This is a genomic window from Leptospira chreensis (assembly GCF_016919165.1).
GTDB lineage: Bacteria > Spirochaetota > Leptospiria > Leptospirales > Leptospiraceae > Leptospira_A > Leptospira_A chreensis.
On record NZ_JAFFPS010000006.1, the window covers coordinates 1 to 57,671 of the forward strand.

The window sequence follows — 57,671 nt, forward strand, 5'->3', positions numbered from 1 at the left end:
ATATTTCGAGAATACAATTTATCTTCAAAAAGGATTGTGATATTTTTGATTTCGATTTGGTTTACAAAGTTGGCAAAGACTTTCGAGAAATAGTATTTTGTTTCTTCTAAACTGATTTCTTCTTTTTCTTTGCTAATTTCCGGAGCGGCTTTTTCTGAATTAGAAAGGATTCGTTCAAAAATGGGAAAGGATTCATCTTTTTCCCGAGTGATCTCCACGGTTCCCGTATTGAGGTAAATCTTCCTGATCTCTAAGGTTTGGCCAACAAAAACCCCGTAGTAAACTTCGATCCTGAGTTTATGAAGTTTGATGAGCTCATCTTCATTTTTAGAGACCGTTACTTCAGCAAGTTCAATGCCTGGAAATGGGAAAAAAACAGGTTCCGAGGTTTGGTAGTTCACCTGCAATCCTGTTAGTTGGTTCGTTGTATCTAAAATTAATTTTTTATAATAGTCTGGATCTGCAAGGAGCGGATACAAAATAAAAAACATCGTCATAGAAACGATAAATATCAAAGTGAGTAGGGTTTTACCGACCACTCCTTTGATTTTGTCTCGAATGCTTAAGTTCATCACAATTTTACTTTAAAGGGAAATGGCATTTTACTCTACGCGATTGTGTAGGAAATGTTTCCACAGGTTCTTCCGTTTTACAAATATCTTGAACGATGGGACATCTTGTATGGAATCTACAACCTTTAGGTTTATTCATCAAACTAGGTATTTCTCCCGTCAATGGCTTAGAAACTCTGGATCGATCCTTTAAATCGAAACTAGCAGAGAACAAGGCCTTTGTATAGGGATGTAGAGGTGAGTTACTTATTTCATCGCGACTGCCCTCTTCTACAATTTGTCCTAAATACATGACGGCAATTCGATCCGATACGTGTTTTACAATGTTCAAGTCATGAGATATAAACAAATAAGATAGGCCATATTTCTCACGTAATAACAAAATATTATTAATTACTTGTGCTTGGGTGGAAATATCCAATGCCGAAACCGCTTCATCACAAACCACAAGGTTTGGTTCTAAAATCAAAGCCCGAGCAATGGCAATCCTTTGTCTTTGGCCCCCACTAAACTCATGAGGGTAACGATGCAAAATATCAGAAGGTAAATTGACTTCACTTAATGCCTGAATTGCTTTTTCTTTTTTTTCGGAAAGGGATAATTTTGGGAAATGGATTTGTAAACCTTCGGTGATGATCTCCTCAATCGTAAAACGGGGATTCAACGAAGAATACGGATCTTGGAACACTACTTGGATTTTTCGTTTGAGAGCTTTTAATCCATCTTTGGGAATGTTTTTAATTTCCTTATCTTCAAACTGGATGGAACCAGAATCAAATGGTAATAAGGATAAAATCGCTCGGCCAATGGTGGACTTACCACATCCAGACTCACCCACGAGACCTAAAATTTTTCCTTGGGGAATGGAAAAACTAACTCCCTCTACGGCAACCAGTCGTTTGGAAGAAAAAGAAAGGGTTTGGGATTGTTTATAAGAAACAACCAAGTCTTTTACATTAAGCACTTTCCTTTCCTCCGTATAAAAAACATTCTACCAACTGGTATTCAGACATGGATACCGCTTTTGGAACTGACTGGTTACAAACAGGAAGTTTTTCACTACAACGTGTATGGAACCGACACCCTGTGGGATACGATTTGGGAGAAGGAACAATCCCTTCGATAGTAACTAGTTTTTTACCGATATTTTCATGAGTGGGATAAGCAGAAATCAAGGCTTTCGTATAAGGATGTTTTGGATTGTCAATGACCTCAGCCACAGTTCCTTGTTCGATGATCTTTCCTGCATACATCACGGCTATTCGATCGGCAATATGGCTCACAAGCCCAATATCATGAGAAATAAAAAGAACCGACATTCCATTTTCTTTGCGTAATTCTTTTAGAAGTTCAATCAACTGCAATTGGATGGTAACATCGATAGCACTCGTTGGTTCATCCGCGATTAAAATTTTTGGATCACACATGAGGGCCATAGCAATACAAACTCTTTGCAACATCCCACCAGAGAACTGGTTTGGGTATTGGCCGAGCCTTAATTTGGCATCGGTAATCCCTACTCTTTCTAGTAGATAGATAGCCTTCTCTTCCGCTTCTTCTTTCGAACCAAGTCCATGTAATAAAAATCCTTCTATCAGTTGGGCTCCAATTTTATGGAGGGGATTCAAAGCAGAAAATGGTTCTTGAAATACATAAGAAATTTCTTTTCCACGAACTGATCTTAGGTGGTCAGGCGTTGCCTTTAGTAAGTCGTGATCTTCAAATAAAATGGATCCTGTTGGATACAAAGTGGTATTGGATGGTAATAGTCTGGTGAGCGCCAAACTAGTGATCGACTTTCCACATCCAGACTCACCCACAAGGGCTAAGGTTTCCCCTTTTACCAAATGGAAATTGAGACTGTCGACAATGGGTAAAATTCCATCATCGGTTTTGATTTGAATGGATAGATCCTTGACTTCAATGGCTTTCGGATTTGGATTCATTCGTAAACCACCTTATCTTTGGGATCAAAGGCATCCCGTAATCCCTCACCCACAAATGCTGAAAATAAAATGGCGAGAAACAAAGCCACCGATGGGAAAGTAATCAACCACCAAGCCGTGAGTCTTTCTCTTCCTTGACCGATGAGCTCTCCCCAAGAAGGATTGGGAGCCGGAATTCCATAACCCAAAAAGTCCAAGGCCGAAAGCACAGAGATCGCAGAGATTAAAATAAAAGGTAAAAAGGTAACGAGGGGTGTGATGGAATTTGGCAACAAGTGGCGCATAATGATAGAAAAGGAAGAAGCTCCCAAAGTTTTTGCCGCATCCACAAACTGCTGTTTGCGGAGTTTTAAAAATTCCCCACGCATATAATAACTAAGGCCGATCCAACTTAAGGAACCATAAGTCACAATGAGGATCATAAACCCTCGTCCAAAAAACGAACCCATAATCAATATGAGATATAAAAATGGAATGGCAGAAAGGATTTCAATGATCCTTTGCAAAAATAAATCCAGACGACCCACAAAATAACCTTGGACCCCACCGATAAAGGAAGCAAGTAGGATCTCGACTACAATGAGGATCAAACTAAAAGTCATCGCGAGCCTGTATCCATAAATGATACGAGTGAACACATCCCGACCACGATCGTCTGTTCCCATCCAGTGACGAAGTGTCGGTTTGGAAGGAGGGTTTGTCCCTTCTTCTAAACTTTCCAAGTTGTCTTCATTCACACCAAAAGGAATGGGGGGAAATAACATATGATTGGAGGAATTTATAAACCGAGATTCTTTACTGAGTTTTTTATAATTGGGTTCTGTGAGATTGACCCCACCAAACTTTGTTTCTGGATAAAAGCTAAAAATCGGAAAGGAAACCTTCCCTTCATACAAAATAAACAATGGTTTGTTATTGATAAGGAGTGGGGAAAACAAAGACAAAACATAAGTATAAAAAAGAATTAACATCGAATAGTACGCACGTTTATTCTTTTTAAACTTTTCCCACTTACGAATGTTTGCCGGGTTTGATATAAAATTCATTCGAAATCAATCCTCGGATCTATGAGTATGTAACAGAAATCGGAGACAATTTTTCCGATGAGTCCTAAAAAACTTTGAGCGAGAAGTAAACCCATCATAAGATCCGTGTCTCTTTCTCTTACGGCTTCAAAACTAAGAAGTCCCATCCCATCGATATTAAAGACCAACTCAATGAACAAGGATCCTGAAAAAATCAAAGTTAAGTTACTTCCAAAACCAGTAGCAATGGGAATGAGAGAATTGCGGAAAGCATGACGAAAGATAGAATCAGAAAAACTAAGACCTTTGGATATGGCGGTGCGCACATATTCTTTTGCGATTTGATCTAGCAAACTATTTTTCATAAGCAATGTAAGAACTGCAAAACTCCCCACCACATAACAAATCACAGGTAAAAACATATGTGCCAGGCGATCGTTTACCTTTCCCCAAAAACTCAAATCTTCATAGAAATCAGAAACTTCATGTCCTAATGGAAAAAAGGAAAACACTTCCCCCGATGCAAACAGATACAAAAGTAACATCGCAAAGGCGAAAACAGGAAGAGAATATGTAAAAAAGATAATGAAACTTGATATGAAATCGAATCGGCTTCCTTCTTTTAATGCCTTTTGAATTCCGAGAGGAATACAAATCAGATAAGTTAAAAAGAATCCAGACAAACCAAAGAAAAGAGAAACTGGAAGTTTCTCTACAATGAGTTCTGATACCTTACGAGAGTGTAATCTTGATTCACCCAAATCAAACTGAACAATTTGTTTCAGCCAAAGTAGGTAAGCTACTGGTGCTGGTTTGTCTAAGTGGAGTCTTTGTTTGATGAGTTCAATTTCTTCCTGTGAAATTTGTTTCGTGGAAGCACCGGCCAAATTCCCCGTACCCTTTAGTTTGGCAATCTCACTATTGAGTGGGCCACCGGGTGCAAAATGAGAGATCAAAAAAACAAGGAAAGTGATTCCAAGTAGGGTAGGAAAGATGAGTAAAAACCGTTTTAGAAAATATTTCCACATATCTTAGAACTCCCACCACTCTTTCGGTTTTTCATAACCTTTCAATTCTAAATATCCCTTGGATGACTTTTTTTGGATTGGATCGATTGCTGTAACGCCACCTTCCCAATAGATTGTAGAAGTTGTCTTACTTCCATCAAACTCTTGTTCATTGAAAAGAGGGGAAACCATCCATTCTCCACCGGGATATTTGATTTTCCAGTGGAGTGGGTATTCGATTTTAGTCGTAGGACTTTTCCAATAGGCTCCGGTGGTCTCCATTTGGATCTGACCCGGTTCCTTCCAATAGGTAGTTTTACCTTCTGGATTTCGATAGGTTCCAAAAATCTCTGCGGTGACCACGGGCGATTCTCGAAATCGAAAGAATACATAGTCACCACCTAAATTATCCGACAAACAAATCCAATCCCAACCGGTTTCCCCTGTGGCAAGACTCGGAAGGGACTTGGAATTTTTCTCACTCCATTCGTGATCCATCCAAGAGTTTCCAGAAACAATTGTTTCTTTTTTCCCATTCACAAAAAGATTTCCTTTTGTTTTGAGTCTCGGATAACTATAGTAATACGAAAATATATTTGGATTTCGATTGGATTTGATCGAAATCCCATCTTTGCCATGAACGAGGATTTTTCCATTTCCTTCTAATTCCAAATCCAAACTTAAATCTTTTGATTTAGACTGTGCCTGGATATGAAATTGATCTTTCGAAATAATCTCTAATCGGTAATCCCCACTATAAATATTTTTTTCTGAATAACCGGCAAGATCACCTATTGTTCGTTTGATGGATTGAGAACTTTTATACTTTTTTGAAGAAAAATCGGAAATGGCAAAATGAACGGGAAAAATTTCAGGATTCCAATCTTTATCTTCGGAAAATTTCAATCGAAAAAAAGACAATTCATACCCGTACTGATTCCCAGAACTGGATTCAATATGACCAACAAAGTAACACCACTCCAATCCAAAATCAGAATGGAAACTATGATCTTTCGGAAAACTAAAATGAAAAAAGAGAAGGGATAGGATTACAATTTTAATTCTATTCATCAGGTAAGGACTCCCACTTCTTTTCAAGTGGAAGGATATGAATGTAAGATGGATCAATTCGTTTCATTTTTTCAATGGCATCTTTCATTTTTTTCTTTTCATTTAACTTTCTGTATACTAACGCTAAGTTATATAAATTAGATAGTTTGGAATCATTGATTGAATGTGCTTTTTTCCACTCGATTTCTGCTTTTTCAAACATTTCCATTTGGTAATAACAATAACCCAAAACCGAATGGGATTTGAAATGATTGGTTTTGAATTTATTATACGATTCTAATAAACGAATGGCTTTATCAAAGTCCCTACTGTGAGCCAGAGCTTTCCCATAGGAGAGTTGTGTGTCGAGTTCACGAGGTAAAATTTGGTGTGCCTTTTCATAAAGGTTCACAGCTTCCTGAAACTCTTTTTTAAGATAAGCTTCATCTCCCTTAGCCTTAATTACATTGAACTCAGGAAGTCTTGGAGACAACTGAAGGCCAAGAAGTGTGATATCATCCATAGGATCTGTGCCCATGGTAAATTCTTTGTGGTTTGTGAGAATGGTCTCTACAGTTTCTTGGATGGATTTTTCAACACAAGATTCTATGATTTGAATGAGTTTCGTTTCTCCAAACGCAAGGCCCTTATCATTTTCCGCTTCTGTCAAACCATCTGTGTATAAAAACAATTGATCCCCAGGTTCCAATTGGATTTGAAAATCAAGAAAGGTCTCTCCGGCATCGGGAAACATTCCGAGAAAGGTTCCATCCCCTTCACAGATTTCTGCCTTTCCTGTTTTGGCTTTGAATAAAATGGGTCTTGGGTGGCCGGCAACAGAATACAAAACTTTATAATCATCATGGATCAAAGCATAAACGCAAGTTGTGTATCCTTGTTGTTTGACTAAATCCAGTAACTCCCGATTGATGAGTTTGAATATTTCGGATGGTTTTGATTTTTTAAAATTGGAAAACAACATTTTGGATAATGCTGTAATAAAAGCGGCAGGAACACCGTGGCCGGAAACATCACAAACCGCCACTCCCAACTTATTCATGTTATACGGAAAGTAATCGTAATAATCCCCACTCACCTCTTGCATTGGAGTAAATCCAGTCCAAAACTGAATTCCATTCCAATCGGGGATGATTTCTGGGATCAGACCTTTTTGGATGTTTTTGGCAAGGCGTAAGTCCTTAGCCATAGAGAGTTGTTTTTTTTCCAACTCCTGTTTGAATGATTTTAATACTTCAACGGCCGCTTCTAAATCTCGATTTTCAATCGCCAGCTCGCGAGACCTCCGAACCACATCTTTGACATCCACAATGGAAATTTCTTCCAATTGGGAATCCGTTCTAGATGTGACCATCACTCTATGTCGGTTCGAGATATCATCTTTTGTCAAACGAGACCGTGATAAAAACAAATTGTCTTCCAACCAATCCATCTCATATTCATTGGATTCACTACCGAATAAAATATCCTCACCTAACTCCTTGTGAGACATGTGAATTCCAAAAAGCCTGGTTTTTGTCATTCGGATATTGAATTCTTTCAGTTCAAAGAGTACGGCAAGGCCATTCAGCATTCCTTGAAAAAAAACGGCATCATACCACTTCTCTTGGTATTCGGGTAAATAATTAAATACAAATGTTACTTTTTGATCGGCAACTGGTTTTACGTTTAGATATACAGCGCGTGTTAGTCGACCAATTAGAATTGGTAACCGTTGGATCATCTCCACCAAATCAATTCGTGAATCATCTAAAGGAAGTAAATCATACGCATTTGTGATGAGACTTTCAGTGCCCAGGTGGTATAAGATTCCAGAAATATCGAGGGATTGGGCAATGATTTGAATGATTTTATCTTCCAAATCTTGCGAGATCCAATAATTGGGATCTTTTAGAATTCGGGTATAAACTGTATCTTCTAAGATTTCAGGAAATGGGTTGGTGTGGCGCGATAGATGGTTCTCGCGTTGGTAAACTTGGACCAATCCCGAGACACGTTTTGATGATATTTCTCTTCCTGCGTGCAGTGGCAAAACCCTCACCGTAGTTTCCCTTCGGTAGGAGAAAAATAAATTTCAATCGATCCCTAGGCAATAGATTTTTCAATGGAGATATGATTTGGTATCTCCGTGTCTTTGGTGTTTTTGTTTTGGTCTTTGCATTTGCCATATTCCGACAAAGTGAAACTCGGATCGAGCGGACCTGGGACGTACAGAACAAACCCGAACAAGTCCAAAAGATTCTCTATGACTCCTTCCAACCCAAATCCCAACGACCACCAGCGGTGGGTGAAACCTGGGAAACCAAAGTCATGGGGGAACTAGTAAAATGCACGACAACGGTTGCCATCGCACAAGGAAAATCGGAATTCCAAATTCTAGCGGAAGGTTTCAAACACTATCGCATCTTAAAAGAATCCTATAGGTGGGAAACGAACCAGAACGGTGTTCGTATCTATGGAACCTGGGAATTGGAAACCAATCCAAACACTCTTTCCAAACTACTCTTTTTATTCTTTAGCAATGCAGACCTAGACCACATTGCCTCAGGAAAACAAAAACTATTCTAAGATTTAGACTTTGTACTTTCGAGTAAAACGGTTGCCATCACCATCACACCTTCACTACGACCAAGCGAACCCATTCCTTCGGAAGTGGTGGCTTTGATCGAAACACAATCTAACGGCAATTTGGTGATATTTGCCAATGAGGCATTCAGCTCGGCACGGATAGGACTGATCTTGGGATGGTCTCCCACATAAGTACAATCGACATTCACAAGTTTAAACTTTTTTTCGGCAATCAGTTCCAAACATTTCTCAACAATCCGAGAGGACTTCATATTTTTGTATTGTGGGTCTGTATCGGGAAAATGAACCCCAATATCACCGAGGGCCAAAGCTCCGAGAATGGCATCAGCGACTGCATGTAAAACCACATCGGCATCACTATGACCAAGAAGAGCAAATTCCGATTTGATCTCAACACCCGCAAGGACAAGAGGGCGAAAGGGTTCGTGGATTAATTTATGAAAATCGATTCCGTTTCCAACTCTAAACATAGATCCTACTTTTTATAACTCAATTCTAACATACGATTCACAGATTTTTGTGCGAGACGAATCACTTCTTCATCCAAAAAGATTTCATACTGTTCTTTGAGAAGAGCATCTCTTACTTTTTCCAAAGTAATTTTTTTCATATGCGGACAAGTTTGACAAGTGGATACAAATTCTTTTTCCGGAAATTCGGCCCGAAGGTTGTCTCCCATCGAACACTCGGTCACTAACATAATTTTGTTGGTTTTACTTTGTCGAATGAAATCCACCATTTGCGAAGTAGAGCCAGAAAAATCAGCCTCTTTCACAACATCTTCATGACACTCAGGATGAGTAATCACAGTCAGTCCTTCACTGAACAATCGTTTTGCGGAACGAATATCTTCCGGAGTATACATTTCGTGAACCATACAACGACCTGGATGCGAGATGATGGTTTTAGAGGTTTGGTTTCGCACATTTCCTGCCAAATATTCATCGGGCAAAAAAATCACCGTATCCCCTTCCACTGCGTTGACGATTTGCACGGCATTGGCTGAAGTGCAACATACATCCGTTTCTGCTTTTACTTCCGCCGAACAGTTGACATACGTGACTACGGGAACTCCAGGATATTTGGCTTTGAGAGCTTTGACATCCTCTCTTGTGATGGCTTCTGCGAGAGAACAACCAGCTTTTAGATCAGCGATTAGCACTCTTTTTTCTGGAGATAGGATTTTGGCCGTTTCTGCCATAAAATGAACTCCATTAAAAAGGATCATATCCGCCTTGGTTTCCTTTGCCATTTTGGAAAGATACAAAGAGTCTCCAATGATATCCGACACGCCCCAGAACACATCCGGTGTCATATAATTATGGCCGAGGATCACTGCGTTTTTTTCTTTTTTGAGGCGGTTAATTTCTTCCGCTAAGGGAAGGATCCGTTCTTCAATTTCATGGGGAAGGTAAATAGGATTTAATTTTTGGACCAGTTGGTCTTTAGTTACCAGCGACATATAACACTCCTTAAGTGAATATCAAAACGGATCGGAACGTAAGATGGTGTCTGTTTCTCGAAGCCCTGAATCTGTAGGTGGAACTTCATTTTCTAAAGATCCACATTGATTGAAAGCTTCGCGCCAAGATAGTTCCGCTTGCGAGGTCCCTGTTCTTTGGACTCTTCGGTAGTCAGAATTAGAATTAAAAGAATTTTGGTTACAAGCTTTGGCAATATTATATGCTAAATTTATTTTTGTAAAACAATCAAAGTACAAAATAGCAACGGCATCGGTACTCAATTCTTGGGGAAGGATTTCTCCTTTCAAACGAGACACAAGCCCCGAACAGACGCTCAAACTTGAATCGGCAGTGGCCACACAATTTGATTCCGATAAAATAAATCTTTGACAAGCGGAATTGATACCGTTCCCCTGCGATAGGATCGAACTGAGTAATTCTGTTTCAGAATCCTCTTTCGTTTCTTGTTTACAACCATTTGCCCCAAAGACAATGCCCACAAACAAAAAGAAAATCATCACCTTCCTTCTCATACTGATTCTACTTTCCCTCCTTTTGGGTGGTCTTGTCTATTTCCTTTTTCAGAAAAAAACGAACCCCGATCACAAGGAATCTTCTTATGATTCCCGTTCTGAGGTCTATTGGCAGAGGTTACAAAATCGTCCCGAGGTTCTCCTCGGACCCGGATATCCATCCGACTTACGTGATTTTTTAGAAACCCTGCGCGGTAAAGAATCCTACCTTTGGAAGGGAGACCGTGACCAAACTTATGCCTATTTACTAGAAACCTATCCTGATGAAAGAGGCCATGTTCTCTATGCGGTTTATATAGCTTTTATGAACTGGAAGGAAAAAACGGGGGAAGTCGAAAAGGAAGAAGGTCTTTCTTCTTATGAAAAACTAACAGCTGTGAATCGTATATCCGAAGAGATTTTTCCCCTCGCCTTACGCACCCTCCTCTTTCCCAAACACCCCACCACTCCTCCGGTTTGGCTTCTTTCTTATCTGGAAGATTATGTTCAGAAAAATCCCTACAGTTATGCAAGGGAAAGGAAACGGATTTTTCTGAAGAAAAAAGCCGAACTCTACCAAAAGGAAAAATGGGAAATCCAGGCCTGGGAAAGCCCTATGTTTTTTCGCCAAGTTGTCGATTTGCTCTACGCGAGAGAATTATTAGAAATGTCCGAAGAGGAAAGAACTTCTTATCGCAGTGCAAAAGTAGAGGAACTGAAAGTCGATTTTTGGAATTGACAAGACCGGTTTTCGTCCCCCATATGAGTGGGGTTATGAAACAAATTCTTTTCTCCTTTCTCTTAGTAGGATTCTTATTCCAATGCAGTAGCAGTCCCAAACGACTTGACAACGCTGATGATTATATCTCCGACTCAGGTGGGCTCACTAGCCAAGAACTGGTGAAAGCTGCTGACAAACTAGCAGGCCAAATTGCGGAGTACTTTAAAGAAAACCCGCATGAAGAAGGTGTCTTTGTGGCTCACTTCCCCACACGTAACGATACGTCGGAACAAATCCAAACAGAACTTTTTGACAACGCCTTTGTTTCCAAACTCATCAAAGGTAAAATTTATACAGTTCGCACAAAAACAAGAGAACAGTCGCTTAACGAAATCCAGTTCAGTTTGTCCGGACTGACTTCCAACAGACTCTCAATTGGAAAACTCAAATCTCCGAATTTCTTTGTCCGTTGCGAAATCAACGAAAACATGTTTACCTCTGACGGAGAAAAAATCGTAGAACAGTCCATCAATATCGAACTTGTAGAAGTGGAAACCACCATCGCTGTTTGGTCTGAAAAAGTTTCGTATCGTAAACTTGCTGTTCGCGGAAATAAAGGGGTTAGCTGGTAATCCCTGCCCATCATTTCATGAAAAAAACAATTCTCTTTCTTTCTCTTTTCATTCTCGGTTGTGCTAGTGATTACAATAAAATCATCAAAGCAACCGAGTCGGCGTACTATGGGCAAGATTATGATTCTGCCATTCCTAAAATTAGAGAACTTTACGAAGGTTCCTCTAGTAAGGACAAACTTCTATTTTTGATGGAAGCAGGTATGATTTTTCATACCAAAGGAGATTACGTAACCTCCAATAAAGTTTTCAAAGAAGCAGAAGATTTAGCAGACAATATCAGAGTTAGTATGACGAGGTCTGGACTTTCGTTTATCCTTTCCGATAACGAATCCAATTATACCGGTGAAGACTTTGAAAGAGTCATGATCAAGTTCTACATTGCGAACAATTATCTCCTGCAAGGGGATACCAATAACGCAAAAATTTATTTCCGAAGGCTCGACTTCGAATTAAAAGAAATGCGTTTTTTGGCGGCAGAATATCGCCAAAACAATGCAGCAAGACTGATTGACGCTTATGTTTCCGAATCTTTAGGTCGTTACAATGATGCACGAGTCCAATACAAAAACATGGAACAACTCATTGGAAAAAGCCAAAACCTAATCGCCGACAGATACTTGTTAGCTGCTAAAGAAGGAGACTCTGGAGACCAATCCAAATATGCGGCCGGCCGTTCCAGTTTGCAGGCCTACAGTAGTTCCATGCAAAGGACATCTCCCGAAAACGAAAAACTTTCCGAGGTCATCATCATCCACGAAGCAGGTAAGTCGGCCATCAAAATGTCTCGTGGAAAATTAATCGAAGATGAATACTTTGCTGCTGCCCTTCGTGGTGCTGTGGAAAAAGGACTTTGGGCCAAAGGGGCTGGTGCTTCCCTTACAGGTGCCATTGCGGCATTATCTGTTGCTGAAAATCCCATTCCGATTTATAAGGAACGAGATCCCAAAGGTTCTCTCCCTAAAAAATACTACATCAACGGTGTGGATGTTGGATATTCCGATATCATGAACAATTATTCTGAAACAGCGATGAATAATTTTAATGAAAACTACAAAGCTCTCATTACCAAAAACTTAACTTCACTCGCAGTCAAAGTGGTAGCGGCAGTGATTGCTTCCGAAGCTATGGCTCGTGCGATCGAATCGGGTGGAAGAGGTAAAAACAATGATTTGGTTTCGGGACTCATTCGAGTGGCTGCAGGTGCGGCCGCTGGTCTTGCCGTTGCACAAACCATTGCTCCAGACTTACGTTGTTGGAGGACCATTCCTTCCAACTTCCAAGTGAAACGAATTCTTTTAGCTCCCGGAGAATACGACTTTAAAGTAGAATCTCCAGGATCTGTTGTGACTGCCGCTCCGAAAAAACTTCTCGTAGAAGCCGGCAAACCGTTGTTTGTTTCGGTTCGTTCGTATTCGAACTAACTAACTTCTAGTCGTTTTTTCTTCTTAAAAAAGCAGGGATATCGTAATCCTCTCCGTAATTTTGAAACGGGGAGGATTGTTTTTGAGAAGAAAATCCTCGGTTCGATTGGCGGATGGACCTTGTCGAATCCACTTCTTTCCCAAATCCAGAATCTTTTTCCTCAGACTTTCGGACATAAACCATAGGAGAAATGGATTCTTCTGAACCCACGGCCTTTTGTTCCCTTTGGTATTGTTTCCCTCTTTTGTTAAATCCAGTCGCAATCACTGTCACCCGAATTTGGTCCGAAAGGTTCGTGTCTTCATTGAGTCCAATGATGATATTGGCATCGGGATCTGCTTGTGCTGTGATGATTTGAGAAACTTCATTCCATTCGTGAATGGTAAGATCATTTCCGCCGGTCACGTTGATGAGAAGGGACTTAGCCCCTTGGATGCTAGAATCTTCAAGGAGTGTGTTGTTAATGGCCTGTTCGACAGCTTCACTCACACGAGTTTCCCCACGCCCTTCGCCTACACCTAAAATTGCATCTCCAGTATCTTTCATAATGGTTTTTACATCAGCAAAGTCTACATTGATGATTCCTGGATGGTTGATGATATCACTGATCCCACGAACCCCATTTAACAAGATATCGTCGATCACTCGGAAAGCCATATCCACAGGTGTGTTTTTATCCACTACTTGAAAGATAGAATCATTCCGAATGGTGATGAGGGTATCTACATTGGCACGGAGTTGGTCGATTCCTTGTTTCGCAAGTTCAGCTCTTCTTTTTCCTTCAAAGGAAAAAGGAACTGTGACCACACCGACCACTAAACATTTCATTTCTTTGGCGATGGCTGCAATGATAGGAGCGGCTCCGGTTCCTGTTCCCCCACCCATTCCCGCAGTGACAAAAACCATATCGGCACCTTTGAGGGCTGATATAATTCGTTCCTTATCTTCGAGGGCTGCTTTTTCTCCCAGTTCTGGATCCCCACCGGCACCCATCCCTCGAGTCACTTTATTACCCAATTGGATTTTGACTTCTACAGGAGATTTTAATAATACTTGTTCGTCGGTGTTCATCACAATAAAATCAACACCCGTCATTTTGGCATGAACCATACGAGTGACGGCGTTCATTCCACCCCCACCAACTCCAATGACTTTGATAATAGCAGGGCTTGTTTTTTCTTCTTCTAGGTACAACATCGACATATCCTTAGAGATTATTCTCCATCCAACGACGAACCTTCTTCATCCAACCGTCTGAATCAGATCCGGAATGCATGTTTCTTTGTTCTAAGTTTTGTATTTTTGAGCTATATTTGATAAGACCAACAGCAGTAGCATATTCGGGAGAAGAAATTTTATCCACAAGGCCACTAAGACCTGCCGGTTTTGCACGACCGACTGACAGACGTAATACTTCCTCAGCAGTGGCTTCTATTCCTTGTAAAAGAGAGGATCCTCCTGTAAGGATCACCCCTCCCGCCAAACTAGACTTAAATCCTGACCGCACTAGTTCATGATCGATCATTTCTAAAATTTCACGAACCCTTGGTTCCAAAATTTCTACCAGTTCCTGACGGAATACAGACCGAGCGGGCCTACCTGAGATCGAAGGGATTTCGAATTTTTCTGTAGGGTCCACCATATCAATGCGAGTGTGGCCATATCGTTTTTTGATGACTTCTGCTGTTTCTACAGTGGTTTTTAAACCAATGGAAATATCGCTTGTGATATGGAATCCACCAAAGGGAACCACTGAGGAAAAAGCAATTCCCCCATCGACATAGATGATGATATCACAAATTCCAGCCCCAATGTCAATAACTGCGGTTCCCAAATCCTTTTCACCCGAAGTGAGGATGGCTTCGGAAGAAGCAAGACTAGATAACACTCGGTCCATTTGCAAAAGGCCGGCTTGTTCGACACAACGATCAATGTTATTGAGAGCCGTGTTTCCACAAGATACAATATGTACTTCTGCTTCTAACCGAACCCCAGTCATTCCAATCGGATCTTTGATATTGACTTGGTCATCGACTTTGAATTCTTTAGTGAGGACATGGATGACTTGTTGGTCGTTCGGGACATGAACCGCTTGTGCGGCTTCCACAACTCGCATAATATCTGTTTCAGATACAATACGTTCTCTGTTGGTAACAGCGATGATTCCTTTTTCATTGAAACCGTGCACTGACTTTCCAGAAACATTCACAACGACTGCATTGATTTCTTGGCCGGCCATCAGTTCAGCATCACCAAACGCCTCTATGATGGACTTGGTTGTTGTTTCTACATTGACAATGGATCCGTTTTTGATACCGGCAGACGGGTACACTCCCGTTCCGATAATTTCAATTTCGTGATCTCCCACAAGTCGCCCAATGACAACTTTCACCAGAGAGGATCCTAAATCCAAGGCCGTTATGATAGGTACGTCATCATAGCTCATATTAATGATAAATTGCGTCCTCGCCTCTTAAGTCTATGGAAACAGCTTTTACTGATTCTGCTTCCATATAAGCTAAGGATGCATATAATTTGCGAAATACATTCAATTCTAATTTATCACCTAAGTATACTTTGATGGAGTTTGGTGATTTTAAATACATAGTATAATTGCCGTCACGTTCAGCGACGAGTTCTGAAATTCTAGATTTAAGTGCAGGGTAAAGGGAAAGAGCATGTCGCATTTCTTTGGTGATATCAAAAATCTGTCGGCCTTCTAGTTTCTCTTCCCCGACGGTGAACTGCCCACTAATCACAATGGTATGATTAGCTAACACTTGATCTCTGGAAAGTATCTCCAGATCTTCATCCACTTCATACAGGGAATTTCCTACATGTATGACAAATTCGGCGACTTTCTCCTGTATGTTGATAATCAAAAAACCGTCTGGGTCTCTAGTGATTCGAACCTTCCGAATTCTTGGATGATCTGAGAGTTTTTTCTCCCAATCTTTCCAATCCCCTATCATCGGTGACTCTGGATCCACTCCTAAATAAGTGAGAACCAAAGGAGGAGAAAGAGCCACAAGGCCTTCCCATTCCAAACGATCCACCGGCTTCACAGGTCTACCCCAACGAAAGATCAGTCCAAGAGCCACAAGGCCTACAAAGACCAATAGGATCGGAACCACGCGTCCAAATCGTTTTTCTTTGATTTCTTGGGGGGTGTCAACCATATATTGATTATGTCACATAGTTAGGTTGTTTGGAAAGCAATAATATGAATTAGAGAATTAAGAGGGTACAAAAAAAGGTCAGGCGAACCTGACCTTTCTCACAAATCTCAAACTGGTGTTTGGGATTGTTTAGTTTTGTGCTACCTGCATGGACGGTTTAGTTAGATCCATAGAGATAGTGCGGTATTTTTTAGCATCTTTTTCAAGAGCCTCAGCACGGCGAAGAAGTTCACTTCTCTCGTTCATTTGGCTAATGGCTTTTCCACCGCGAGTAGATCCTGCTCTGTCACGAAGTGCCTGAGCCATCTCTACTTTTTCTTTAGCGACATTCGCTAGGTATTCCGAAACGGCAGATTTTTGCGCTGGAGTCGTTGCTTGGTCAATCATAGCAGACTCCAAAAGCTCCAATCTTTCGTTTGTATCTAAAGCTTGGAGATTTGCTGTTACAAGTCCAAAAGCCAAGATCCCTGTTGCGATAATCTTTGTTGTTTTCATGTGATCCTCTCTAGAGTGGGAACCTCTTTTTCCGATTCCCTTTGTTTGTTCTATGACTCTAGAAAACTTCTCGTTGCGATTAAATTCAATCTGAAATTCCATAGAATTTGCCATCGATTGCCCCAAATCAGGAAAAAAAGTTAAATTCAGATTAATATTAATCATTTATGGATTAAATTTAATCAAATCATTCATAATCTGGCTCGAAACAGCAACTATAGAGGGAATCCCGGCCTATCTGGAATCAAAAAAACCCTCCGAAGAGGGTTTTGGTTAGTATTTGGTTTTGGTATAACTCAATTTTTTATTGAGGATGATGTCCACATTGGTCACTTCTCCCGGTTGGACATGGATCTCCGAATTTTCCAATTTCATTTCTTCCATGAAACTAGCTCGGATTTCGTATTTGCCCGGTTTTAAGTTGGTAAACCAAAAGTATCCATCTTTGTCAGTAGTGACTTTGAAGATTTGGTTGGTGGAGACCACAGTCGGCATATAGATTGGGTGTTTTTCGATCGGGTTGTCCAAGGTTTTGAAAAACACTCGGCCCCGAATCGCACCAAATCCATCCATCGAGTTGACGGCGTCCACAGTGACGGTCTGTTTCGGAAGGACAGCAGTGGCCGTTTTGTAGATCGGATATTTGTCCGCACGGATTTCAATTTGGTGCACTCCGGCAGGTAGGTTATCTATTTTCACATTGTAGATATCTCCCTGAACCAAAGTTCCATTTTTGGAAACCGATCCCCAAATTTTAGATTTCTCTGTTGTGACTTGGGAAGTGTATTCCTGATCATCCACAAGGACTTTGATGGACCTTACTTTGTCTTCTGGAGTTGAAGATTTGAGTTTCCCCTGTTTGTTCAGAAGGTCATAAGGAGACTTGGTGGCCGCTCCCCCATAGGACTTGTCTTTGATGATGGAAGTGCGGATGAGGATACTTCCTGTTGTGACAGAAGGGGGTGCCGGTGGTTCCGCTTCCGTAATCGGAGGGATGACCACTGTGGTTTCGTTGGCCGGTGTTGGTTCCGGTTCTGGTGCCACTGGAGGTGTCGTTGTATTATTGTTTGGTGGTGTTGTGTTTTCCACCGGTGTGATCGGAACGTTAATCACCACGTTCGGTGGTTTTGGCGGAGGGGTTTGTGGTTTTGGAGAACCTGACAAAAAGATCCCTGCGGCATTTCCAGAAACTTGCGGGGTCTGTTCATGGTTGAATTGGCGAGCCATCTTGACTGTCTCTTCCTTGGCAACAAAGAAGGCTTCGAGGGCTGTCACCACACTGTCTTTGTTTAAATCCCCTTTTTCTAGGGCATTTCCAAAGTTATAAGTAAAGATCCCATGGTTGATGGTTCCTCCCACTTCGATAGAGGTTTGGTCATCGTCCGAAGAGGAAATCACAGCTTTGTCTTGGAAGAAGTAGTCTTCTGCGTTTTGGCGGACAACCCCATCATTCCCCTGGGCAATCGGGATCTCGGCAGCACCGCGGGTATTTTTCCCTTTTTTGGCAATCCCTCCCGAATAACAACAGTCCATCACAAGAACGGTTTTTTGGGATTTGATATCGGTTAAAAATTCGTTTAATTCTTCATCAGAAATATGAGGGCGATCGTAACAAATGAGATAGTTACGCATTCCATTTTTTGCCTTTGCATCTTTCATATACATTCCGTGGCCGGAGAAGTATAAAAACACAGAGTCCTCTTTTCCTACAACTTTACCCAATTGGGAAATCGCGTTTTTTACATTATCGCGAGTGACCATGGAACCTAACAGGACTTTGATATCCTTGAAGTTTCCTTTCTTTTGGATTTTTTCTTTTAGAAATGTTGCGTCTGCTTCGCAGAGGTTCAACTCAGGGATTTTAGCTGTGTTCCCTTTGTAGTTAGTTCCAATGAACAACGCGTAACGGTTCTGCCCAAACACCGGTACACCGATGAGATAGGCCGATAGAATACAAACAAATATGTTTCGAAACGAAAACATGATTGGGTTTCCTCTTATCCGGATGGAGTGCCTCATTCTCCAACATCAGAAATCGGAAATCAATTGGATTTTTATTTAGAATGCAAAAAACGGAACACTTGCGGAAGAACATAATTACGGAATTCTTCGTTTACCCGTTTTTCTCCTCGGCAATCGTAATGGATATTATCTACAAATCGGTCGCTTGGGTAGGAAGAATCGGGAAAGAAAAAGAAGCCCACATCGGGATTTTCTCTAAAAAAAGTTTTTAGATCAGCCAGTAAATCTTGGGATTCCCTAGATTCTTGGCCTTCCTTCATCCAAGGCATATAAACCATTCCAAATTGAATTCCTTGGGAACGTGTGTATTCGATCAGTTCTTTTAATACAATAAAGTCTGGTTTGTGATACACATAAGGTTTTGGATTGGATCGCTCGGCTTCCCATTCCTTTCTAATCAATTCTTTAGAAAACAAAACAAGTTCTGGTTTCAATCGATTGGAAATATTGTATTTTCCAAAGTGGCGATTGATTTGGTCTTCAATGGTAAAATTGTCTTCTAATTGGGAAGATGCTGGTTTACAAAGTCCTGCTTCTACATTTTCACAGGACTCACAAAACAAAGACCGTGCTTTGTAATTTTTATCTACCTTCCAATTGGTTTGGCTTAAGGCATTGCGAATCGCACCATGAAATCTGTAGGATTCGTATAGAAGTGGAGTTGCTTTGGAAAGGATAAACAAACGTTCCACACCAGAGTATTGTTCGGATAGTTCCGAAAATGTAAATTGGTGGAGGTAACGATGGCCAAAAAATTCCCAAAGGATTTGGTTTGCGTCTTCTTGTTTTCCACTATAGCTGATAATATTGGTAGGAGTGGGTGTGCGAAAAAAATTCTTCTCGATTCCTTCTTTCCACCTTCGATTCATAAAAGCGGGAATGGTTTCGTTTTCCTTTACTGATTTGCCATCGGGATCGTACAAAGGTGGGCCATACCCCGTAGAATATAGTTTTGGGGATGCGGCAAATAAAACCATCTTCGGTTTGGCATTTCCCTTTTTTAAATACTTATCCAAAAAGAAACGATAGTACTTTGGCCCCATGGCCGGCAAACTATGATTATAAACAGAATATTCAATACCTGGTTCTCTCGGATAACCGGCAAGAGCCATTGAGCGAGAATCACCTAACACAATAATATCGGCATCACCCTTTCCCGATTCGACAAAGTTTTTCTTTAAGTTTACAAAGAAAATTTCTGGTTGTTCCAAATAGTGGATTCCTGTAAACCGAACCACAAGTTCCAATACCAAAAAAACTAAGAGGGTGATCCCTATTCCTAAAAATTTAGAACGCAAAGTAGATTACCTCCTTCCCAAAAACTCCACGAGTGAGAATGAGAAATCCCATAAAGGATAATACAAAAACTTGGACAAGAGGATGGGATACAAAAACCCAATACCTTTCTTTTTTAAAGTAAGTGATTCCATCAATGATAAGCAGTGGTAAGAAGATTCTGAAGTATTCTCCAAAAAGTCCCACCATATCCTTAATATTATTGTTTGGATTCATATCCCAATTCCAAAAGGACAAAATTTTTCCCATATAGAGAAACATCATGTTGGCATCATAAGAACGAAATCCTACACCACTAAACACTACGAGTGTATAAATCAATACGCGACTAAAGGTTCCTGTGAGTATGCTGAGAAGTTTTTCTTGTAACGAAGGTTTTGTGAGTTCATCAGTTTCTTTTTTGTCTTCTTTCTTTTTAGCAAAAAAGACTAGATAGATGATGGTGTAAATACCTTGCAAACATCCCCAAGTGATAAAGGTCCAATTGGCGCCGTGCCAAAGCCCCGATAAGAAAAAGATAATAAATAAGTTTCTGTACTGGGCAAACTTACCGTATTTACTTCCCCCAAGAGAAATATAAATATAATCCCGAAACCACCGATTCAGTGTTACATGCCAACGATTCCAAAACTCGGTTGGTGTTTTCGAAAATTCTGGAGTTTCAAAATTGATGGTGAGAGTGACACCGAGAAGGCGGGAAACACCAAGAGCAATAAAAGAATACCCAGCAAAGTCACAGTAGATCTGCGTTAAAAATAAAAATCCACCAGCAAACACTTGAGAACCATCCATGGCTTGGATGATGTCTGGATTTTGTGTGTAAATGGACTTTCCTGCAAGGAAGACTTGGTCTACATAGGTGGCTAGGTTATCGGCCACATAAACTTTCATAAAGTAACCAAGAAGGATGTCATACAATCCTTTCTGCACCCCGTCCATTGTAGGGAATTTTGGTTTTTTCAATTGAGGGAGAAGGTCTTGGGCTCTTTCAATCGGACCTGCGACAAGTTGCGGAAAATAATTCACAAAGAGAGCAAAATCAAAGAAGTCGCGTTCCGCTTTGATCTGTTTCCGAAACACATCAATGGTGTAGGACATGGTTTGGAAGGTATAAAAACTGATCCCTACAGGAAGGATGATATTTCGTAACAAATACGTATTGGTATCGGTTGCCGCCGTGGAACCAAGCCACAAAGCCAATTGGTTCCACGAATCAATGAGGTTTACTGCGAAAAAATCGTAGTACTTCATGGTAAAGAGTAGGCCCAAGTTAGCGATTATGGAAACTGATAGATAGAGGCGGCGGCGGGTTTTGTTTTCTGTGCCTTCAATGAAGATAGCAGCACAATAGTCGATAACGGTACTAATGAGAATGAGGGTGAGAAAAAACCACTCCCACCATCCATAAAAAAAGTAGGATGCTAGTAACAACCAAAGGTTCTGCGCGCGGTAGGCCCATTTTTGTTTTCCGGCAAACCATCCGAATCCCAAAAAGACCGCATACACGATAAGAAAGAAGATGAAAAAGACAAAGGTATTAAAAAGCATCGGTCTTCGTTACAATTTCCGGATCACTCGATTCTGTAAAATTCAAAAATGGGGGTAAAATGGGGAATCTTATCGTTGACCCTTTCGGATTTACGGAAATCTTGAGAGTTACCTTGGATCTACGATCGGAACTCAAAACCAAATTCGGTTTTTCGGAATTTCGCCCGGGCCAAGAAGAGGCCATTCGTTCCGTGCTTATGGGGCAAGACACCTTGGCCATTTTACCGACGGGTGCCGGAAAGTCTCTCATCTACCAACTCCCTGCGGCCATCCAAACAAACAAACTAACATTAGTTATCTCTCCTCTCATTGCTCTGATGAAAGACCAAACCGAGAGTTTACTTGCCAAAGGAATTCCTGCAGCTTTTTGTAATTCTACTCAGGATGAAGTGGAACAAATGACCATCCTTGCCAAATCGGTGAAGGGCGAAATTCGAGTCCTACTCGTTTCACCAGAACGGGCTCTGTCCAATGGATTTCTTCGTATCTTTCGAGAACTCGATTTGTTTTCCCTTGTTGTGGATGAAGCCCATTGTGTGTCGCAATGGGGACATGACTTTCGTCCCGAATACCGCCAAATCCATGTTTTACGAGAACGCCACCCTCGCCCTAATTTTCCTATCCTGGCCCTGACAGCAACGGCTACAGAAAAAGTCCAAAAGGATGTTCAGTCTTCTCTTGGGATGAAGACACCTAACGTGGTTCTATCTACTTTTTTTAGGCCCAATTTAAAATTCAGTGTGGAATACCCTGCTGCCGAAAGGGACAAAGCCGACAGACTGATAGAACTTTTAGAACCATGGAAAGACGGAAGAAAATTTCCGGGACGAGCCATCGTTTACTGTGCCACTCGGAAAAAAACCGATGAGACCTATGATCTTTTGAAAGACTTTGGATTCTCTGTAGGAAAATACCATGCCGGTAGAACTGATGGGATCCGAGAACGAACCCAAAATGCTTATACCTCTGGTAAAGTTCCTATCCTTGTCGCCACCAATGCCTTTGGAATGGGGATGGACCAACCTGATGTTCGTTTGGTGGTGCATTACCAAGTTCCTGCCTCTCTGGAAGCTTATTACCAAGAAGCGGGTCGGGCTGGAAGAGATGGACTTGGTTCGGAATGTGTTTTGTTTTATAAAGCGGGGGATGTTGCCACCCAAACCTTTATGTTGTCCAAAGAAACCAACTTCAAAGGGGGCGACACTCTTCTCAAATACATCAAGGAATATGCCAATAAAGAAGAATGTAGGCAGGTCCAACTTTGTTCCTACTTTGGCGAAACCATTTCTCCTTGTGGAAGTTGTGATATCTGCACTGAAATCGGTGCCAATCTCCATCGTTCCAAGTTTTTAAAAACAGAGGCAGCCAAGGTTCAAAAGAAAAATGAAAAAAGGGATTATCCACTTTCCGAATGGGAAGAAGAAACCATTCAAAATTTTTTGAAAGAACATCCGGCCGTATTTGGAAAAACCATCATTGCCAAAACTCTTGTGGGCAAACGCACTAAAGATGTACTCAGATACAGAATGGAACGAAATCCATTCCATGGAAAATTGGATGGGATCCCCGAAGAAGCAGTTGTCGCAAAATTAGAAATCTGGGTGGAACAAAAAAAAGTTCTCGTGGCCGGAGCCAAATATCCAAAACTCTATTTACCCAATTTTACAAAAATAAAAACAAAAGTAGCAGCATCTAACTCTGATGATGTGAGTGGTTCCATTTCTAAAGTCAAAAAACCACCCACCCTCAATTCACAAATTCTAAAAGAACTCATAAACTACCGAGATCGGAAAGCAAGACAACTCAAATGGAAAAAGTTTATGGTATTTCAAAATCCAGTTCTCAAACGAATTGCAGAAAGAAAACCAAAGAACTTATCCGAACTAGAAGCCACAAAAGGTGTGGGGCCGGCCAAAGTGGAACGGTTTGGAAATGATATCATTGAAATCTTATCCAAATGGGACTAAGAAGTCTCCTTGAATCAAAACAAAACCTCAACTTGAGACTTTTTGTCCCATTCTATAACGGATTGGGAACAAGGTTCTAAACACTCTCAAATCCCAAGTAAATTCCCTTGAAACTTTCCTAGTCTCTTAGAATCTGCAGATTCATAGGGGCAAAATGGAAAAAATTGCAGGGAAGATCATTACACATGAAAGAGAATTTGAAGGGACAATTTCTTTTGATCCCATTTCTGGACTCATCACATCTGTAAAAGAAGGGATCGATCCCGAGGCAGACCAATTCCCCGATGGTTCGGTCATTTTTCCTGGTTTTGGTGATATCCACATCCATGCACGAGAGGATGTGAGCGGAAAACATACCTACAAAGAAGATTTTATCTCTGCCGGCAATGCCGCCATCAACGGAGGTGTGATCCATGTAGCTGATATGCCAAACAATCCCGTTCCTCCCATTGATGATGAAACTTATGCCGCAAAACAAGCGCTCACGACTAAAGCCCCCATCCAAATCACTTTGTATGCAGGCATTGGCCCTCATACCAAACCATTAACAAAAAAGGTTCCTTATAAAGTATTTATGGGTCCGTCCATTGGCGAATTGTTCTTTCATGACAATGCTTCCTTAGAAGAAGTCATCAAACATTATGTTGGCCAAGACATTAGTTTCCACTGTGAAGATCCTGAAATCTTAATTGCTAACCAATCACAACCCACCCACGAAGAAAGACGCCCCAAAGAAGCAGAAACCGTGGCGACTGATTTTGCTTTGTATTTAATAGAGAAATACAACTTAAAAGGAAAACTTTGCCACTATTCCACAAAAGATGGGCTTTCTAAAATCATCGCGGCCAAAAAAAGAGGAGTGAATGTCACTTGTGAAGTCACACCTACCCATTTGATGTTTGATACGAATATGTTGACAGAAACCAACCACAAGTGGTTTCAAATGAATCCACCACTCCGGGGTAGAGAAGACCGGGAAGCCATGGTCAAAGGAATTCTCGATGGACATATTGACTATTTGGCAACGGACCATGCCCCTCATTCTATCGAAGAAAAACAAAAAGGGACAAGTGGGATCTCACAATTAGATACTTATGGGTTATTTGTCACCTATATGATACTCAAACTAAACATTCCGAGGACTACCATTGCCAGAATATGTGCCAAAAACCCGGGAGAATTCGTTTCTCCTTACTTACCAAACAAGTTTGGAAAAGGGGTTGGTGTCATTAACGAAGGTTATGCGGCTAATTTTTCTATCCTAAATTTAAAAAAACCAGTTGAATTTCAAAAATCAATGGTTAAAAGTAAGTCCGGATGGTCACCCTTTGAAGGATTCCAATTTCCTGGATCTATCGAAGCCGTCTATTTTTTAGGCAAAAAAATACATGCAAAATGAGCCTTTAGGCAGTAAAATTCTATCAGGACTCACAGTTAAGTCACTCCTTGCGGAGTATCCCAATAGCTTTCAAGTGATGGATTGGGATGGAAATTTTATTTCTGTTACCGAACGATTTGCCCGGTTTCTGGAATTTGAACAAAAAGAGATTGTGGGTAAGTCCATAGTTGATTTTACCCAAGAAGACGACAAAGAGAACACGAAAGACACCTTCGATAGTTTGGGTGAGAATCCTAATATTGTAAATTTTGAAAATAGACTGGTAACCAAATCGAATGAAGAAGTTTGGATCATTTGGTTATTCATCCCTTTGCGAGAATCCAAAATCATTCTGGGTTTTGACCGCGATGTCACCATCCAAAAAGACATATCCTTCGAATTCCTCCTGCAACAACAAAAGTACAAATCCATTTTCGACAACTTACCTATGGGTATTGCCATCACTGATGAAAAAGGAAAAATCATTGAGACCAATAAAACGGCAAGAACCTATTTTAACATCCAAGACGGCGAACTTTTAAACCGGACCTTAAACATTCGAAAATACACACTCATCCAACCCAACGGAAGTAAAATTTATCCAAGAAATTCCAGCCTGATGCGAGCCCTTCGTCACAAAGAAGTGATTCGTAATATGGAAATTGGTCTGATCAAAGAAGATAAAATCACCTGGTTTGATATTTTAGCAACACCGATCCCCATGGAAAACTTTGGATTGGCTGTTGCCTTTCTTGACATCACCCAAAGAAGACATGCGGAAGAAAAAATTGCTTATCTAGCTTTTTTTGACCAACTCACAAACCTTCCCAATCGGAACTCACTGATCGATAAACTCTTTCCTATCTTTGAAGAAGCCAGAAGGCATGGAAACCTTGTGGGAGTTCTTGCTATCGATTTAGATAATTTCAAAATCATCAATGATTCCAGAGGCCATGACTTTGGTGACAAAATCATAAAACTTGTTGCTTACCGAATCCGCGAAAGCATTCGCGTGTATGATTTGATCAGTAGACAAGGGGGAGATGAGTTTACCGTTGTTTTACCGGATCTATCAAATGAAAGAGATGCGGCTGTAATTTCTGAATCCATTTTAGATGCTATGACTCATCCTTTTGTGATCGATGGAGAGAGGATTTTTGTTAATATTTCTATTGGCATCGCCTTATACCCTACAGACGGAAAAGATTCCAATACACTTTTAAAAAATGCAGATAGTGCTCTTAACTTAGCGAAAGCCCAAGGGAAAAACTGTTATGTATTTTTTACGGAAGAACTCCAAACCGTTGTTGCCGAACGATTAGAAATCGAAAATCGAATGCGGATCGCCATCATTGAAAATCAATTCACTTTGATGTACCAACCCAAAATTGATCTTTATACAAGAAAACCTGTGGGTGTAGAAGCTCTCATACGTTGGCGCCACCCCGAACGCGGTCTAATCTCTCCGAATGTATTCATTCCAATCTCCGAAGAAACAGGAATGATTTTAGCCATCGGGGAATGGGTGATCAAGTCTGCCATCCAAACCATGCGCATTTGGAAAGATGCAGGAGTGAATGATGTTTCGATGGCGGTGAATATCTCCACCAAACAGTTCAAACACGAACGATTGATTTCTACTATCGCCGAAAATTTGAAACTTTTTAAAGTGGATCCACATGACTTAGAAGTGGAACTCACCGAAAGTTCAGTAATGGAAAATGCGGATGCTGCCGTTCGCACCATGCAAGAAATTCGTAAACTCGGTGCCAAAATTGCCATCGATGACTTTGGAACAGGTTACAGTAGCTTGGGGTATTTGAAAAAACTCCCCATTTCTTCCTTAAAAATTGACCGTTCTTTTGTTTCCGAGATCACTTCCGACAAAGACTCCAAAACCATCATCCATGCAGTGTCCAACCTTGCACATAACCTTGGTTTGAGTGTGGTTGCAGAAGGTGCGGAAACTGCAGAACAAGTAGAGTTACTTGCAGAAAGTGGAGTCGACCTCATTCAGGGATTTTTCTTTGCCAAACCGATGACTTCTGAGGATTGCCTTCATTTTCTGAAGACAGAACTTGGAATTTCGGATTGACCCGTTCGCTTTCCCACCATTTTTATCAATTAAGGATTTCACTTGAAACTTTCAGTTGATTGGTTAAACGAATTTACCCCGCTCTCCCAGATTCCTTTTGAAAAGGTCCTGGAAAAAATTAATACCTCTATTTGCGAAATTGATGATGTGGAAGAATTCAGAGTCCACCTATCATCAGTTATCACAGTAAAAATCAAATCACTTGAAAAACATCCCAATGCGGAAAAACTACAAACCACCATTGCCAGTGATGGTTCCAAAGAATACCAAATTGTGACTGCGGCTACCAATGTAAAGGTCGGAGACATTGTTCCTCTGGCCCTGCCTGGAACCAAACTAGACGGAAAAGAAATTTTAGATTCGGAACTACGTGGTGTTCGTTCCCAAGGGATGTATTGTTCTGAAAAAGAATTGGGCCTGGCTTTAGAATCTTCTGGAGTTTTGATTTTTCCTTCGGACACAACGCTTGGAATTTCTGTTCGCAAATTATTTTTATGGGAAGATACTATCCTCACAATCGATAACAAATCGATCACACATAGGCCAGACCTTTGGAATCATTTTGGATTTGCTCGGGAACTTTCATCCCAACTCCAATTACCTTTCCACCAATTTCCACTCCAAGCAGATGTAAAATTCGAATCTGGGAAAAATGGACTCTCGGTTACAAAATCAGAACACGCCCATGCCTATTATGTTTGTTCCATCCAAGACGTAAACATTGCTCCTTCCAATCCCAAAATCAAATCAAGGCTAGAAAAATGTGGGATTCGTTCCATCAACAATGTTGTGGACGTTTCCAATTATTTGCTTCTAGAACTCGGACAACCCACTCATTTTTTTGATAGAGAGAGATTACCATCCACAACTTTCTCTGTTGTGAAATCTACAGAAGGAACTTCCTTTCCTCTTCTTGATGACACAACACCAAAATTACAAAAAGACCTCCTTCTCATTCAAAATGGAAAAGATCTTGTAGCACTAGCGGGTGTTATGGGAGGAAAAGATTCAGCTGTGATTGATTCCACAAAAAATATAGTAATGGAATCCGCTGTTTTTAAAAGAGAAGATGTTCGGTATACCATTCGTAAAACCAATATTCGTACAGAGTCTGCAGTTCGTTATGAAAAAGGTTTAGACAGTTTCACTTGTTTGCCTGTGATTCGCCGTGCTGTCCAACTGCTCAAAGAAAATGGAAATCCAAATATTAAGGTTTATGAACCAGAAGGATTCAACCATACAGAATCAAAATCAGTTACCATCAAAACGAATCTTACTTTCCTTCGTCATAAATTAGGCAAAGACATTTCCCAAAACGAAGTCACAGAAATCTTAAACAAACTGGGATTCACTGTCACAAACCAAGGAGAGGAACTCTCGGTTCTTGTTCCTAGATACAGACAGAATTATGATGTGACCATTCCGGAAGATCTTGTGGAAGAAATCGGAAGATCCATTGGATATGCCTCCATCCAAACACAAGCTCTTTCTATGGCAGTGGAAACCCCCATTCGCAATCCACTCCGTGAGTTGGAACGAAGGGTAAAAAACTTCCTCGCATTGGAAGTGGGATTTAACGAAGTATATAATTATTCTTTTGCCTCCCCTACAGATGCAAAATTTGAATCATCACAAGAAAGTTCCTCTTTAAAAATTGCGAACGAAATGCCCGACGAACATTCGTTACTACGAAATAGTTTATTCCCGGGACTTATCAAACAAGCGAAAGTCAACCAAGACCGATTTGAAACTATCAATTTGTTTGAACTCGGAAGGACTTACCATAAAGAAGGAAAAGGTTCTGAACTAGCAGAAGAAAGACGTTGGCTCTCGATTCTTTCTCTTTCCAAAAACAAACCAAATGACCTAACTGCAGTTGAATTGGAATTTCTTAATTTAAGAGAAACCCTTTCGGAACTCTTTTTATATCTAAACCTTCCTAAGTTCGAATGGAAGAAATCAACAAGAAACTACTTTCATCCCAATGCTGGACTTGTTTTAGAATATGACGGAACAGAAATTGCTGAATTGGGAATTCTGCATTCGCGTTATGCGGATGAATATGACTTAAAACGCAGAGCCATTCTTTCCAAAATCAATATGGAAAAGTTAGTGGATGTTTGGGAAAAATACGGAAGGAATTCCCATTTCATTCCACCATCTAACTTTCCACAAGGCCAACTGGATCTTTCTTTGCTTATGAACGAAAAAGATTCTACAGAATCCTTTGCGAACTTAGTAGAAACGATGAAAATTCCCGAGTTGGAATCTGTATATGTTCAAACCATCTTTAAAGGTGAGACCGTGGGTGAAGGAAAAAAATCGGTTACCTATCGATTCAAACTTATGTCCTATGACAAAACGTTCACCCAAGAAAGGTTTAAGGAACTTTCGGATTCACTCGTAGAAACAGCAAAAGCGAACGGATATAACTTACGATAAATTTGCTTTGACAAATCCCGATTTTTATCGGGAAATCATCCGAGTTTATGCGGACACTCCTAACAGTCATTTTGTCGGGCTTAGTTTTGTCCTGTTCTCGATTGGAAATTCAAAAGTCCATCACCGATGACAGTTTTGTTCCGCAAAAAATAGATTATGCGATTGCTACCAACCCTGATATTGATTTACAAAAACTTCGATGGACTCCTATCTTTAAAAACAATTTAAGTTTAGGTTTCCAATCAGATCATATTTACCTTAGGATCAAAGCCACAAACCCAACCTCCGCAAACAAACTGATTTTAGATTTAGGAAATCCACATCTAGACCTGGTTCGTGTGTTCGAAGAGGGAAATCCAGAACCTATCAAAGAAGGTGGCGACTTTATTGCTCATTCTCATTGGGATGCATTTTCCAAATCCATTGCATTTGAACTAGATTGGAAAGAGAATGAAACCAAAACACTAATTCTAGAAACCAAATCATCATCAAATATCAGTTATTTGATTCGTTTTTATTCTAAAGAAACATTTTATTTAAAAGAAAATTTAGAAAATACAATCCTTGGCTTTTTTTACGGCACCATTTTTATTATGGTGATTTATAACTTATTCATTTATTTTATCTTAAAAGAAAAAGCCTACATCACCTATTCCATATCTATTTTTTTCAATTTAACCTTACAGATGTATTTAAATGGAATTTTAAATCAGGTGGTTACTTTAGATCATCCGGAAATTCACAATCGAATTGGAAGTATCATTGTTACTTGTTCGGCACTTTCGGGTTGGACCTTTGCCCAACAAACTTTGAATCTGCGAGAATTGAATCCTTGGTCAAATAGACTCATCCAATCTCTCAAGGTATTGGTTTTATTTTATATTTTAATTCCTTATGCCTATTTACCCATTTCCATTGCGGTTCGGTTGGGAAATCTCATCGCACAATTGTTTGTTGTTTCCGTATTAGTTGTAGCCTTAGTCAACTATAGCACAGGAAACAAACAAGCCAGGTTGTTTCTCATTGGTTGGATTACATTACTCTTTGGAATCTTAATGTATACTTTAATGCAAAACGGGGTTCTACCGGTGAATGCATTTACAATTTATGGAAACCAAATCGGATCTACATTGGAAGCTGGAATTTTATCTTTAGCTCTTGCAAACAAAATCAATGAGCTCAAAGAAGAAAAAGCTAACACACAAGCAGAAGCACTCGTGACTCTCGAAGAAAAAGTACGAGAACGTACAAAAACTTTAGATGAATCATTGAATCTAATTAAAAAAGATTTGAACGTTGCCAAAAAAATCCAAAAGACTTTGTTTTCGGATATCAAAACCAGTGATCCCAGAATCCATTTCCATTCCTACTACCAATCCATGTCAGAAGTAGGTGGAGATTTTTATGACCTAACACAAGTAAAACCAGACTATTATCGAATTTTTGTCGCTGATGCCACTGGACATGGAATCCAAGCCGCCCTCATCACCATGGCAATCAAAGCCGAATACGAATCTCTAAAAATGATTTATGATCATCCCGATGATTTGGTATTTCATATGAACCAAATCTTTATCAACAAATACAGCAATATCCAAACTATATTTACTTGTTCGGTCTGCGATATTGATCTAAAAAATAAAATCCTTTTTTATGCCTCTGCAGGACATCCCGACCAAATCCATCAGAGAATTCATGACATCAAACTCCTCCCCAGAACTGGTAAAATCATTGGGCTTATGGATCATACCCAATATAGAATCATTGAACACCAAATTGAAGAAGGAGATCGTATCTTTCTATTTACCGATGGAATTTTTGAACAGTTCAATGAAGAAAAAGAACTCTTTGGTGAAGATCGGTTGTACGAAATTTTAAAAGAGAACCTAAAGATGAGTTTGGATCATACAATGGCAAAAGTACTCAGCGAACTAGCTTTGTTTACTGAAGGAGATGTAAAACAAGACGACATTACATTTATCGGTTGCGAAATTCAAAGTCTAAGTTGATTTTGATATCCATGTCCTATTCAGAAATTCCTGTTTTTACAAAACCATTCATCCACCCATCCGCTACTGCTTTTGGTATGGTAGAGTATGGAACTTCGGTTTCGCTTTGGCCAGGGGCAGTCGTTCGTGCTGATATGAACACGATCAAATTAGGAAATTACGTCAATATCCAAGACAACTCCACTCTCCATACAGATTCTTCAAGTCCTATATCAATCGGTGAATGGACGTTAGTTGGTCATAATGTAATGATTCATGGATGTAAAATTGGACGAGGTGTTCTTGTTGGCATTGGTTCCATTGTTCTTGATAAAGCAGAAATTGGGGATGGTTCTCAAATTGCTGCAGGATGTATGATTCGAGGTGGGAAAAAAATTCCGCCTCGGTCTCTTGTAGTTCCTGATGGATCCGATATTAAAATTTTTCCTGGAAAAGCTAAACCAGAATTAACAGTGGCGGGATGTATTGAATACGCTCACCTATCCGTTCGTTTTGAAAAAAATCTTTTTGTTCCCTTCCAAAAAGAAGAAGAAATCCATTTTGTAAACCAAGCAAAAGAAATCATTTCAAAGTTAGGCATCTAAGGAAACCAAAGACATTTTCTTTTTTGTCTAACAAATACATCTCTCATGAAAAAAATTATAGATAAACTCCAAATTTTAGGAATTTTTTCCATCACCCAAACTGTATTTCAAATTGGAACCGTGATGATCATGGCAGTTTCTGCACTCGCAGGCCAAAACATTGCACCCTCTCCCGAATCAGCATCCCTACCCATTTCCTTTGTCATTTTAGGAACCCTCCTTGGCCTTGTTCCTGCATCCAGAATTATGAAATGGAAAGGAAGTAAGTTTGGTTTACTCACAGGAACAGTGATTGGAATTTTCGGAGCTTGTCTTGCTTCGTATGCAATGTATGAGAGAAATTTTATCCTCTTCTCTGTCGCACATATATTATATGGATTCCATCAATCATTTGTGCAATACCTACGATTTGTCGCTATGGAATCGGTTCCGGTTCACGACAGAGCGAGTGCTTTGTCCTGGATTTTAATAGCAGGAATTCCTGCAGCCTTCCTTGGCCCACTGGCAGGTCTTCACGGAATCCACCTAATTCCAGATTCTTTGTATTTGGGATGTTATATCATACTCATTTCTAGTTTGTCATTGCAGTTCGTATTCATCAGTTTTCTTCCTACACCGAAAAAATCACTAAACGAAAGTCATACGACTGAAACAGAATCCTCTCCCAGAGAATCGATTCGACCGTTTTCTTACCACATCCAAAATTTTGGACTTTGGGTTTCTATCATGGCAACCGCTTTTAGTTTTGGGATTATGGCAATGCTTATGTCAGCTTTACCTGTGGCGATGAAAACACATGGCCATGAAATGCATGCATCCACGACTGTTTTGCAATGGCATATTTTAGGAATGTACATCCCTTCCTTTTTTTCTGGCCAATTGGTGAGAAAGATGACAGCTCCTTACCTCATTCTACTGGGAATTGTTGTGATCGGACTTGAAAGTTTTGCCGCCCTCCAAGGTACAGAATTTTTACCATTTGCTGTAGCACTAATTCTACTAGGAGTTGGTTGGAATTTTATGTATGTGGGTGGGACAAATCTACTTGTGGAACAATACCATCCTTCCGAAAAAAATACAATCCAAGCCGTGAACGATACAATTGTTTATTTAATTGCAATCTTATCAACGTATAGCGCAGGTTATTTAGAAAATAAAATTGGTTGGCTTCGTTTGAATTTGGTGAGTATTCCTTTTTTAGTTCTAATGGGCCTACTCATTCTATTCTATTTGGAACGCAACCGAAGGAAATTAAAAATTTTAGATTAAATGATCTTTCTTCCGGCTTTGATTTTGGCTGCAAATTCTTTTGCCATTTCAATCCGAAGTTTTCCTTCGGCGAATCGGCGTTTTTCCAGATCTGTTTCCAATCGTAACGGAGGAACAGGACAAGGTTTTTTATTTTTGTCGAGAGCAACAAATGAAAGATAGGCGGTAGTCGCTCGCACCATTTCCCCCGTGTAAGGATTTTCCCGATTCACTTGCACTCCGACTTCCATCGAAGTGGTTCCTACATAGTTGACCATTGCTTTCAAATTGACATGATCACCAATTTGAATCGGCGTAATGAAATTAATCCGATCAATACTGACCGTCACAGCCTCGCGGCCGGAATGTCTTTGTGCAGACATAGCCCCAATCGAATCGATCCAACTCATAATGGCACCGCCGAATGCAGTTCCGTAATGGTTGGCATCGTTGGGAAGAACGAGGTGTCTCGTTTCTACTGCGGAGTCTTGGGGTGACTTGGGCTGTAAATCATTAGTATTCGTCACAATGAGGATAAGTTAGTCTTGACCAATCGCCGAGGAAAGGCTTTTTTAAGGTTTCTTTAGCAAGTTCAGATCGTCAAATAAGAGCAAAAATGGCAGCAGAGAAACATCACTATGTCTATTGGACGAAATTTAGAAAGGACACAAGTCCGCTCCTTCGTCGTTTCTTATTGATAGCCTCTGGTTTGTTTGTCACTGCAGCAATTTTACATATCGTACCCTTTTTTACAAACCAAGGAGAGATCGATTATATATTCCTTTTTGTAGATCTAGGAATCTCCGGAGTTTTATATTTAGAATATCTATTAAAAAACAAAGTTCCTTTAATCATACGAGTTTCCAGTTTAATTAGCACTGGTGTTTTTATATCTGTATTGTCTTTTGTCAGGAGTGGATTACTCGGGACCGGGGAAATCTCTTTAGCATTTATCATTGTTTCATTTTTTGTTTTTCTACCACCTACCCTTAGTTTGGTTTCGTCTCTATTGATTTCCATTCTTCCTGCGATATTCGGTGTGATGGTTTATTTCTCATGGATTCAATTTCCAGACATCTTAGGACAAAGAAATAATAGCCCACGGGAATGGTATTTTAAATCCGTTAGTCTTGTCATATTTTCCATTCTAAGTGGTTTTTTAATCCAAAGACTAAGAGCAAAATTAATCAAAAATATTGTTTATCTCAAAGAATCACGAAGTAAAATCCTAAAAACAAAACAACATATCGATAAATTAGCATTTTACGATTCTCTAACTCATCTACCCAACAGATATCTATTTGAAAAACTGATTCAAAATAAAATTGATTCGGCCAAACCAGAAACTTTTCTTTTGTTAATCAATATCAAAGGCCTCAAAGTAATCAATGCTCTGCACGGAATCAGTTTTGGAGACCAAATTCTTACACTTATCGGAAGTGTCTTAAAACTATTCACTGAAGAAAGACCCGATACACTCGTTGCCAGTTTGGGGGGCGATGAATTTATTCTTTGGATTGAAAATTCCACAAAAACGAAAATTGAAAATGCTATCGTAAGATTTGATTTGAATAACAACCATATATTAACACCGGAACGACTGGGACATCGGTTACAATATCGAGTTTCCGGAGTTCAATTTCCAGAAGATGCAAGCTATTTAGATGAAGGTATACGTAAACTTTCTATAGCCATGAATGTAGCAAGGGAAGAAACTCTCACAAATCTAGTTTGGTTTCAATCGGGAATGGAATCAAAAATTGAGAAAGAACAAAAGTTAAAAATATATTTAGAAAAGGCGATCAATGAAAAAAATTTCAAAATTGCTTATCAAGAAAAAGTAGATATTAGCAATAGAAAAACTATTGGGCTTGAGGCTCTTGCACGTTGGAACGCACCTGAATTTGGCAACGTTCCCCCTGACGAATTCATTCCCATCATCACAAAATCAGAGTTAATTGTTCCATTCGGAAAATGTATTTTTGAAAAAGTAATTTCGCATATTCCAAGATTACTCGAATCCTATGGAAAACAAATTCAGGTATCGATCAACATCTCACCTATTTTCTTTTTATATCCAAACTTTAATGAATACATAATTCATAGTTTGACTGAAAATCAAATTGATCCAAAAAACATAATATTTGAAATCACCGAAGATGTATTTTTAGATGAAATCGAAACCATCCAAAAAATTGTATCGGAACTCCGATCCAAGGGAATTTCCGTTTCCTTGGATGATTTTGGAAAAGGTTATTCTTCTCTGCATTATATGCAAAAAATCCAATTTGATGAATTAAAAATTGATAAGTCATTCTTAGATGATATTGCAAGCTCTGATAGAAATTTTCTACTTCTCGAATCCATTTGCCATTTGGCTGATTCCTTAGGATTAAAAACCATTGCAGAGGGTATTGAAAACGAAGAACAACTCCTTCGTTTAAGACAAACTTCTTGTCATGTTGTCCAGGGTTATCTATATTCAAGACCAGAAATTCTATTTGATTAATGACACCTAAACCCAAACTCTAACTTTATTTTTCCCTCTTTCTTTAGTTGCAGAGAAAAATCGAATCTCAGAATATATCCTCTATGGGACAAGGTCATAATCATTCTAAACACGACCATCACTCGCACGATCACAACCACCACCATACTTCATCCTCTTCTAAAAATTTAGCCTGGGCATTTGCGCTTAACTTAAGTTTTTCTATACTAGAACTGGCCGGTGGAATTTTTTCCAATAGTATTGCCATTATCTCCGATGCCTTCCATGACTTTGGAGACGCATTGTCCCTCGCTCTTGTTTGGTATCTCCAAAAAATTTCAACAAAACCGAAAGACAATCATTTTGACTATGGATACAAACGATTCTCTATATTAGGTGCACTCATCATCTCTGTCATTCTTTCCGTTGGATCCATCTTTATGATCATTGAATCCATCAAAAGGTTCATCACTCCTGAAGAAACTAAGGCAGAGGTTATGTTTGCCCTCGCCATCATTGGTGTAGTTGTGAATGGAGCTGCTATGCTTCGACTCAACCATGGCAAATCATTATCTGAAAAGGCAGTCTTCCTTCATTTTCTAGAAGATATACTTGGTTGGATTGCCGTATTAATCGCTAGTATCGTTATGATGTTCTTTAATCTGCCTTGGTTTGATCCATTACTTTCTATGGCCATCGCACTCTGGATTCTATGGAATGCTTATGGAAATATCAAACAAGTAATGGGTGTTATGTTGCAAGCGGTTCCGGATTCTATCGATCGCGAAGACTTAATTCATCATTGGGAAAAAATTACCGGAGTTCAGTCCGTCCATGATATCAAAATTTGGAGTTTGGATGGAAACCACCATGTAGCATCCCTACATGTTCTCATCAACAAAACAGTCAAACTAACCGAATTTTCAAAGATCAAAGAAAAAATTCGAAAGGTTGCCTCAGAATTTGAAATCATCCACACTACCATCGAACTAGAAACAGACGCTGAGGCGTGCAAACTGCATTCAAACTGAATGCATAGATACAAACCTTTCTAATGATTGGATTCTTTTGATCCAATCTAAAATTTTTGGATAAGAAGATAAATCAAAACCTCCCTCATCTGCCACATGAGTGTATGCAAATAATGAGATGTCTGCTGTTGTGACTCGATCACCAATCAAATATGGTGTTTTTTCTAACTGAGTTTCCATCACTTGCAATGCTTGATAACCTCCCACTTGTTTAGATTCGTATTCGGTACGTCTCTCTTGAGGGATGCCTAAATAATGTTTGATGTACCTTGCAACGGCAATGTAGGGTTCATGACTGTACTGTTCAAAAAATTGCCATTGGAAAACTTTAGCTCTTTCAAATGGATCTTTAGGAATCAGGTCACTTCCTTCTGCTAGAAAATTTAAGATCGCATTGGACTCAGACAAAATTCTTCCATCGTCCCAAACAAGAACGGGAATTTTTCCATTTGGATTCATTTTTAAAAAAGTATCTGTTCTGGTTTCTCCTTTCTTAGTGTCAATGTCTTGCCAGTCATAAGGTATTTGTAAGAAAGAAGTGACAAGGATTAGTTTGTAACTATTGCCCGATTGTTTATCACCGTAAATTTTCATTTTCCTTCCTATAGAGATCAGGTAAAAAACGTTCGAACTGACCCACCTCTTCAATGTTATGTTTGATCCAAGCAAATCCATGTTTTTTGTCAAAGAACAAAAACTCAAAGAGTGGCCTTAGTAACTTAAAACTCAATCCTTTCCAACCAACTATCAAACAATTCTCGTAACGAGTTCCCATTTCCGTTTCTTGAAAACTATATTCCATTCGTGCAATCGGTAAAATACCATATAAATACGGATTATGTATGAAACCTTCCTCATCTAATTTTTCAATGGGACTCACAACATTCACCAAATACTTCTTCTCTCTCCCCAAGTATTCCACGATCCGAAGCTCAGCACCAGGCCCCACAGTACCATCCGGTTTTCTTTTTTCGTAACTGACATGGACATGGTCTTCCGGATGCCAAACATGATATCGATTATAAACGTTTCCTTCATACTCAATGTCCCCTTCTAAATGTTGAAACCACCAAACCAACATTTTTGGGTAAATGCCCTTTAGTTTGTCATGCCGAATCCAATATTTGATTCGCCCGTCACGAAGAACCTCTCTTCCCGATTCGGCGGAACTCACTGGTTTTCGATTCCAATGGATTTGTAACTTAGGAAGTAACCCCAATTTGACCTTTTTCATTCTAACTCTCCCTGGTATAGTATACGCTATACTTAAACATTTCCCATGTAAAGTAATTACTATACAAAAAATCAATCGAAAAATCTGACAGGAGGTAAAAAATGTATCCAAACGGACTAAAGTGGCTCGATGAAACTGACCCTAAAATTACTACAAAACGAATTTACTGCTTACCAAAATCCACAATCCGACAAAGAACGAGATATTATTCAGGCAGCAGAAGATGTCTTTGCCGAACGAGGATTTGCTGGTGCCACAACGGCAGAGTTAGCAAAAAGAGCTGGTGTTACAGAACGTACACTTTTTAAATACTTCCCCTCCAAGTTTGATTTATATAAAAGAATTCTCTCTGGTTTACTTTTATCTACAATTGTTCCCGGTCATATGTCAGACCTAAAAGAAAGATTAGAATCTTTGAAACCAAACTTTAAAGATTGGTATATATCCATTCTAAAGGCAAGATTCGAAGCGGTTTCGAAAGAACCAAAAAAATTAAAACTATTACTCGGTGCCCTTCTTTTCTCAAAAGAGTTTTCTGAAATTTTTGGTAATCTTTGGAAGGTCAACTTATACGATACCTCAATTGAGGCCATCCGATACTTTCAAGAAATTGGCGAAATCAGAAAGGACATCGATCCCAATCAAATCGTAAGAGCATCCTTTAGTTTGGGCGCCAGTTTTTTAATTACTAAATTTGTATTGGCCCCAAAATTGCCTTTGGATCCAAAAGTGGAAATCGAAACTCTCTTTGAAATTTTTTATCACGGAATCAGAAAAGACCAATGATTATTGGATTTTATACCTAGGTTTGAATCGAGAACTCACACCTAGATCTTTATCTTCAAATTCTACATCTGCATGGAATGGATTTAATCTAATTTGATTTATCTTTATTTTGTCTTATTTTCTCTTTTCAATTCTCTGTTTTTCTTTTTAGGCAGTAATAAGGTCACGTTTCCCTTAGTTAATAAATGGTTAGCAACTTCGTCTATTCCCATACCATTTCCTAAATAATAATCCAACCTTCCTTCGCCGGTAATGGCGTTACCCCTATCATGGACAAACACCAAATGATTGTTTAATGACGCGTGATCGGATTGGAAAGAAAGTAAAACGGGAAACCCTAAGGGAATTTGTTTATCCATAGCAACGGATCGAAAGGGAACCAAACGAATACCACCGCTCCCCAGTGGTCGAAGTCCATCTTCATTTGTTTTAAATTTTGATACTGTTTCTTTCTCAAAAAATATATATCTTGGGTTTTTGAAAATGGCTTCCGTGACTTCCTTCGGTTTTGCTTGGATACAGTTAGATAGATGGTATGGTTTTAAACTAGGGCAAACTCCTTTAAGAAAAACAGATGGACTCATATAATTCAAACCATTATCGGCAGCATAATTGATTCGAAACAACTCGTTTGTTTCGGTTTCAACAAGGGCAGATCCTTCTAGTTGTGCTAAATGTAAATCGGTCAAACGCAAGAATACAATAGGTTTTGCATATTTTTCCCAAATAGACTTTTCTTTCCATCTCTCCCGGGGAAAGTGAATGGGATTTTCTACAGCTGTGTAGTCTGGCTTCGGGATGGGAGGAGACAATGCAGGATATTGGTATTCCCCTTCTGGTTGACTTTTTCCATGGATTCGTACTTCATAATATCCTGTTATTGTAGGTGGTCCATCTATGGGACTTAAATCGATCAATTTAAATCTCTTTTTAATTTCATTTTGAATCTGATGATCCGCAGATTCATGGACTATCCTTTGGAGTTCCACGAAAGATTTGAGTATCTCTTTGTATGTATATTCCTCTTCCAAATAACGAATTTTTGTATCTTCGGGCTTTCGTTGGAAATACAAGATCGACTCCCTTAATGCCGACTCCAGATTCACCGTTTGAGAAAAAGGGGACTTTTTTGGGTCCGGGGCGTAGTTTTGATTTTGGTTTCGGATTTGGTTCTCAGTAGGTGGAGAAGTTTGTGAAAATAAAGGGTATATAGTTAGAAAGCCGATGACAAAGGAAAGTCGAACACTAAAGAAACTTCCCGTAAAAGGTAAGTGACTTTCTTTTTTTCCTGAGTGACCCATTGGCTTTTTGTATTCTCCCAGTGCATTCCGAAAACCTTAAAAACGGATTCAGCGTGAATCGGGAAAGCCAGCCACGTTCGATCGTTCATGACTTTCCAAGGAATGCGGCTGCAAAAAGTAACCGACTTACCAAAGAAGGCTGGTTACCAAGGAGAGTCGAACACCAAAGAAACTCGCTGCAAAAGGTAAGTCACTCACCCCAAAATCAAAGTTTTTACCTTATGTCTCATAAGAAAGTCGCTGTCCAATCATTTTTCCCAATTACCCTTGACTTCCATGAGGGTACCAAAAACCTTTCAAAAGACCTCATATTTTTGCGATCATATATAGATTAATTAGGTGTTTCATGAAACGTACATTCCAACCGAGTAAAATTAAACGCGTGAGAACTCACGGATTCCGAGCCAGAATGGCTACCCCAGGCGGAAGAAATGTGATAGCCTCCAGAAGAAGAAAAGGACGTGCTAAATTGACTGTTTCCGACGAAAAAATCGGGAGAAAGTTCTAATTTAGGAGCTTCCTTCGGAGACCCTTCACGACCCAACCAGGATCCAGGAACTCTTTCGTCAGAATCGTAAAATGGGCAGGCCACCGATGCGATGGCTTGTTCGAAAAAACGGCCTTCCGTTTGCCAGTTTTTTATTTTGCCCCGATAAAACTCACAAAACAGCCGTTGCACGAAACCGTTCTAAACGAATTCTCCGAGAACTGGTTCGGAAACATCTATCTGTACTTCCTGTGGGATACGACTGTGCCCTACTCGTTCAGAAAGATTTTGCGAAGTTATCTAAGGAAGACCGAGAGGTTTTGTTCCTTTCGGTTCTAAAACAATTCCCATGAATCGGCTGTTTTTGGTTCTTATTTACCTCTACAAAAAACTGCTATCCCCTCTATTGCCTCCGGCTTGCCGATTTACCCCAAGTTGTTCCGAATACGCCAAACAAGCGTTTGAAACCTATCCATGGTACAAAGCGTTTGTTCTCAGTGTTGTTCGAATTTCTAAATGTCACCCTTTTCACGAAGGTGGACATGACCCATTACCGAAATCCTTTAACAAGAGTTAACTTATGCAAAATGATTCCACTAACAGACAAAGTCGTTTATTCCTCGCGCTATTCCTTAGTTTAGCTGTATGGATGGGAATAAACTATTTCTTCTTTCCACCGCAAACGCCAAAACCAAAAACTGCTGATGAAACTTCTAAACAAGAAGGCTCTGAAAAAGAGAAAACTACAGGAAATACTGCAGATCCAAAAGCAGAACTAAAAAAACCAACAACAGAAACAACCAAACTAAGTCCGGTGAAACCAGAAGATGTAAAAACATTTTCTTTAAAAACCGATTCCTTCTTAGTTCGTTTTTCTAGTTTAGGTGGAAGGATCACTGAATACTATATCAAAGACCATAAAGAACCAGACGGTTCAGAATTTGCGGTTGCGAAAGATCCTAAGTTCGAAATCGAATTTGATGGAAATAAAGAAAAGGCAGTGGAACTTACTAGAGGACAAGGTTTTGACTTCAATATCATCGAAGATAAAGATACAATCCCTTTTTCTGGATACAACTTAGTCAACTTTAGTTCTAGTTACAATGCGGAAACAAAAACCGTAATCTTCGAAGCACCTTCGTTAGATGGTAAATATACAATCCAAAAGAAATTTCAATTTTTCCCTTCTGAAAATTATTTCAAATTTCATCTAACCCTTAAAAACAAAACCAACGAAACTATCAACATTTCATCATCCAAATCGGATGTATACTTTAGATCATTTAGTTCCCTTGGACCAGTGCTTAAGAAAAAAGAAGATTTTAACGATCGTGACAATGCACATTACTTTCGTTATTACTACTTAGATGGAAGTTTTAAAGACCACGTAGATGGTACAACCACACAAGGGTTCTTTGATAATTTCTTAGGTTCTGATGAAGGAAAAGACACTCGTTACGAAATCAAAAAAGGTTCCAACGACAGAGTGGACTTTGTGGGAACAGGAAGTCGTTATTTCATTGGGGTGATCGATCCATTAAATGATAAACCAGCAGGAGTTCTTCTCGATAATCGCAAAGGGAATGAAACGGGAGTTCTCTTAGTTTATGACAACTGGAAACTTGGACCCGGTGAAGAAGTGAACTTGGATTATGCGGCCTATGTGGGAGTGAGAGAACTTGATGGAACCGCTTTCCGCGACAGTTCCTTAGATCCAAAAATCAACAAAGATTCTACCTTTGTTGGACTCAGTGAGTCACTCGACAAATCATTCAACCAAGGGATTACCACTCCACTTCGAAACGGAATTGTTTGGATTCTAAAAAAGATTTATTTGGTCATTCCTAACTACGGTTGGGCCATTGTTATTTTTGCCATTCTCTTCAAGTTGGCATTCTATCCGCTGAACAAAAAACAAGCGGAATCAATGAAGAAGATGCAAGAGTTATCACCGCAAATTAAAGTCATCAATGAAAAATATGCGGATGATCCAAAACTCAAACAAGAAAAAACCATTGAGTTATATAAAAAGAACGGAACCAATCCGATGGCGGGTTGTTTTCCAATGCTCATCCAAATCCCAATCTTCATCGCACTTTATACTGCGTTTTCTGATACAGTGGATCTTTGGAACTCTCCATTCTTATGGATCAATGATTTAAGTGAACCAGATACGGTTTATACAACTCCAAAGTTAGCATTTATTGGAGCCCTTGCCATCAACATTCTACCACTCATCATGGTAGCAACTCAAGTGGTTCAGTCACGAATGACAACAGTGTCAACAGATCCGAACCAAAAGATGATGATGTATATGATGCCTGTCATCATGTTATACTTCTTCTGGTCAATGCCTGCCGGTGTGACTATGTATTGGACAATGCAAAACATTCTGTCCATTGCCCAACAAGTATACACAAACAAGTTTGGAAAGTCTGAAGACAAAAAACCAAAGAATAATGGACCTGAGCCTGCGAACAACGCAGCTGCAGTAGCCCGACCTGGATTTAGAAACCAGAACAAAAAGAAAAAATGAAATCATTGTTTAACAAGGAAGATCACAGATGAATAATTACATTTTCGAAGCCGAAGGAAAAACTAAAAGTGAGGCGGAAGAATACTCTTTAGAAACACTTCGCCTCCAACCAGGCGATTTACGATTCGAAGTAGTTGATTCCGGAAAATCCGGATTTTTAGGAATCACACAAAAAAAACCAGCCGTTGTACGCGCGTTTGTTGCTAACAACGACATCCCATCCGAAAAAATCATCCATGGAGTTATCATTACCATTTTGAAAAAAATGGGAATTCCTGCGGAAGTAGTTGGAATGGGTGATGTAGATGGAAAAATCTATGTCGAACTTACAAGTAAAGAATCTGGACTCATCATCGGAAAAAGAGGAGGAACTTTAGATTCACTTCAATTCCTTCTGAACCTAATGGTAGATCCAAAAATTCGTCACAATAGAAAGATTGTATTAGATATTGAATCCTATCGCGACAAACGCGAGTTATCGCTCATTCGATTAGCAAAATCGGTTGCTGCATCAGTCATCAAATCTGGAAGATCTAAACTTTTAGATCCAATGAATCCATTTGAACGAAGAATTGTTCACATGGCAATCCAAGAAGACGAAAGAGTATTCACAAGATCCGAAGGAAATGGAACTTTCAAAAGAGTTCGTGTTATCTCTGCAAAAGAAAAACATAAATACAAAGATTTGGAAGATCCTTCAAAAAAAGGCCTTCCTGTTGAAGACTTTGCAGACGGAGTAGATCAAGAAGATCTTGATTGATACCATTGCGGCATTGTCCACTGCCTCAGGTCCCGGAGCGATTGGCATCCTTCGGGTATCGGGCTCTGCCGTATTGCCCATTGCCCACTCCGTTCTGCAAAAGAACGGATCTCCTCTCACCGAAGAATTTATAATCAACCAAAAGCGGACTGCTGTTTTTTGTGATTTTGTAGATGCAGATCACCCACTCGACCAAATCGTATTTTTTTATTTTCCATCACCTAACTCTTACACAGGTGAAGATTTAGCTGAGTTCCACTTACATGGAAACCCCATCTTACTCAAACGAGGTTTACAAATTCTGTTTGAAAAGGGTGCAAGGCCTGCACAGAAAGGTGAGTTTACTAAAAGAGCTTATCTAAATGGAAAAATCAATCTATCAGGTGCAGAAGCAATTGGTAGGTTAATTGAAGCCAGGTCTAGGTATGAATTGGAATTGGCCCAAAAAAATGTGTTTGGGGAAATTACAAAATTAAGTTCCAAAATTAGAAGTGATCTCATTTCCCTGAAAGCAGAGTGCGAAGCTGAAATTGATTTTTCCACAGAAGATCTTACCTTTGAAAGTTTGGAAGAAAGGAAAAATCGAATGGTTTCGTTACGCGATCTTTGTTCAAAACTCATCCAAGATTCGGAACGAGCAGAAACTTTAATTTTACAATCAACTGTCGTTTTATTTGGAGAACCGAACACGGGAAAATCTAGCCTAATGAATTTACTCATTGGTAAAGACCGTTCCATAATCTCCGACATTCCAGGGACTACCAGAGATTATATAGCCGAAGAATTGAGTTTGGATGGAATCCCCATTCGACTTGTAGATACCGCCGGAATCCGAGAAACATCGGATAACATTGAACAGATGGGAATCGAACGAAGCAAACGGGAAGCCGACAGCGCCAATGTAAAACTACTCCTCATTGATACTTCTCTACCATTCGACAAAAGTTCGTTTTTATCCAAACATAATGAAAGGCTCCATGGAGCCATCCTTGTGGCCAATAAAATCGATGAAAAACACAAAGATTGGAATTCAAAGGATTTGGAAACTCTAAGGAAAGAATTTGCCTTAGAAATTACAGAAATATCTTGTAAAACAAAAGTAGGAATCCCTCATTTATTAGACCTATTAAAAACAAAACTTACATCTAAAGATAGTTCGGAAGACATTGTTTTATTGGAAGATAGGCAACGGTATCACATTCAAAAAATTGAATCTAGTTTATCTGAAGCCATTCATCTTATGGAAGATGGTGCTCCCGCAGAAATTTATATCCAAGAAATCAACTCTTCTATCAAAGAAATTGGGGAAGTCAACGGTCATGTGGATAACGAAGAAATCCTCGGCAGAATTTTTAGTAAATTTTGTGTGGGTAAATAATTCACAAAAACCTTAAAATTTACGATTGTCTAATCATCCAAATAGTATCTAATTGGTGCACATTCGATACGAGGTAAAAAATGAAAAAATTTCTTGTGATTCTCTCTATTTTCTCTTTTAGCACTTTTGGTTTGTTTGCTCAAACAGAAGCAGACGAAGAACCAACTATGCAAGCTGATGAAGCTTCTGAAACCGTTAAACCTAAAAAAGAAAAAATCAATAACAAAGACGGCGAGAAAAAAGAGAAAAAACATCACAAACATGGTGAGAAAAAAGGCAAAAAAGCTAAGAAAGCCAAAAAAGAGAAAAAAGCTAAGAAAGACGCAGAGTAATTCTTCGTCTCATCTCAAACCAAAACCCCTGGAAACAGGGGTTTTTTTATACCTAAAGAATCCAAATGAAACAAACTTTAAAACCTATCACTTATCTCTCGTTAGTCGTTTTTTTATTTTTTACAATTTATTGTTCTAGTTCGGAAGAAAAAGAATCCTTAACTTCCCGTCCAAAATCCATTACATTTGATCTAAAACTCAAATCGATTCCCAAAGAATTAAAAGGGGAAACTATTTCCTATTCTCTAAAGTTTTATTTTTGTCCAGTTCCCAGTGCAAAAGATTGTTATACACCAGTATTCATAAGGACAGAAAAAACCAATCATCCCACTAGTTCATCCACTGATCAAATTATCTTTCCACAAGATTTACCAAACCAGTGGACACATCTTTCGATTCGCATAGAAGGAATCGAAAAGGTACATGGAAAGTATTCTCCTGGTCACAATCCTTTTTGGGTTCAAAATACAGATTCCCTTTCTAAAGATCCAAAAATAAAACATGAGTTTACATTTGTAAGCCAAGAGAATCTTATCCCCAATCGAAAACAAGAAGAACTGGCGCATAAGTTTGCACCCATTCTTGTCTTTCATAAAGATAAAAAATACCTACCCACCAATATCGAAAAGTATGCAAATTATTTTCAGTCCAAAGAATACACTCTTCCGGGTAAAGACATTCGCCGCAAATCGCTTGGCCAAACCACTTGGAACTATGTAGAATTTCCTGACCTAAGAGAAACAGAAAAACAAACACATTTATACTATCATGTGCGTTATGCGAAGACAACTGTCTCAGGAACGCAAAATACGGCCCTGCCTGGAATTCGAGATGACAGGAATTATTGGTATGAAGTGGGAAATGGAGATATGGTTGTCTCCTATTGGATTTGGTATGATTGGAATGAAGGGCCAACCAAGTTTGGTAATATCCACCAAGGGGATTTAGAATCCTATGCTCTCCTCATCTCAAAAGACGGCAAACCAAAACGAATTTTACTGACAGGCCATGATCATATCCTACTAGATACCGATTTTCGAAATATCAATTCCTTAAAAAACCATCCCATTCTTTATGTGGCGAAGGGTAATATGGGATCAGATGGTGGAAATCCAACATCAGCTTATGGTGGTTATACTGTAAAATTACATGCAGGAAATGCATTGTTTAATTATATTTCTGATCCATGGGATGTATTTCCTAGTTTCGATCCAGAAACTTCGATTCTCATCATCCCCAAAAACCTTTCTGATAAAGATTTATCGAATGTAAAAATAGGTTCAGGAATCAAACAGAATCGAGTTCCAACGGATGATTCTGAAAGAGAAAAAGATAAAAACTTAGAAACTCGTTATGTCGAAGCCCGTAACATGATCAAAGGGCGAATTGAAAAACTCATTGCTTGGGAAGAGCCAGGTTGGATAGGCCAAACAGCAGACAAAGATCCTGACGGCCACCATAAGGTGGATCCAAAACTTTCTTCCTTCTTTCGGTTTCAAGGGAGACTCGGTAAACATCCCAGGTCAGATTTAAGAATTGGGGAACTCCATCAATACGGTGAATCTCCAGAGAACGCACCGTTCAAAACCAATATCGAACAGCATTATACCTTTGAAAGTCCAAAGACCGAACGTTCTCATACGGACAGAGAAGGAAATTATGGACCTAAGTTTTTGGGAGATGATTCCACCCCACAAAAGTAACGAAATTAGACCTGATAGAATCAGATCAGGTCAACTAACTTTGCTTTGGTTAATTCTTCTGGTTTGAAAGGTTTTTCTTTTTTAATGTAGTCGATCATCTCTTCTCGGTGGGAATAACCAGCACCGAGGATTGCTTTTTGGATGACAAAGTCCTTCCAAGTTTTCAAACAATGACCGAATTTTTCACGGTCTAAAAGTCGTGTGATGGATTCCTCATTTTCTCCCCAAACATAAGGATTCGCACCTGCGTGAAGGAGTTCAATCAAACATTCAACAGCATCAGCAGAGGCAGCCAAAAACAAAGCTGTGTTTCCCAGATTGTCTTTTGTTTCTAAAGAAAAATCTCCTTCTTCTAAAAGATAAGTACAAAGATCATATAAATTTCTTTCCGCCACTAAGTGGAGTGCTGTTTTTCCTTCGCTATCTTTGTGTTCGATGATACTGGGAAACTTATGGAATAGGAGTTTTATGATCTCCATTCGATCTTCAATGATCGCTTCTAAAAAAACGGAACGTCCTTCTTCATTACGTAAGGAGATAACATCCTCTGAAATGGAATTAGATAATACATCCCAGAGTGATTCTGCGGATTCCAAGACAGCCAAATGAAAGATGGTATTTCCATTTTTGTCTCGTGTAAGAAGATGGGATGAGGTTTTCCAAGTCGCAACCGTTTCCACAAGGATTCGTAAAAAGGATTCTTTGTTTTGACCGATCACATCGAAGATGACGTTGCCGGGAGTTCTGTAAGGAAATGCGGGATCGGCTCCATTTAAAATGGCATGCCGAAACAAATCTTCATTCTCCATCTTAAGCATCCAAGAGAGAGAATTCGTTCCATACGAATCCAATTCATTCGGATCAGCACCCGCACCGATTTCTCTATTCCATTCTTCGATACTTCCCGATTTGGCAACGTCAATCAAACTCATTTAGGTTAAGATTTTACGTTTATTCACTAACGTCGATTTTTTAACGGAAGATTTTTTAGGAAGAGATCCAATGATTTTATCAAAACCTTTTTTGGTCTCAAAGGACAAAAATTGGATGGGAGCTTTGTCTTTCGTAGGAACCAAACTCATGGCTCGTTCCGAAAGTGCCGTGATCGTCAAACTTGGATTCACTCCTAAGTTAACAGTGAGCATGGACGCATCACAAACTCGGAGGTTCTCATAACCAAACACCTTGTTTTCCATATTGATCACTCCGCGTTCCGGAGAATCGGCCACAACACATCCTCCCATAATATGACCTGTAACAGGAGCATTGAGTAGTGTATCATTAAAAGAACTTCGTGGAATCCCACCGACAATCTCTGCTAGTTTTCTAGCAAAGGCGTTGGCAATGGGAATGTAGGTAGGTGTTGGTTCGCCAGTAGAAAGTGCTGAGGTAATGGTTTTTTGGAAGGGCCAAATGAACCGTCTTTTCCGTACAAGTCGTACGCTATTATCAACAGTCTGCATCACAAGTAGGATAATAGAATTTTTTGCGAATCCAATTGGGTTATGCGATTTCAAAAAATAAAGAGGATGGCGGACCATCGTCCAAAAGAATTTGAGTGGTCTTGGAAAAATCCCTCCTCCATCTGTCATCACACTCGCAAGGACTCCAAAAAAATCAGATCCTTTAGAATAACGAACCGGTTCGATATGAGTGTTTTCATCGGGATGTACAGAAGATGTAATAGCAATGCCTTTGGAATAATCGGCACCTTTACTTGCCGGAACGGTGACAGGCAAAATAGTTTCGCTATTGGTTCGAACTACATCACCTAACTTCTCAGACAAACGAATCATTTTGTTTTCTTGTTGCATCTTAAGGAGAAGTCCAACCGTTCCCATCACACCAGCAGACAAGACCACTTGTTTGGAGTGAAATTTTCTTTTAGGATAACCAAACCAACCCGTTGTGCTATTCGTTTCCAATTCATAACCAAACTCACCACTGGCCTCTGGATCAGGGATTCCCTTTTCATTGATAGGGATGAGGGAAGTAACTTTGGTTTCAGGGAGAATGACGGCTCCCAACTTTTCTGCTAAGTATAAATAGTTTTTATCCAATGTATTTTTTGCGTTATGACGACAACCCACCATACAACCACCACAAAAATTACAAGGATCTCGATCCGGTCCATCACCACCAAAAAAAGGATCTTTCGGATCTTTTTTGTTTCCAAAATAAATTCCCACAGGAGTTCTCTGGAAGGTATCTCCCTTACCAAATGTTTTGGCTGTTTCTAAAAGAAGACGGTCTGGTTCCCAAAGTTGTGGATTTTCAGTCACACCAAGCATGTGCTTGGCAACATCATAATATGGTAATAATGCTTTTTCACCGCCCATTTGGGAATACAATGGAGAGTTTAAAACTTTAGAAGAAGGGACATACAATGTACATGCATAGACCAATGATCCACCGCCCACACCTGATCCACTCACAAGTAAAAAATCATTGAGTAAATTGATTCTTTGGATTCCATAGAAACCTAGTTTAGGCATCCATAAGTATTTACGAAGACTCCAATTGGTTTTAGGAAAGTCAGTGGACTTCCAACGTTTTCCCGATTCGATCACCAATACCTTATAACCTTTTTGAGACAATCGATATGCGGAAACCGATCCTCCAAAACCCGATCCAACTATAATAAAGTCGTACTCATCATTTTGTTCTTTTGGAATGGATTGACTCATGGTTCGTTTTTCCTCGTTTGCGGTGTATAAGCGAAACCGAGTCTGCAACGGAATTCAATTCTTGTCAATTCGCTCTTAACGATTCCTATAAAAACTGATCGCAAACTGATCCAGATTATGCGGGTTACTGATTGTTTAGTTGTAAGGATTTGATAAAGGGAAGATTCAAAAAAAAGGAAATTCGAGAACATCCTCGGTTTTAGCGAAGATGTTCTGAATCATACTAAAGAATTTTTTTAAGTTCTTTTCTTTAGTTTGTAATAAGCAGAGAAACTAGCAGGGATAAAGATTAAAGACCCAAAGGTTCCAAATCCTAGTCCCCAAGCCAAAGACAGAGTCATCGGGATGAGTAGAGGATCCGATCCACCAATGGCATAGGCCGTTGGAATCATCCCGGCCATCGTGGTCATGGTGGTTACTAAAATAGGTCGAAACCGTTCTCCTGATGCTGTGATGAGAGAATCATACAAACCTTCGCCCTTAGCTTGGAATTCTTGGATCGTATCAACTAACACAATGGATGCGTTTACAATCACCCCAGCAAGTCCAATGATACCAATCATAGCAAGAAAACTAAGGGCCTTACCAGAAATCAAAAACCCAAACACCACTCCCACAAATCCTAAAGGAATCGAAAGAATGATAAGGACTGGTTTTTTGATACTATTGAAGATAATCGCGAGGATAGCAAAAATCCCGAAAAATGCGAGCACGCCGGCAACAAGAAGAGAGACCATGGATTTGGCTGTTTCCTCTTGTTCCCCTCGAAACTTAATTTTATAACCGGGATACTTTTTACCAATATTTCCAAACTCATCTACAATCTTTCCATTCACAATCGAGGAACTTGTTTTTGCTTCATCTACGTCAGCAAGGACAGTGATCGCCTTTTCATAATCATTATGATACAAAGCTTCGATCCCTTGTACTGTTGTTTTTGTGGTAACGGCAGTAATCGGTGTTAGGAGACCGAATTTATTTGAAATTTGAATGGAGTCCAAATCTTCTATTCCATCTCGGAACCTGTCATCGTTTTGGATTACAATTTTGACTTCGTCTTTACCTTTACGAAAGTTAGATGCTTCGAGTCCTTCCATGGCAGTTCGCACATAATAGGCAGTAATTTCGGTATCAATTCCCGTAATAGCAGAAGCCGTATCCTTCACTCGGATTTGAATTTCCTCTCTACCCGGTTTGTAATCGTCATTGATGTTGATGACTCCCTCTTGTTTTTTGAGGAATCCTTGCATCTCATTTGAGATTTGTTTCAAAACCTTATAATCACGGCCTTCAATCGCCACAGTCACGGCTGCACCGATCGGTGGTCCGTTGACAACTAAATCCACCATCACAGAAACCGCACCGGGAAGTTTCTTTAAATCAGGTTCCAACTCACCGAAAATTTCTTGGGCCGTTCGTTTTCGTTCCGTTTCTGGAACTAAAATGATTTGTGCCATTCCCAATTGTTCTCCAATCCTTGTGAGCGGATCGGTGGGATCTGTTTGTTGGATTCCGATTTTTAGAATCACACTTTGGACTTCTGATTTAGGAATTCGATCCAGAATTGGTTGAAAGTATTGCAGTTGTTTTGTGGTCTCTTGCGCGGAGAAATCGGGCGGGAACTCTGCACGTACCATAACATAATCAATCCCTTCCTTCGGGAACAAATTGAAATTCATGAGTCCAACGAGCCCACAGGAAGACAAAAACACAATCAATATGGATCCTAGGGCAAGGAAGGGCCGATTGACAACTCTAGTGATAAATCTTGTAAATGCTGCCTTTAGGGATTCAAAACCGTTTTCAAGAAAGGTACGAAATCGTTCGCGATTTTTAGAACGTTTTTTAACTTCATGTGATGTGAACTGCGCATATCGAACTGGAAGTAATAAAAAGGATTCAAAAAGAGACAAAGTCAAAGCAACAATTACCATAAATGGAATTTGCCAAATGAATTTACCCATGATTCCAGACATAAAAGCCATTGGTAAAAAAGCTGCCACTGTAGTTAAATAAGATCCAATGATGGGAACAAACAACTCACTGGCACCGAGAACCGCAGCTTCTCTAGAATCCATTTTTTTAGATCTATATTTATAGATATTCTCTGAGATGATAATACTATTATCGACTAACATCCCAAGTGAGATGATGATCCCAAGCATAGACACTAAGTTAAAGGAAACATCAAAAATAGGAAAGGCAATGGTGGTTGCAAACAATGTCAGTGGCAAAGAAAGACTTGTCAGCAGTGAATCCTTAAGACTAAAAAAGAGAATTAATACTAAAACAACTAGAAACAAACCTTGTAGGGAATTGGTGATCACCACATCCAAACGTTTGATGGCACGGGCCCCTTCGTTATTCAGTTCCGTAAATTGGATGTTGGCTGGAATTTGTTTTTTTAATTCGGCAATTCGTTCTTGGACTGCTTCTACTGTTCGAATGATATCGGCACTATCTTTTTTGATGATCTGAAGGACATAAGCAGGTTCTCCGTTGACAACAGCTACAACCCTTTGTCTTTCATAAGTATCTTTTACATTGGCAACTTGTGATAATAAAATAGTATTTCCCGTTTCGTTTGAACGAATGGGGATATTTTTAATATCGTTAATATCATTAATCTCACCAGTTACACGAATGTCTTGGGTGATGGGCCGTAAAAAAGAACCAGCAGGAACACTAATATTTCGTTTCGAAATGGCGTTGATGATATCGGAAAAACCAAGTGTATATTTTTTCTTTAAGTCTGGATCAACACGAATGCGCCATTCTTCTTTTCGTTTTCCAAAAGCATCCACACGAGATACTCCCGAAACTTTTCGCATTTCATCTTCAATGAAACGTCCCATTTCTTGTAGTTCCATCTCGTTCATAGCACCATGAATCGCGATCTCTAACACAGGAAAGTTGGAGCTTTTTTGTTCCGTAACAATGGGACGATCTTTGACTTGTGTTGGTAAATTGGTCACACGATCCACAGCACGACGGATATCATTCACAACACCATCAGGGTTACTATGTTCTAAATCGATTTTGATACTGATGTCGGATTCGGAGTTTCGAGAGATAGAACGTACCGAGTCTAAACCCTCCACTTCACGTAACTTTTCTTCAATGGGAATGGTAACTTTTTTCTCCACATCCACGGGACTGGCACCAGGATACACAGTGAGAACACGTACTTGACGAAAGTTAACCCGAGGGAAAGCTTCTCGTTTCATAGAAAGTACAGAGATCATCCCCGCAAGGAATAAAAAAACAAAAACCAAATTGGCAACTAATGGATTGTAGACGAAGTAATGGATAATTTTTTTCATAAATATAATTCGATTAGAATCAACCTAAAAATGTTGAATGTTCGGTCAAGGTGAAATAGAAATTTATTGACTTTGTTTTTCTGATTCGCGTTCTTTTAATACTGTCTCTATCACTTCTACAAAAACAGAAGGATCTTGTGCTCCACTGACAGCATATTTTCCACCTACAATAAAGTAAGGAACGCCGCTAATTCCATTTTGATGGTAATAAAGAATTTCTTGGCGGATATTTTCTTTAAGTTCTGGATCTGCATATATGGAATCAAACTTTGTACGATCTTTATAAATAGGTTCTGCTACTTTCCAAACAACTTCCTTATCCGTAAGATCTTTTCCTTCGGTAAAGTTGGCAGCAAAGAATAAATCAACTAACTTAGCTTGTTCATCTAAGGTAGAAAGTCCAGCAACGAGAGCATGGAGTACAAGTGTGTTGGTAGCTTTTGGGATCGCATCAAATTGAAAAGAAATTCCTATCCCTTTTCCAATTTCTGTAAGACGTTGCCAAGCACCATCCAACCGGTCCAAACTTCCAAATTTTTGTGTTAGGTGTTCTTTGTAATCAATTCCTGATTCTGGAATTTCCGGAGACAATTGGAAAGGCCTCCATCGAACCTGAGGATCGATTTTATCTCCGACTGTTTGGAGAGCCAACTCCAGTTTCTTTTTCCCTACATAACACCAAGGGCAAGCTACATCAGACACGATATCAATGGAAAAAGGTTCAGAGTTGGTTGACATTTTAGATTAGACTCCTATCCAATTGAGGTCTAGAACCATAAAAGGGAAAATAATGAAGCTCACAAGAAAAAGATTTTTATGGAACAGTTTTGCCTCCGGTGCCTTGGTGTCCCTCTCTACATTACAAACCAATTTGTACGCCTATACCGCCGAGGATTCCCAGAACCATAGAAAAGACCCCCTGGGGTATGCGGAGTCTTTAGGATTCTCCAAACCCTTGGACCAGATCCTCATCACCGCCCTCCTGGCCCCCAATTCCCACAATTCACAGCCCTGGAAAATTAAGAGGGTTTCCGATTCGGAATTTTTACTTTTTGGTGACTCTGAAAAACAACTTCCGGAAATCGATTCGCGGAACCGCCAATTCTTTCATACCCAAGGGGCTTTTTTAGAGTTAGCTCATCTAACGGCCGATAAACTTATGTTTGATACCAAAATCACTTACTTTCCCAAAGGAAAACCAAGTCCCAAAACGTTTCACTTGAACCCAGTGGCGAAATTCGAAATTTTCCCCAAAACAAAATGTGTTCATGACTTTTTATTTGCCGGAGTTCCCAACCGCCGTATGAACCGCGCTGTTTATTCTGGAGACATTCTGACAAAAGAAGAAATTGAAGATTTAAAAATGTTAACTGGCCCAATCCGACACCAGTTACTCTTCATCAATGATCCAAAAAAATTAGAATCCATCCTTCCTATCCTTGATTCTGCTTTTGCCATGGAAACCAATCGTACATCCTCCAATGAACTCAATCGAAAGTGGTTTCGTGTTTCCAAAGAAGATATCTACAACAAACGAGATGGACTCACACTCGAGGGAAATGGACTTTCAGGAATCAAACTTTGGTTTGCAAAAACATTCTTTGTAGATCTATCCAAAGAGGCTTGGCATTCCGAATCCTCCAAAGAAGCAGGAATCCAAATGTTCCAAAACCAAGTGTATTCTTCCAAAGCTTTGGTATTCTTTATTACAGAAGGATCTGATGAGGAACGGACTTGGATCGAAACAGGAAGGGATTTTATGCGACTCACTTTGGCGTGCGCTGTGCGTAACATTGCCTTTCATACCATGAACCAATCGGTGGAAGACTATCCAGAAAGTAGAGCCTTCACCGAACCATTAAAAACTTTACTGGGTTTGAAACCAAAAGAACAAATCCAATTGATTGCACGGATGGGAAGGAGCTCTTACGATTATGATTCTCCGAGACGTGAGATCCAAAGTTTTTTGATTTAAAAAATCGAATCAATATTTCTGAATCAGAAACAAACTAAAATTTTGGAAGTTTTCCAAGCACATACCAAACCACGACCAAAAATTGGAAGAAGGCTGTGACAAGTAAGATGCTATAAGGTTTGGCATTCACTGCTTTTAGGGAACCAATCCTTGCGCCAAAGATCCCACCAAAACTTCCGACAAGTGCGAGCTCCAAATGTAACTTTCCTTGCATAAAAAATAATACACTTGTTCCAAAGGAAGTGAGAAAAATTCCGAGAAACGATGTGGCGACTGCTTCAACAGGACTCATGCGAAAGTAATACACAAATAGGGGAACGGCAAGAAATCCCCCACCAATCCCAAATAGGGAAGAAAACAAACCAAAGAAAATTCCAGTAACTAGAACAATGAAAACTGATTTGGGTGAATAGGAAAATGATTCCGCATGGTTCTCGTTAGTCGCCGTTGGATTTGGATTCAAATTTTGCGACTGCACTTCCAGAGATTGGTAGTATTTCCTTCTTCTCTTTAAAGCTATGATCAAATTATAAATCGCAAGGATTCCTAGAAAAATAGTAAACACGATCAGATAAATGAATTCTGATAATGGAATCCCATAATACAACTGTTTACCGAGTTCTGTATCTTCAAACCTACCAAACTTATAGGCAGTGTACTGGGCCGCAGGAATCGAAGTAACTAATAAAAGGAATCCCTGTTTCCAACGGATTTTATTGTTTTTGTGATACACAAAAAGACCAGAAAGAGAAGAGACCGGCATCTGCGCTAAGGAAACAGCGACCGCTTGGACTGCGGTAAGGTGGAAGAAACTATGGAAGAAGGGAGTATAAATAAACCCTCCCCCCAAACCTAAAAAAGAGGCTAAATACCCAACAAAGAATCCAACTCCAAAAACTACGATAATTCCGGGCCAAAATCCCCAGATAAAATCATGATAAATTTGAAAGTTGAAATCCAATGGTTTTAGAAATGATCCTTAGCATCCTCAAAGAACTTCAGTGTCGTTCTTTCGAACACTTCTCGTTCTGTCGCTGTTTCAAAGTTGTACCAAGAAATAGGAATGAACAAAATCCACTGCGCATAATTTCTAAAGATATGGTAGTCATAAGTTCCCACCTTCTTTCCATCTTTATAGAGAAGGTATTGAACATCATATCCATCTTGTGTGGACCAAGCAGGTAGGAAGGTTGCAGTAAGAGTCGAAATTCCAAGAAAGACTGTCGCTTCCGGAGAAGGGGAACGGTAATTTACTTTTACATTTACCAAATATCCAGTCTTCGGAACATCCACACCTTCCACTGTATTTTTAAAACGAGTTTTGTTTTGAAAATAATTCTTAAGAGCTTCCCTTCCCCCTAAATTCACTTGGGGAAATGTAGGGAGTACATAAACAAAGTTAGCATCGTTTGTTTTTTCTTCGGAAGGAAGAGGAAGGATTTTGGGGTGATCCTTATAACTGATCAAACAATTGGTAAAAATGAAAAGTGAAACTATTACAACTGCAATAGGGGATACTTTAGTTTTGGCTATGGTCATGCAAACCTTCCTCGTCATGTCTTCTTTCTAATTCTTCGTACAATTCTTCTTGGTCTTCTGAAAAAAATAATTCAAATCCAATGCGTAAACAAACAGGATCATCTTCAATCGAAACATTACTAGGTAAAATTAAATTCATTACGTAGAATGTATTGGATTCTGATTCTTCTAAAAAGACTTCTGTAGCATCCCACTCATCAAACTCTTCCACGTCAGGTTTACGAAATTCTTTTAAAATTTCATCAAAGGCTTCAGTGATGTAGTTAAATTCGCCAGATTCACTATCGATGATGAATTGAATGTGGTGGCAACCAGGCCCCTCTTCCTCTAAGGGACTGAGGACAAGACTACCGCAAGCTGGGCAATGGATGACGGGATCGATGGCTCCGCTCGGCCAATTGATATTGATGGTTTCGATCATAGGTTACAAACCTCAACTCCCCATCATAACGAATCTCATTCTTAGGGAAACCGGAATTTCCCTTTCTTTTCCAAAAAACATTTCAAAACTTTATTAGAAAATTTGAGATAAAATTTGCCTTAAATCTGGGGTTCCATTTCCATCAAAAAACAAATGGGGATCACAACCGAATACCAATCTGCCTTTGCATCCAGCTTCCAAGAATTTTTTGGAAATGCTAAGGATATAGGTTGGGAACTTTATCATTTGAGTTCAGAACCAGAAAACGATTTTCCAACTTGGCTCACCTTCACCATTAGAAATCCGTTAGGTGGCAGGGCATTGGTATTTCGTTACCATCGCTTAGAGAATAAATTTTATGCTCATCTCAAAGTCCAAGTCATTCCCGGAGAAGAAAATTGGAGTCTTGACCAATTGTTTCATAAAAAAGGATACACCGACCTTGATGCCGATGATATCCTTTCTTC

Annotated in this window: 51 protein-coding genes and 1 pseudogene (1 of these 52 running past the window's edge); 24 read left to right on the forward strand and 28 right to left on the reverse strand. The window is 39.6% G+C overall.

Annotated elements, in window-relative coordinates; all coding sequences use genetic code 11:
- From JWG41_RS00825 to JWG41_RS00855, 7 genes are all read right to left on the reverse strand, one after another.
- Positions 1-572: AsmA family protein (locus tag JWG41_RS00825; protein WP_205268085.1), on the reverse strand; the 572-nt coding region annotated here is incomplete at its 3' end.
- 7 nt (positions 573-579) lie between these two features.
- On the reverse strand, positions 580-1,536 hold the full coding sequence (locus JWG41_RS00830; RefSeq protein ID WP_205268086.1) for an ABC transporter ATP-binding protein: 957 nt from the start codon (positions 1,534-1,536) through the stop codon (positions 580-582).
- Entirely contained in the window at positions 1,529-2,518 is a 990-nt protein-coding gene (locus JWG41_RS00835; RefSeq protein WP_205268088.1) for an ABC transporter ATP-binding protein, read from the reverse strand. The genes JWG41_RS00830 and JWG41_RS00835 overlap by 8 nt, the downstream gene beginning before the upstream one ends.
- The gene (locus tag JWG41_RS00840; RefSeq protein WP_205268090.1) at positions 2,515-3,564 is read right to left on the reverse strand and encodes an ABC transporter permease; all 1,050 of its coding nucleotides are present in this window, start codon (positions 3,562-3,564) and stop codon (positions 2,515-2,517) included. Before JWG41_RS00840 ends, JWG41_RS00835 begins: the two co-directional genes overlap by 4 nt.
- Positions 3,561-4,571 (reverse strand): ABC transporter permease subunit, encoded by a 1,011-nt coding sequence (locus JWG41_RS00845; RefSeq protein WP_205268091.1) that lies wholly within the window; start codon positions 4,569-4,571, stop codon positions 3,561-3,563. Before JWG41_RS00845 ends, JWG41_RS00840 begins: the two co-directional genes overlap by 4 nt.
- Positions 4,572-4,574: 3 nt before the next feature.
- A complete protein-coding gene (locus tag JWG41_RS00850; RefSeq protein WP_205268092.1) occupies positions 4,575-5,621 on the reverse strand; it encodes a carotenoid 1,2-hydratase in 1,047 nt (348 codons plus the stop codon).
- The gene (locus JWG41_RS00855) at positions 5,614-7,650 is read right to left on the reverse strand and encodes a SpoIIE family protein phosphatase (protein ID WP_232373599.1); all 2,037 of its coding nucleotides are present in this window, start codon (positions 7,648-7,650) and stop codon (positions 5,614-5,616) included. Before JWG41_RS00855 ends, JWG41_RS00850 begins: the two co-directional genes overlap by 8 nt.
- Positions 7,651-7,730: 80 nt before the next feature.
- Here JWG41_RS00855 and JWG41_RS00860 point away from each other — a divergent pair, with 80 nt between their 5' ends.
- Positions 7,731-8,186: a hypothetical protein gene (locus tag JWG41_RS00860; protein WP_205268094.1), complete on the forward strand. Its 456-nt coding sequence runs from the start codon at positions 7,731-7,733 to the stop codon at positions 8,184-8,186.
- Here JWG41_RS00860 and ispF read toward each other — a convergent pair.
- From ispF to JWG41_RS00875, 3 genes are read right to left on the reverse strand one after another with little or no spacing between them, the layout of a single operon-like run.
- Positions 8,183-8,677 carry a 2-C-methyl-D-erythritol 2,4-cyclodiphosphate synthase gene (gene ispF / locus JWG41_RS00865; RefSeq protein ID WP_205268095.1) on the reverse strand — a complete coding sequence of 165 codons (495 nt, stop codon included), beginning with the start codon at positions 8,675-8,677 and terminating at the stop codon, positions 8,183-8,185. The genes JWG41_RS00860 and ispF overlap by 4 nt on opposite strands.
- Positions 8,678-8,682: 5 nt before the next feature.
- Entirely contained in the window at positions 8,683-9,669 is a 987-nt protein-coding gene (nadA, locus tag JWG41_RS00870; protein ID WP_205268096.1) for a quinolinate synthase NadA, read from the reverse strand.
- 21 nt (positions 9,670-9,690) lie between these two features.
- Complete coding sequence (locus JWG41_RS00875; RefSeq protein WP_232373600.1) at positions 9,691-10,188, reverse strand: hypothetical protein; 498 nt, start codon at positions 10,186-10,188, stop codon at positions 9,691-9,693.
- Between JWG41_RS00875 and JWG41_RS00880 the strand changes: the two genes are divergently transcribed.
- Genes JWG41_RS00880 through JWG41_RS00890 form a run of 3 tightly spaced genes read left to right on the forward strand, consistent with a single transcriptional unit; the run spans position 10,163 to position 12,959 of the window.
- A complete protein-coding gene (locus tag JWG41_RS00880; protein WP_205268100.1) occupies positions 10,163-10,921 on the forward strand; it encodes a hypothetical protein in 759 nt (252 codons plus the stop codon). The two genes, JWG41_RS00875 and JWG41_RS00880, sit on opposite strands and share 26 nt — an antisense overlap.
- Positions 10,922-10,956: 35 nt before the next feature.
- Positions 10,957-11,535, forward strand: a complete 579-nt coding sequence (locus tag JWG41_RS00885; RefSeq protein ID WP_205268101.1) for a penicillin-binding protein activator LpoB — start codon at positions 10,957-10,959, stop codon at positions 11,533-11,535.
- A 17-nt stretch (positions 11,536-11,552) separates the two neighbouring features.
- Positions 11,553-12,959, forward strand: coding sequence for a COG3014 family protein (locus JWG41_RS00890; RefSeq protein WP_205268102.1), 1,407 nt, complete (start codon positions 11,553-11,555; stop codon positions 12,957-12,959).
- Between the two features lie 7 nt (positions 12,960-12,966).
- Here the strand turns inward: JWG41_RS00890 and ftsZ are convergent, their stop codons facing one another.
- The 7 genes from ftsZ to JWG41_RS00925 all read right to left on the reverse strand — a co-directional run bounded on the left by ftsZ (position 12,967) and on the right by JWG41_RS00925 (position 21,500).
- Entirely contained in the window at positions 12,967-14,157 is a 1,191-nt protein-coding gene (ftsZ, locus tag JWG41_RS00895) for a cell division protein FtsZ (RefSeq protein ID WP_205268104.1), read from the reverse strand.
- A 10-nt stretch (positions 14,158-14,167) separates the two neighbouring features.
- On the reverse strand, positions 14,168-15,406 hold the full coding sequence (gene ftsA, locus JWG41_RS00900; protein ID WP_205268105.1) for a cell division protein FtsA: 1,239 nt from the start codon (positions 15,404-15,406) through the stop codon (positions 14,168-14,170).
- 1 nt (position 15,407) lies between these two features.
- Positions 15,408-16,139 carry a cell division protein FtsQ/DivIB gene (locus tag JWG41_RS00905; protein ID WP_205268106.1) on the reverse strand — a complete coding sequence of 244 codons (732 nt, stop codon included), beginning with the start codon at positions 16,137-16,139 and terminating at the stop codon, positions 15,408-15,410.
- 129 nt (positions 16,140-16,268) lie between these two features.
- Entirely contained in the window at positions 16,269-16,634 is a 366-nt protein-coding gene (locus JWG41_RS00910) for an LIC_10421 family protein (RefSeq protein WP_205268108.1), read from the reverse strand.
- Between the two features lie 273 nt (positions 16,635-16,907).
- Positions 16,908-18,617 carry a caspase family protein gene (locus JWG41_RS00915; protein ID WP_232373601.1) on the reverse strand — a complete coding sequence of 570 codons (1,710 nt, stop codon included), beginning with the start codon at positions 18,615-18,617 and terminating at the stop codon, positions 16,908-16,910.
- A 71-nt stretch (positions 18,618-18,688) separates the two neighbouring features.
- Positions 18,689-19,954, reverse strand: coding sequence for a DUF1574 domain-containing protein (locus JWG41_RS00920; protein WP_205268109.1), 1,266 nt, complete (start codon positions 19,952-19,954; stop codon positions 18,689-18,691).
- Positions 19,944-21,500 (reverse strand): MBOAT family O-acyltransferase, encoded by a 1,557-nt coding sequence (locus JWG41_RS00925; RefSeq protein WP_205268110.1) that lies wholly within the window; start codon positions 21,498-21,500, stop codon positions 19,944-19,946. The genes JWG41_RS00920 and JWG41_RS00925 overlap by 11 nt, the downstream gene beginning before the upstream one ends.
- Before the next feature lie 59 nt (positions 21,501-21,559).
- On the opposite strand from JWG41_RS00925, the gene JWG41_RS00930 reads away from it, so the two are divergent.
- The 7 genes from JWG41_RS00930 to JWG41_RS00960 all read left to right on the forward strand — a co-directional run bounded on the left by JWG41_RS00930 (position 21,560) and on the right by JWG41_RS00960 (position 33,244).
- Positions 21,560-23,467, forward strand: coding sequence for a RecQ family ATP-dependent DNA helicase (locus JWG41_RS00930; RefSeq protein WP_205268111.1), 1,908 nt, complete (start codon positions 21,560-21,562; stop codon positions 23,465-23,467).
- Positions 23,468-23,621: 154 nt separating this feature from the next.
- The gene (locus tag JWG41_RS00935) at positions 23,622-24,866 is read left to right on the forward strand and encodes an amidohydrolase family protein (protein ID WP_205268112.1); all 1,245 of its coding nucleotides are present in this window, start codon (positions 23,622-23,624) and stop codon (positions 24,864-24,866) included.
- Positions 24,856-26,940: a bifunctional diguanylate cyclase/phosphodiesterase gene (locus tag JWG41_RS00940; protein WP_205268113.1), complete on the forward strand. Its 2,085-nt coding sequence runs from the start codon at positions 24,856-24,858 to the stop codon at positions 26,938-26,940. The genes JWG41_RS00935 and JWG41_RS00940 overlap by 11 nt, the downstream gene beginning before the upstream one ends.
- 42 nt (positions 26,941-26,982) lie before the next feature.
- Positions 26,983-29,382: a phenylalanine--tRNA ligase subunit beta gene (pheT, locus tag JWG41_RS00945; protein WP_205268114.1), complete on the forward strand. Its 2,400-nt coding sequence runs from the start codon at positions 26,983-26,985 to the stop codon at positions 29,380-29,382.
- Between the two features lie 47 nt (positions 29,383-29,429).
- A complete protein-coding gene (locus JWG41_RS00950; RefSeq protein ID WP_205268115.1) occupies positions 29,430-31,391 on the forward strand; it encodes a 7TM diverse intracellular signaling domain-containing protein in 1,962 nt (653 codons plus the stop codon).
- Positions 31,392-31,417: 26 nt separating this feature from the next.
- The gene (locus tag JWG41_RS00955; protein ID WP_408611695.1) at positions 31,418-31,975 is read left to right on the forward strand and encodes a gamma carbonic anhydrase family protein; all 558 of its coding nucleotides are present in this window, start codon (positions 31,418-31,420) and stop codon (positions 31,973-31,975) included.
- Between the two features lie 45 nt (positions 31,976-32,020).
- Positions 32,021-33,244: an MFS transporter gene (locus JWG41_RS00960; RefSeq protein ID WP_205268117.1), complete on the forward strand. Its 1,224-nt coding sequence runs from the start codon at positions 32,021-32,023 to the stop codon at positions 33,242-33,244.
- Here the strand turns inward: JWG41_RS00960 and JWG41_RS00965 are convergent.
- On the reverse strand, positions 33,241-33,750 hold the full coding sequence (locus JWG41_RS00965) for an acyl-CoA thioesterase (RefSeq protein WP_205268118.1): 510 nt from the start codon (positions 33,748-33,750) through the stop codon (positions 33,241-33,243). The two genes, JWG41_RS00960 and JWG41_RS00965, sit on opposite strands and share 4 nt — an antisense overlap.
- A gap of 89 nt (positions 33,751-33,839) precedes the next feature.
- Between JWG41_RS00965 and JWG41_RS00970 the strand changes: the two genes are divergently transcribed.
- Together JWG41_RS00970 and JWG41_RS00975 are read left to right on the forward strand one after the other, a co-directional pair.
- Complete coding sequence (locus JWG41_RS00970) at positions 33,840-35,732, forward strand: putative bifunctional diguanylate cyclase/phosphodiesterase (protein WP_205268119.1); 1,893 nt, start codon at positions 33,840-33,842, stop codon at positions 35,730-35,732.
- 83 nt (positions 35,733-35,815) lie between these two features.
- Complete coding sequence (locus JWG41_RS00975) at positions 35,816-36,742, forward strand: cation diffusion facilitator family transporter (RefSeq protein ID WP_205268120.1); 927 nt, start codon at positions 35,816-35,818, stop codon at positions 36,740-36,742.
- Here JWG41_RS00975 and JWG41_RS00980 read toward each other — a convergent pair.
- Both JWG41_RS00980 and JWG41_RS00985 read right to left on the reverse strand, forming a co-directional pair.
- The gene (locus JWG41_RS00980) at positions 36,734-37,336 is read right to left on the reverse strand and encodes a glutathione S-transferase family protein (protein ID WP_205268121.1); all 603 of its coding nucleotides are present in this window, start codon (positions 37,334-37,336) and stop codon (positions 36,734-36,736) included. The genes JWG41_RS00975 and JWG41_RS00980 overlap by 9 nt on opposite strands.
- Positions 37,320-37,976, reverse strand: coding sequence for a DAPG hydrolase family protein (locus JWG41_RS00985; protein ID WP_205268122.1), 657 nt, complete (start codon positions 37,974-37,976; stop codon positions 37,320-37,322). Before JWG41_RS00985 ends, JWG41_RS00980 begins: the two co-directional genes overlap by 17 nt.
- A gap of 129 nt (positions 37,977-38,105) precedes the next feature.
- Here JWG41_RS00985 and JWG41_RS00990 point away from each other — a divergent pair, with 129 nt between their 5' ends.
- Positions 38,106-38,762, forward strand: a complete 657-nt coding sequence (locus JWG41_RS00990) for a TetR/AcrR family transcriptional regulator (RefSeq protein ID WP_205268123.1) — start codon at positions 38,106-38,108, stop codon at positions 38,760-38,762.
- A gap of 104 nt (positions 38,763-38,866) precedes the next feature.
- Here JWG41_RS00990 and JWG41_RS00995 read toward each other — a convergent pair whose 3' ends face one another.
- The gene (locus JWG41_RS00995; protein WP_205268124.1) at positions 38,867-40,063 is read right to left on the reverse strand and encodes an MltA domain-containing protein; all 1,197 of its coding nucleotides are present in this window, start codon (positions 40,061-40,063) and stop codon (positions 38,867-38,869) included.
- 346 nt (positions 40,064-40,409) lie between these two features.
- Between JWG41_RS00995 and rpmH the strand changes: the two genes are divergently transcribed.
- The 8 genes and pseudogenes from rpmH to JWG41_RS01035 all read left to right on the forward strand — a co-directional run bounded on the left by rpmH (position 40,410) and on the right by JWG41_RS01035 (position 47,259).
- The gene (rpmH, locus tag JWG41_RS01000) at positions 40,410-40,571 is read left to right on the forward strand and encodes a 50S ribosomal protein L34 (protein ID WP_135572191.1); all 162 of its coding nucleotides are present in this window, start codon (positions 40,410-40,412) and stop codon (positions 40,569-40,571) included.
- Positions 40,572-40,597: 26 nt separating this feature from the next.
- Positions 40,598-40,903 (forward strand): annotated as a pseudogene (rnpA, locus tag JWG41_RS01005) (ribonuclease P protein component); the annotation flags it as partial.
- Positions 40,900-41,127 (forward strand): membrane protein insertion efficiency factor YidD, encoded by a 228-nt coding sequence (gene yidD, locus JWG41_RS01010; RefSeq protein ID WP_205268125.1) that lies wholly within the window; start codon positions 40,900-40,902, stop codon positions 41,125-41,127. The pseudogene rnpA and the gene yidD, both read left to right, overlap by 4 nt.
- Before the next feature lie 3 nt (positions 41,128-41,130).
- Entirely contained in the window at positions 41,131-43,086 is a 1,956-nt protein-coding gene (yidC, locus tag JWG41_RS01015; RefSeq protein WP_205268126.1) for a membrane protein insertase YidC, read from the forward strand.
- Positions 43,087-43,114: 28 nt separating this feature from the next.
- Entirely contained in the window at positions 43,115-43,846 is a 732-nt protein-coding gene (gene jag, locus JWG41_RS01020; RefSeq protein WP_004784914.1) for an RNA-binding cell elongation regulator Jag/EloR, read from the forward strand.
- Complete coding sequence (gene mnmE / locus JWG41_RS01025; protein ID WP_205268127.1) at positions 43,839-45,224, forward strand: tRNA uridine-5-carboxymethylaminomethyl(34) synthesis GTPase MnmE; 1,386 nt, start codon at positions 43,839-43,841, stop codon at positions 45,222-45,224. Before jag ends, mnmE begins: the two co-directional genes overlap by 8 nt.
- Positions 45,225-45,304: 80 nt before the next feature.
- Entirely contained in the window at positions 45,305-45,556 is a 252-nt protein-coding gene (locus JWG41_RS01030) for a hypothetical protein (RefSeq protein ID WP_205268128.1), read from the forward strand.
- 65 nt (positions 45,557-45,621) lie between these two features.
- Positions 45,622-47,259, forward strand: coding sequence for a hypothetical protein (locus JWG41_RS01035; protein WP_205268129.1), 1,638 nt, complete (start codon positions 45,622-45,624; stop codon positions 47,257-47,259).
- A gap of 20 nt (positions 47,260-47,279) precedes the next feature.
- On the opposite strand, the gene JWG41_RS01040 is transcribed toward JWG41_RS01035, so the two are convergent.
- From JWG41_RS01040 to JWG41_RS01055, 4 genes are all read right to left on the reverse strand, one after another.
- Positions 47,280-48,191 (reverse strand): ankyrin repeat domain-containing protein, encoded by a 912-nt coding sequence (locus tag JWG41_RS01040; RefSeq protein WP_205268130.1) that lies wholly within the window; start codon positions 48,189-48,191, stop codon positions 47,280-47,282.
- Positions 48,192-49,946: a GMC oxidoreductase gene (locus JWG41_RS01045; protein WP_205268131.1), complete on the reverse strand. Its 1,755-nt coding sequence runs from the start codon at positions 49,944-49,946 to the stop codon at positions 48,192-48,194.
- Between the two features lie 236 nt (positions 49,947-50,182).
- Positions 50,183-53,269, reverse strand: a complete 3,087-nt coding sequence (locus JWG41_RS01050) for an efflux RND transporter permease subunit (RefSeq protein ID WP_205268132.1) — start codon at positions 53,267-53,269, stop codon at positions 50,183-50,185.
- 63 nt (positions 53,270-53,332) lie between these two features.
- Positions 53,333-54,007 carry a DsbA family oxidoreductase gene (locus JWG41_RS01055; RefSeq protein ID WP_205268133.1) on the reverse strand — a complete coding sequence of 225 codons (675 nt, stop codon included), beginning with the start codon at positions 54,005-54,007 and terminating at the stop codon, positions 53,333-53,335.
- A gap of 52 nt (positions 54,008-54,059) precedes the next feature.
- Here JWG41_RS01055 and JWG41_RS01060 point away from each other — a divergent pair, with 52 nt between their 5' ends.
- Positions 54,060-55,244 carry an Acg family FMN-binding oxidoreductase gene (locus JWG41_RS01060; protein ID WP_205268134.1) on the forward strand — a complete coding sequence of 395 codons (1,185 nt, stop codon included), beginning with the start codon at positions 54,060-54,062 and terminating at the stop codon, positions 55,242-55,244.
- A 34-nt stretch (positions 55,245-55,278) separates the two neighbouring features.
- On the opposite strand, the gene JWG41_RS01065 is transcribed toward JWG41_RS01060, so the two are convergent.
- The 3 genes from JWG41_RS01065 to JWG41_RS01075 are packed head-to-tail and all read right to left on the reverse strand — an operon-like array spanning position 55,279 to position 57,204.
- Entirely contained in the window at positions 55,279-56,205 is a 927-nt protein-coding gene (locus JWG41_RS01065) for a sulfite exporter TauE/SafE family protein (protein ID WP_205268135.1), read from the reverse strand.
- A gap of 5 nt (positions 56,206-56,210) precedes the next feature.
- Positions 56,211-56,783, reverse strand: coding sequence for an LIC12231 family lipoprotein (locus JWG41_RS01070; protein ID WP_205268136.1), 573 nt, complete (start codon positions 56,781-56,783; stop codon positions 56,211-56,213).
- On the reverse strand, positions 56,764-57,204 hold the full coding sequence (locus JWG41_RS01075) for a hypothetical protein (protein WP_135576284.1): 441 nt from the start codon (positions 57,202-57,204) through the stop codon (positions 56,764-56,766). Before JWG41_RS01075 ends, JWG41_RS01070 begins: the two co-directional genes overlap by 20 nt.
- 153 nt (positions 57,205-57,357) lie before the next feature.
- Between JWG41_RS01075 and JWG41_RS01080 the strand changes: the two genes are divergently transcribed.
- Positions 57,358-57,671: the 5' portion of a hypothetical protein gene (locus JWG41_RS01080; protein WP_205268137.1), read on the forward strand. It continues 100 nt past the right edge of the window; the window shows 314 of its 414 coding nt (coding positions 1-314); the start codon lies at positions 57,358-57,360; the stop codon falls past the right edge of the window.

What these genes read in the sequence shown, in the direction of transcription:
- JWG41_RS00835 (WP_205268088.1), bottom strand. Translation starts at nt 2,518, where the DNA reads ATGAATCCAAATCCGAAAGCCATTGAAGTCAAGGATCTATCCATTCAA.
- JWG41_RS00840 (WP_205268090.1), bottom strand. Translation starts at nt 3,564, where the DNA reads ATGAATTTTATATCAAACCCGGCAAACATTCGTAAGTGGGAAAAGTTT.
- JWG41_RS00845 (WP_205268091.1), bottom strand. Translation starts at nt 4,571, where the DNA reads ATGTGGAAATATTTTCTAAAACGGTTTTTACTCATCTTTCCTACCCTA.
- JWG41_RS00850 (WP_205268092.1), bottom strand. Translation starts at nt 5,621, where the DNA reads ATGAATAGAATTAAAATTGTAATCCTATCCCTTCTCTTTTTTCATTTT.
- JWG41_RS00860 (WP_205268094.1), top strand. Translation starts at nt 7,731, where the DNA reads ATGATTTGGTATCTCCGTGTCTTTGGTGTTTTTGTTTTGGTCTTTGCA.
- ispF (WP_205268095.1), bottom strand. Translation starts at nt 8,677, where the DNA reads ATGTTTAGAGTTGGAAACGGAATCGATTTTCATAAATTAATCCACGAA.
- nadA (WP_205268096.1), bottom strand. Translation starts at nt 9,669, where the DNA reads ATGTCGCTGGTAACTAAAGACCAACTGGTCCAAAAATTAAATCCTATT.
- JWG41_RS00880 (WP_205268100.1), top strand. Translation starts at nt 10,163, where the DNA reads ATGCCCACAAACAAAAAGAAAATCATCACCTTCCTTCTCATACTGATT.
- JWG41_RS00875 (WP_232373600.1), bottom strand. Translation starts at nt 10,188, where the DNA reads ATGATTTTCTTTTTGTTTGTGGGCATTGTCTTTGGGGCAAATGGTTGT.
- JWG41_RS00885 (WP_205268101.1), top strand. Translation starts at nt 10,957, where the DNA reads ATGAAACAAATTCTTTTCTCCTTTCTCTTAGTAGGATTCTTATTCCAA.
- JWG41_RS00890 (WP_205268102.1), top strand. Translation starts at nt 11,553, where the DNA reads ATGAAAAAAACAATTCTCTTTCTTTCTCTTTTCATTCTCGGTTGTGCT.
- ftsZ (WP_205268104.1), bottom strand. Translation starts at nt 14,157, where the DNA reads ATGTTGTACCTAGAAGAAGAAAAAACAAGCCCTGCTATTATCAAAGTC.
- ftsA (WP_205268105.1), bottom strand. Translation starts at nt 15,406, where the DNA reads ATGAGCTATGATGACGTACCTATCATAACGGCCTTGGATTTAGGATCC.
- JWG41_RS00905 (WP_205268106.1), bottom strand. Translation starts at nt 16,139, where the DNA reads ATGGTTGACACCCCCCAAGAAATCAAAGAAAAACGATTTGGACGCGTG.
- JWG41_RS00910 (WP_205268108.1), bottom strand. Translation starts at nt 16,634, where the DNA reads ATGAAAACAACAAAGATTATCGCAACAGGGATCTTGGCTTTTGGACTT.
- JWG41_RS00915 (WP_232373601.1), bottom strand. Translation starts at nt 18,617, where the DNA reads ATGTTTTCGTTTCGAAACATATTTGTTTGTATTCTATCGGCCTATCTC.
- JWG41_RS00925 (WP_205268110.1), bottom strand. Translation starts at nt 21,500, where the DNA reads ATGCTTTTTAATACCTTTGTCTTTTTCATCTTCTTTCTTATCGTGTAT.
- JWG41_RS00930 (WP_205268111.1), top strand. Translation starts at nt 21,560, where the DNA reads ATGGGGAATCTTATCGTTGACCCTTTCGGATTTACGGAAATCTTGAGA.
- JWG41_RS00935 (WP_205268112.1), top strand. Translation starts at nt 23,622, where the DNA reads ATGGAAAAAATTGCAGGGAAGATCATTACACATGAAAGAGAATTTGAA.
- JWG41_RS00940 (WP_205268113.1), top strand. Translation starts at nt 24,856, where the DNA reads ATGCAAAATGAGCCTTTAGGCAGTAAAATTCTATCAGGACTCACAGTT.
- JWG41_RS00950 (WP_205268115.1), top strand. Translation starts at nt 29,430, where the DNA reads ATGCGGACACTCCTAACAGTCATTTTGTCGGGCTTAGTTTTGTCCTGT.
- JWG41_RS00960 (WP_205268117.1), top strand. Translation starts at nt 32,021, where the DNA reads ATGAAAAAAATTATAGATAAACTCCAAATTTTAGGAATTTTTTCCATC.
- JWG41_RS00970 (WP_205268119.1), top strand. Translation starts at nt 33,840, where the DNA reads ATGGCAGCAGAGAAACATCACTATGTCTATTGGACGAAATTTAGAAAG.
- JWG41_RS00975 (WP_205268120.1), top strand. Translation starts at nt 35,816, where the DNA reads ATGGGACAAGGTCATAATCATTCTAAACACGACCATCACTCGCACGAT.
- JWG41_RS00980 (WP_205268121.1), bottom strand. Translation starts at nt 37,336, where the DNA reads ATGAAAATTTACGGTGATAAACAATCGGGCAATAGTTACAAACTAATC.
- JWG41_RS00985 (WP_205268122.1), bottom strand. Translation starts at nt 37,976, where the DNA reads ATGAAAAAGGTCAAATTGGGGTTACTTCCTAAGTTACAAATCCATTGG.
- JWG41_RS00990 (WP_205268123.1), top strand. Translation starts at nt 38,106, where the DNA reads ATGAAACTGACCCTAAAATTACTACAAAACGAATTTACTGCTTACCAA.
- JWG41_RS00995 (WP_205268124.1), bottom strand. Translation starts at nt 40,063, where the DNA reads ATGGGTCACTCAGGAAAAAAAGAAAGTCACTTACCTTTTACGGGAAGT.
- rpmH (WP_135572191.1), top strand. Translation starts at nt 40,410, where the DNA reads ATGAAACGTACATTCCAACCGAGTAAAATTAAACGCGTGAGAACTCAC.
- yidD (WP_205268125.1), top strand. Translation starts at nt 40,900, where the DNA reads ATGAATCGGCTGTTTTTGGTTCTTATTTACCTCTACAAAAAACTGCTA.
- yidC (WP_205268126.1), top strand. Translation starts at nt 41,131, where the DNA reads ATGCAAAATGATTCCACTAACAGACAAAGTCGTTTATTCCTCGCGCTA.
- jag (WP_004784914.1), top strand. Translation starts at nt 43,115, where the DNA reads ATGAATAATTACATTTTCGAAGCCGAAGGAAAAACTAAAAGTGAGGCG.
- JWG41_RS01030 (WP_205268128.1), top strand. Translation starts at nt 45,305, where the DNA reads ATGAAAAAATTTCTTGTGATTCTCTCTATTTTCTCTTTTAGCACTTTT.
- JWG41_RS01035 (WP_205268129.1), top strand. Translation starts at nt 45,622, where the DNA reads ATGAAACAAACTTTAAAACCTATCACTTATCTCTCGTTAGTCGTTTTT.
- JWG41_RS01040 (WP_205268130.1), bottom strand. Translation starts at nt 48,191, where the DNA reads ATGAGTTTGATTGACGTTGCCAAATCGGGAAGTATCGAAGAATGGAAT.
- JWG41_RS01045 (WP_205268131.1), bottom strand. Translation starts at nt 49,946, where the DNA reads ATGAGTCAATCCATTCCAAAAGAACAAAATGATGAGTACGACTTTATT.
- JWG41_RS01050 (WP_205268132.1), bottom strand. Translation starts at nt 53,269, where the DNA reads ATGAAAAAAATTATCCATTACTTCGTCTACAATCCATTAGTTGCCAAT.
- JWG41_RS01055 (WP_205268133.1), bottom strand. Translation starts at nt 54,007, where the DNA reads ATGTCAACCAACTCTGAACCTTTTTCCATTGATATCGTGTCTGATGTA.
- JWG41_RS01060 (WP_205268134.1), top strand. Translation starts at nt 54,060, where the DNA reads ATGAAGCTCACAAGAAAAAGATTTTTATGGAACAGTTTTGCCTCCGGT.
- JWG41_RS01070 (WP_205268136.1), bottom strand. Translation starts at nt 56,783, where the DNA reads ATGACCATAGCCAAAACTAAAGTATCCCCTATTGCAGTTGTAATAGTT.
- JWG41_RS01075 (WP_135576284.1), bottom strand. Translation starts at nt 57,204, where the DNA reads ATGATCGAAACCATCAATATCAATTGGCCGAGCGGAGCCATCGATCCC.